Source organism: Candidatus Auribacterota bacterium, from assembly GCA_026392035.1.
GTDB lineage: Bacteria > Auribacterota > Tritonobacteria > UBA1439 > UBA1439 > JAPLCX01.
In genome coordinates, this window is record JAPLCX010000018.1 from 1 (window position 1) to 43,808 (window position 43,808).

General features: G+C 56.4%; 42 protein-coding genes and 3 tRNA genes. 30 read left to right on the plus strand and 15 right to left on the minus strand.

Going from position 1 to position 43,808, the window contains the following annotated elements; translation table 11 throughout:
• The 10 genes from NTX71_01800 to NTX71_01845 form a co-directional block, all read left to right on the plus strand.
• The coding region (locus NTX71_01800; GenBank protein MCX6338638.1) for a class I SAM-dependent methyltransferase at nt 1–729 on the plus strand (729 nt) is incomplete at its 5' end.
• Nucleotides 730–838: 109 nt separating this feature from the next.
• A complete protein-coding gene (locus tag NTX71_01805; GenBank protein MCX6338639.1) occupies nt 839–1,243 on the plus strand; it encodes an abortive infection system antitoxin AbiGi family protein in 405 nt (134 codons plus the stop codon).
• On the plus strand, nt 1,209–1,598 hold the full coding sequence (locus NTX71_01810; protein MCX6338640.1) for an abortive infection system antitoxin AbiGi family protein: 390 nt from the start codon (nt 1,209–1,211) through the stop codon (nt 1,596–1,598). Before NTX71_01805 ends, NTX71_01810 begins: the two co-directional genes overlap by 35 nt.
• 287 nt (nt 1,599–1,885) lie before the next feature.
• Complete coding sequence (locus NTX71_01815) at nt 1,886–2,173, plus strand: type II toxin-antitoxin system prevent-host-death family antitoxin (protein MCX6338641.1); 288 nt, start codon at nt 1,886–1,888, stop codon at nt 2,171–2,173.
• Nucleotides 2,170–2,595 (plus strand): putative toxin-antitoxin system toxin component, PIN family, encoded by a 426-nt coding sequence (locus NTX71_01820; GenBank protein MCX6338642.1) that lies wholly within the window; start codon nt 2,170–2,172, stop codon nt 2,593–2,595. Before NTX71_01815 ends, NTX71_01820 begins: the two co-directional genes overlap by 4 nt.
• A 229-nt stretch (nt 2,596–2,824) precedes the next feature.
• Nucleotides 2,825–3,277: a hypothetical protein gene (locus NTX71_01825; protein ID MCX6338643.1), complete on the plus strand. Its 453-nt coding sequence runs from the start codon at nt 2,825–2,827 to the stop codon at nt 3,275–3,277.
• A 207-nt stretch (nt 3,278–3,484) separates the two neighbouring features.
• On the plus strand, nt 3,485–3,712 hold the full coding sequence (locus NTX71_01830) for a DUF4258 domain-containing protein (GenBank protein ID MCX6338644.1): 228 nt from the start codon (nt 3,485–3,487) through the stop codon (nt 3,710–3,712).
• Nucleotides 3,709–3,933, plus strand: coding sequence for a DUF2283 domain-containing protein (locus NTX71_01835; GenBank protein ID MCX6338645.1), 225 nt, complete (start codon nt 3,709–3,711; stop codon nt 3,931–3,933). Before NTX71_01830 ends, NTX71_01835 begins: the two co-directional genes overlap by 4 nt.
• Before the next feature lie 216 nt (nt 3,934–4,149).
• The gene (locus NTX71_01840; protein MCX6338646.1) at nt 4,150–4,779 is read left to right on the plus strand and encodes a GNAT family N-acetyltransferase; all 630 of its coding nucleotides are present in this window, start codon (nt 4,150–4,152) and stop codon (nt 4,777–4,779) included.
• Between the two features lie 80 nt (nt 4,780–4,859).
• Nucleotides 4,860–5,189 carry a hypothetical protein gene (locus NTX71_01845; GenBank protein MCX6338647.1) on the plus strand — a complete coding sequence of 110 codons (330 nt, stop codon included), beginning with the start codon at nt 4,860–4,862 and terminating at the stop codon, nt 5,187–5,189.
• 57 nt (nt 5,190–5,246) lie between these two features.
• Here the strand turns inward: NTX71_01845 and ispG are convergent, their stop codons facing one another.
• The 11 genes from ispG to NTX71_01900 all read right to left on the minus strand — a co-directional run bounded on the left by ispG (nt 5,247) and on the right by NTX71_01900 (nt 14,966).
• Nucleotides 5,247–6,305: a flavodoxin-dependent (E)-4-hydroxy-3-methylbut-2-enyl-diphosphate synthase gene (gene ispG / locus NTX71_01850; GenBank protein MCX6338648.1), complete on the minus strand. Its 1,059-nt coding sequence runs from the start codon at nt 6,303–6,305 to the stop codon at nt 5,247–5,249.
• Between the two features lie 226 nt (nt 6,306–6,531).
• Nucleotides 6,532–7,953: a site-2 protease family protein gene (locus NTX71_01855; GenBank protein MCX6338649.1), complete on the minus strand. Its 1,422-nt coding sequence runs from the start codon at nt 7,951–7,953 to the stop codon at nt 6,532–6,534.
• Nucleotides 7,950–9,092 carry a 1-deoxy-D-xylulose-5-phosphate reductoisomerase gene (locus NTX71_01860; GenBank protein ID MCX6338650.1) on the minus strand — a complete coding sequence of 381 codons (1,143 nt, stop codon included), beginning with the start codon at nt 9,090–9,092 and terminating at the stop codon, nt 7,950–7,952. Before NTX71_01860 ends, NTX71_01855 begins: the two co-directional genes overlap by 4 nt.
• Nucleotides 9,089–9,916, minus strand: coding sequence for a phosphatidate cytidylyltransferase (locus NTX71_01865; protein ID MCX6338651.1), 828 nt, complete (start codon nt 9,914–9,916; stop codon nt 9,089–9,091). The genes NTX71_01860 and NTX71_01865 overlap by 4 nt, the downstream gene beginning before the upstream one ends.
• Before the next feature lie 167 nt (nt 9,917–10,083).
• Nucleotides 10,084–10,863: an isoprenyl transferase gene (locus NTX71_01870; GenBank protein MCX6338652.1), complete on the minus strand. Its 780-nt coding sequence runs from the start codon at nt 10,861–10,863 to the stop codon at nt 10,084–10,086.
• Nucleotides 10,864–10,932: 69 nt separating this feature from the next.
• Nucleotides 10,933–12,183: an ATP-dependent Clp protease ATP-binding subunit ClpX gene (gene clpX / locus NTX71_01875; GenBank protein ID MCX6338653.1), complete on the minus strand. Its 1,251-nt coding sequence runs from the start codon at nt 12,181–12,183 to the stop codon at nt 10,933–10,935.
• On the minus strand, nt 12,173–12,781 hold the full coding sequence (clpP, locus tag NTX71_01880; GenBank protein MCX6338654.1) for an ATP-dependent Clp endopeptidase proteolytic subunit ClpP: 609 nt from the start codon (nt 12,779–12,781) through the stop codon (nt 12,173–12,175). The genes clpX and clpP overlap by 11 nt, the downstream gene beginning before the upstream one ends.
• Nucleotides 12,782–12,855: 74 nt before the next feature.
• Nucleotides 12,856–14,163, minus strand: coding sequence for a trigger factor (gene tig / locus NTX71_01885; GenBank protein ID MCX6338655.1), 1,308 nt, complete (start codon nt 14,161–14,163; stop codon nt 12,856–12,858).
• Nucleotides 14,164–14,327: 164 nt separating this feature from the next.
• Nucleotides 14,328–14,403 (minus strand) — tRNA-Gly (locus NTX71_01890).
• Between the two features lie 200 nt (nt 14,404–14,603).
• A tRNA-Leu gene (locus tag NTX71_01895) sits at nt 14,604–14,688 on the minus strand.
• 202 nt (nt 14,689–14,890) lie between these two features.
• Nucleotides 14,891–14,966, minus strand: a tRNA-Lys gene (locus tag NTX71_01900).
• Between the two features lie 600 nt (nt 14,967–15,566).
• Here NTX71_01900 and rpiB point away from each other — a divergent pair.
• The 6 genes from rpiB to aroD all read left to right on the plus strand — a co-directional run bounded on the left by rpiB (nt 15,567) and on the right by aroD (nt 21,748).
• On the plus strand, nt 15,567–15,995 hold the full coding sequence (rpiB, locus tag NTX71_01905) for a ribose 5-phosphate isomerase B (GenBank protein ID MCX6338656.1): 429 nt from the start codon (nt 15,567–15,569) through the stop codon (nt 15,993–15,995).
• A gap of 292 nt (nt 15,996–16,287) precedes the next feature.
• Nucleotides 16,288–17,010 (plus strand): deoxyribose-phosphate aldolase, encoded by a 723-nt coding sequence (gene deoC / locus NTX71_01910; GenBank protein MCX6338657.1) that lies wholly within the window; start codon nt 16,288–16,290, stop codon nt 17,008–17,010.
• A 184-nt stretch (nt 17,011–17,194) separates the two neighbouring features.
• The gene (locus NTX71_01915) at nt 17,195–17,641 is read left to right on the plus strand and encodes a peptidylprolyl isomerase (protein MCX6338658.1); all 447 of its coding nucleotides are present in this window, start codon (nt 17,195–17,197) and stop codon (nt 17,639–17,641) included.
• Nucleotides 17,642–18,216: 575 nt separating this feature from the next.
• Entirely contained in the window at nt 18,217–19,818 is a 1,602-nt protein-coding gene (locus NTX71_01920; GenBank protein ID MCX6338659.1) for an MBL fold metallo-hydrolase, read from the plus strand.
• A gap of 201 nt (nt 19,819–20,019) precedes the next feature.
• Complete coding sequence (locus NTX71_01925; protein MCX6338660.1) at nt 20,020–20,769, plus strand: MBL fold metallo-hydrolase; 750 nt, start codon at nt 20,020–20,022, stop codon at nt 20,767–20,769.
• A 220-nt stretch (nt 20,770–20,989) separates the two neighbouring features.
• Nucleotides 20,990–21,748 carry a type I 3-dehydroquinate dehydratase gene (gene aroD, locus NTX71_01930; GenBank protein ID MCX6338661.1) on the plus strand — a complete coding sequence of 253 codons (759 nt, stop codon included), beginning with the start codon at nt 20,990–20,992 and terminating at the stop codon, nt 21,746–21,748.
• 177 nt (nt 21,749–21,925) lie between these two features.
• Here aroD and NTX71_01935 read toward each other — a convergent pair whose 3' ends face one another.
• Nucleotides 21,926–23,578 carry a DNA methyltransferase gene (locus NTX71_01935; GenBank protein MCX6338662.1) on the minus strand — a complete coding sequence of 551 codons (1,653 nt, stop codon included), beginning with the start codon at nt 23,576–23,578 and terminating at the stop codon, nt 21,926–21,928.
• 2 nt (nt 23,579–23,580) lie between these two features.
• Nucleotides 23,581–24,192 carry a hypothetical protein gene (locus NTX71_01940; GenBank protein MCX6338663.1) on the minus strand — a complete coding sequence of 204 codons (612 nt, stop codon included), beginning with the start codon at nt 24,190–24,192 and terminating at the stop codon, nt 23,581–23,583.
• A 218-nt stretch (nt 24,193–24,410) separates the two neighbouring features.
• Here NTX71_01940 and NTX71_01945 point away from each other — a divergent pair, with 218 nt between their 5' ends.
• From NTX71_01945 to recO, 14 genes are all read left to right on the plus strand, one after another.
• Nucleotides 24,411–24,872 carry a hypothetical protein gene (locus tag NTX71_01945; GenBank protein ID MCX6338664.1) on the plus strand — a complete coding sequence of 154 codons (462 nt, stop codon included), beginning with the start codon at nt 24,411–24,413 and terminating at the stop codon, nt 24,870–24,872.
• Nucleotides 24,873–25,147: 275 nt separating this feature from the next.
• Nucleotides 25,148–26,905: an N-acetylmuramoyl-L-alanine amidase gene (locus NTX71_01950; protein ID MCX6338665.1), complete on the plus strand. Its 1,758-nt coding sequence runs from the start codon at nt 25,148–25,150 to the stop codon at nt 26,903–26,905.
• A 287-nt stretch (nt 26,906–27,192) separates the two neighbouring features.
• Complete coding sequence (gene nagZ / locus NTX71_01955; GenBank protein MCX6338666.1) at nt 27,193–28,737, plus strand: beta-N-acetylhexosaminidase; 1,545 nt, start codon at nt 27,193–27,195, stop codon at nt 28,735–28,737.
• A gap of 76 nt (nt 28,738–28,813) precedes the next feature.
• The gene (locus tag NTX71_01960; GenBank protein ID MCX6338667.1) at nt 28,814–29,710 is read left to right on the plus strand and encodes a DUF72 domain-containing protein; all 897 of its coding nucleotides are present in this window, start codon (nt 28,814–28,816) and stop codon (nt 29,708–29,710) included.
• Between the two features lie 425 nt (nt 29,711–30,135).
• The gene (locus tag NTX71_01965) at nt 30,136–30,621 is read left to right on the plus strand and encodes a hypothetical protein (protein ID MCX6338668.1); all 486 of its coding nucleotides are present in this window, start codon (nt 30,136–30,138) and stop codon (nt 30,619–30,621) included.
• 142 nt (nt 30,622–30,763) lie between these two features.
• A complete protein-coding gene (locus tag NTX71_01970; protein ID MCX6338669.1) occupies nt 30,764–31,048 on the plus strand; it encodes an integration host factor subunit beta in 285 nt (94 codons plus the stop codon).
• A 382-nt stretch (nt 31,049–31,430) separates the two neighbouring features.
• Nucleotides 31,431–32,696 carry a histidine--tRNA ligase gene (gene hisS, locus NTX71_01975; protein ID MCX6338670.1) on the plus strand — a complete coding sequence of 422 codons (1,266 nt, stop codon included), beginning with the start codon at nt 31,431–31,433 and terminating at the stop codon, nt 32,694–32,696.
• Nucleotides 32,697–33,021: 325 nt separating this feature from the next.
• On the plus strand, nt 33,022–34,791 hold the full coding sequence (gene aspS / locus NTX71_01980; GenBank protein ID MCX6338671.1) for an aspartate--tRNA ligase: 1,770 nt from the start codon (nt 33,022–33,024) through the stop codon (nt 34,789–34,791).
• A gap of 41 nt (nt 34,792–34,832) precedes the next feature.
• On the plus strand, nt 34,833–35,789 hold the full coding sequence (locus NTX71_01985; GenBank protein MCX6338672.1) for a PhoH family protein: 957 nt from the start codon (nt 34,833–34,835) through the stop codon (nt 35,787–35,789).
• Nucleotides 35,790–35,814: 25 nt separating this feature from the next.
• Nucleotides 35,815–38,169, plus strand: a complete 2,355-nt coding sequence (locus tag NTX71_01990; protein MCX6338673.1) for an HDIG domain-containing protein — start codon at nt 35,815–35,817, stop codon at nt 38,167–38,169.
• On the plus strand, nt 38,126–38,587 hold the full coding sequence (ybeY, locus tag NTX71_01995; protein MCX6338674.1) for an rRNA maturation RNase YbeY: 462 nt from the start codon (nt 38,126–38,128) through the stop codon (nt 38,585–38,587). Before NTX71_01990 ends, ybeY begins: the two co-directional genes overlap by 44 nt.
• Nucleotides 38,569–39,288, plus strand: a complete 720-nt coding sequence (locus NTX71_02000) for a diacylglycerol kinase (protein ID MCX6338675.1) — start codon at nt 38,569–38,571, stop codon at nt 39,286–39,288. The genes ybeY and NTX71_02000 overlap by 19 nt, the downstream gene beginning before the upstream one ends.
• A 50-nt stretch (nt 39,289–39,338) precedes the next feature.
• A complete protein-coding gene (locus NTX71_02005) occupies nt 39,339–40,667 on the plus strand; it encodes a hemolysin family protein (GenBank protein MCX6338676.1) in 1,329 nt (442 codons plus the stop codon).
• 193 nt (nt 40,668–40,860) lie between these two features.
• Nucleotides 40,861–41,601, plus strand: a complete 741-nt coding sequence (gene recO, locus NTX71_02010; GenBank protein ID MCX6338677.1) for a DNA repair protein RecO — start codon at nt 40,861–40,863, stop codon at nt 41,599–41,601.
• A 283-nt stretch (nt 41,602–41,884) separates the two neighbouring features.
• Here recO and NTX71_02015 read toward each other — a convergent pair whose 3' ends face one another.
• Together NTX71_02015 and NTX71_02020 are read right to left on the minus strand one after the other, a co-directional pair.
• Nucleotides 41,885–43,177, minus strand: a complete 1,293-nt coding sequence (locus NTX71_02015) for an IS1182 family transposase (protein ID MCX6338678.1) — start codon at nt 43,175–43,177, stop codon at nt 41,885–41,887.
• Entirely contained in the window at nt 43,174–43,494 is a 321-nt protein-coding gene (locus tag NTX71_02020) for a hypothetical protein (protein MCX6338679.1), read from the minus strand. Before NTX71_02020 ends, NTX71_02015 begins: the two co-directional genes overlap by 4 nt.
• Nucleotides 43,495–43,808 lie beyond the last annotated feature (314 nt).

Here is a 43,808-nt window from a genome sequence, read left to right on the forward strand (position 1 = left end):
TTCAACATCACTGAGAGTGCTCACCGCATCCACAACCCGTTCACACCCGAGAAGCTCGCCACTCTCGGCGCAGCGCTGCGTCTGGAAACGGGGACCGGAGTGCTCGACCTCGGCAGCGGTTCGGGGGAGATGCTGTGCACTTGGGCACGCGATTACGGCGTCATCGGCACCGGCATCGACATGAGCCAGTTGTTCACCGAGCAAGCTAGACTACGTGCTGAAGAACTCGGCGTCGCCCATCAAGTCAAGTTCATCCATGGCGATGCTGCCGGCTATGTCTCTGACGAGAAGGTCAGTGTGGCAGCCTGTGTCGGTGCCACTTGGATCGCCGGGGGAGTCGCCGGCACTATCGAGCTTCTGGCGCGAAGCCTGCGCACCGGAGGGATCATCCTCATCGGCGAGCCCTACTGGCGGCAGTTACCACCGACAGAAAATATTGCCCAGGAGTGTCTTGCCAACTCAATCTCCGACTTTCTCATGCTTCCAGAACTTCTCGCGTCTTTCGGCCACCTTGGCTACGACGTCGTTGAAATGGTTCTGGCTGACCAAGACGGCTGGGATAGATATGAGGCGGCCAAATGGCTCACCATGCGCCGATGGCTTGATGCCAATCCCGACGACGAGTTCGCGAAAGAAGTTCGAACCAAACTGACCTCGGAACCCAAGCGCCACGCCGCTTACACGCGTGAATACCTGGGCTGGGGTGTGTTCGCGCTGATGCCACGGTGATGAGGGGATTACCGGGCGACTCAGAAAGTGGGGAAAATCCAACCCATGCCTAACAACTCATTCAAGCCGACGCCGCTTCGCGGCGCGGCTTAATTCAGGCGTATGACCTATGAAACAGAGATATTATTCTAATATATACTGGCACTTTACGGGATCCCCAAGAGGTATTGATTGGGGTGCTTGTAAAAAGCCGAAGGATATTCTGCTCCAAGGAAAGCCTCGGCCTCCCGAGGAAGCATTGCATACGCTCTTTTCAATACTTGAGATCAGAAAGCTGTTGGCAACATGTGATGAACGCATTTCTGAAAAACTAAAAACTCAAAAGTTCTGTTGTGTTACAGATATTCCATTAATGGATCTTGAGCTTCATTCTAGATATTATGGGGAAGTAGCTTTAGGATTTAATTGCTCGCGGATCCATATGGATTTTAATCCAGTCCTTTATTTTTCCAAGCCGAAATTTCCCAAGAAGATACCATATGCCGGAAGGAGGTCGGGAGCTCATCGTAACTGACTATGATGACATCGATATTAATGAATTTAATATTGAGCAACTTCCAGACGGCAAGTTCAAATTGACTTTAAAAGGACCACAATTGTTATTATTCGCATCTGAGATAAAGAGTGACAGCATTGATCGTTATTTCGCAAATCATTTAAAGGTCACTACCTTTTCCCCCCAAGTTGGAGAATCCTTCTATCAGGAACGAGAATGGCGACACATAGGCGATTTTTTCTTTCTCAGAAACTCTGTTGAAGCAGTTATAGTTCCAAGACGCTTAAGGAAGAAGGCACAGGAATTCATGCTTTCATCGAACGATTATTCGCATGTTTCAGTTCTTACATGGGAGTTTTTAAGACAAGCATAATAGGATGAAGTCATAACAAATCACTGGTGCGGACGCATAAAGACGCGCCGCACAGTTCAATCGTTCGCGCCGCTAATGCGGCGCGAACAAGTCATTCGAGCGGGCGCCCCCGCAGGGTGGGGCTATCGCCTTGCCAGCGCGGATGCGCGAGCGCTCGTGCGCTCGCTCCTCCCCGCGTCCCGCTTAGCGGGAGCGCCGCTCAATTCCGTCGTTATGTGTATAAAATGAGGTTGACATTGAGTGACATATGAGTATACACTTGAGTATACTATTGGAGGACAATAGCTATGAGATTTGTAAGCATAAGGGACTTGCGAGGGAAATCCGCGGAGGTCTGGAAGAGGCTCCGGGGAGAAGGGGAAATGATTATCACCAGTAACGGCCGGCCTATCGCCATTCTCGCAGCGGTCAGCGAGTCGAACCTCGAAGAATCTTTGGCGGCATTTCGTCAGGCGCGCGCTGTTGAGGCGGTAGCGAGCCTTCAGCTCCGGTCGGTCGAGCAGGGGACCAGCAGCATCTCACGGGATGAGATCGACGCCGAAATCAAGGCAGTGCGCAGGAAGCGCGCGCAATGAAGATAGTCCTCGATACCAATGTCCTCGTGGCCGGCCTCCTGTCTCCGTTCGGGCCGTGTGGCGAGATTGTGCGCATGGTTTCATCAGGTGACCTGACGCTGTATTTCGACTCTCGCATTTTATCCGAATACAGTGAAGTCCTTAGTCGTTCTAAATTCCGGTTCCAGGCAGACAAGGTTATTGCCCTACTGGATTATATCGAGCATCGCGGCCATATAGTTGCTTCTTCCCCTCTTTCCGTCTCTCTGCCGGATCCGGGCGACCAGCCGTTTCTTGAAGTTGCTTTTGCCGGCCGGGCGGTATGCCTTGTTACAGGTAATCACGCGCACTTCCCTTCCAGATTGTGCCAAGGAGTCAAGGTCTTGTATCCGAGCGACTTTCTGACTTTTTACAGGAAGCATCGTAAACTAAAGAGCACATAACAAATCGCTCCTGCCGATGTGCTTGCGCACACGGCAGAGCTTCACGTTAGACGGATAACAGAAACCCTGAAAATGTGATACAATACAAACATGAAAGTCATTCGCAATCAATCAACATTGAAAAAGATTTCTAAGGAGGATGACAGCTTCGTCCGCGCTCCTGCTGCGGAACGTATCTCATTCATGTGGGAGTTGACGGCTGAACTTTGGTCGCTCAAGGGGTCGGAGTATGTTGAACGAAGATTACCGCGACATGTTACAAATCTTACTCGGCAATGAGGTGCGCTTCCTTGTTGTCGGGGCCTATGCCCTGAGCGCCTACGGATACCCTCGCGCAACCGGTGATTTCGACATATGGGTCGACACCTCCCCGGAAAACTCAAGTAAAATTTACGCTTCGCTTACGGAGTTCGGGGCTCCTCTGACCGATATTTCAGAACAGACGTTCACTGAAGATGGCATTATATTCCAGATCGGCATTGCCCCCCGCCGCATCGACATCATTACTCATATCGACGGCGTTCGATTCCAAGATGCATATGAGGCAAAAAAGGTCATTGAAGTTGAAGGCCTGAGAATTCCTTTCTTATCAAAAGAAGATCTCATAAAAAACAAGCATTCAACCGGCCGCGAAAAAGATAAATTGGACGCTGAGTATCTTTCCAGAAATCAGGACGGCTAACATAGTGATCCGAGCGGGCGCCTCCTTGGGACTGTCGCCTTGCCGGCGCGAATGCGCGAACCTTTGGTTCGCTCCTTCCCGCACCGTCTGCGGGCGCCGCTCAATTCCGTCGTTATGCGGCAGAAGAAACGATTAATATCGCAGCTACAAGGAAATATTCGAAAAATGGCTCATGATCATTTATGATTGCTAAGCAAGGGAATCTTAATGAAGATAAAATTCTCACGCCATGCTCAGAAACGATCAAAGCTGTACGCAATATCTGAATCGATTATAAAGCGTCTCTTGTCGAACATGGATTTGAAGGAGGGAGAGCATGAGATTATACGAGAGGTAGCCGGATTCAAATATCCTCTAAAAATTATTGTCGTTGTCGAAAAGGATTCGGCAACAGTGATAACAACCTATCCATTGAAAAAAAGGAGAAAGAAATGAAGGTACATTACGATCGCAAAGTTGATGCCCTATATATAAAACTCGGGAATCAAAAACCCGATGGGGTTGTGGAGATTTCTGAAGGGGTCAATCTAGATACAACGTCCGAAAACAAAATAGTTGGCATAGAAATTCTTAACGCTTCCGAGAAGATGAATATTAAAACCATCCTTTCTTATGAACTTGAATTCGATAAGAAATTGGTGTTAAAAACCGCATAACAAGTCGCTCCACCGGATCACCGGGAAATCCGGCGCCCGGTGAGCTTCACGTTCACTCCTCCCCGCGGCGGGTTCAAAGCCACTCACCCCGACGTTCCGATCGCATTTTCCATTACACCCTCGCAATTGGCATTTCTATTGGCCGCAGAATGAAATATCATGTATGCACTCTTAGTTCACCAGGCCACTGATCATTGCCAATCACGGGGTGTCTCCATGGCAGATATCCACGTCCGCAAAGTCATGCGAGAGGACATTCCCGTCCTCGTGCCGAGGCTCGCGCTGGCCTTTGCCTCCCAGCCGCTGACAAAGTGGATACTCGGCGATGATGAAGAGGCGTTGAAGCGGGGGGAGCGCGTTCTGAAACTGGATTTTGAGAATGCCCTCCAGTACGATATCATGCTCACCACCACCGCCCTCCAGGGAGCGGCCCTGTGGCACCCGCCTGACAGGAAGCAAACGGCATGGCAGGGCATCGTGTGGCTGTTGAAACTCATCCAGATCATTGGCATCAGCCGGAATCTCCCGGCGCAACTGGAGTCTTTCTGGAAATTTGAGAAGCTGTTCCCCAGGATACCCAACTACTATCTGTCAATGCTCGCGGTTGCCCCGGCCTTCCAGGGACAGGGCATCGGCTCGGCCCTTTTGCAACCCGTCCTGGAACTCTGCGATGCGCGCGGCATCATCGCCTACACGGTGACAGACACAGAGCCGAACGTGGTCTTTTACGAGAAACAGGGATTCCGCGTGAAAGACATCATCCCCATTCCACGGGCCGGCCTCAAGGCGTGGACGATGTTGCGGGAACCGCGCGGGCATGCGTATGGTACTATGGCAAGCGTATGAATCTTATAGAGTACCATAATCGAGGTGGCTAAGGGAAATAAATTGGGTATAACTAATTGTAAAGCAATGAATTGTGAAGAGTGTCCCTTGCGTGGAACATTCTGGATGAGATACTCCACGGCGTCATTCTCTGCAGGGACTACCAGCAGACGGTCGCCCTCTGGAGGCCATTTGGTGAGATGAAGCTGGGGCTCATCCGCCTCGTGGAACTCGTGGCGGCAATCACGTTCGTTGCCATCTACGCGCTCCGCTACGGACTCCTCTATGGCATCGGCGCGGGCGTCTCCATGGGATACGGCTCTTATGCCGTGATGCCGATAACACACGAGATCGCGTGTGCCTGGTTCGCGGGTAGCTTAGTTGAAAGCATCGCGGGGGCGATATTGATAGGTTTGATCATCAAAGAGTAGCGGTAACGACATAGCCAGGCGGGACGAAGAGAATAAGAAGGGGCGGGGAATACGCGGTCAGTCTATTTTTTTTATTTCCTCGATCAGAGCCCTGACGAACCCCTTCTCGCCAACCGTGCGGACGATCTTCCCCTTGCGGAATATCACTCCCGAGCCCTTTCCCCCCGCGAGGCCGACATCCGCCTCGCGCGCTTCGCCGGGGCCGTTCACGGCGCAGCCCATGATTGCGACTTTGATGTCTGCTTTCACATTCTTAATCGCAGCCTGAACCTCGTCCACTATTTTCACAACATCAATCTCGCACCGGCCGCAGGTGGGGCACGATACGAGCGTCGGGCCGAAGCTCCTCAGGCCGAGGGACTGGAGAAGCTCCTTCGCAATTTCCACCTCGCAGATGGGATCGCCCGTGACCGAGACCCTTACCGTATCGCCTATCCCCTCGAGCAGCAGGTGCCCGATCGCGGCCGCCGATCTCACCGCGGCAATGAGCGGCGGCCCTGCTTCTGTCACACCGACATGGAGAGGGTAATCGGTGATCTCTGAAACGAGCTCATAGGCCCGTATGGTGTCGGTTACCGAAGAGGCCTTGACGGATATCTTGATCAGATTGTGTCCCGCGTCTTCGATCCTTTTCACACAGGTGATCGCGCTCTCCGCGAGCGCCCCGGGCGTCGGCCCCCCGTGATCCTTCAGGATGGATTGCTCAACCGAGCCGGAGTTGACACCGACACGGATTGGAATTTTCCGAGCCGCGGCGGCACGTGCGATCTCGGCGATCCGCTCCGCTCCGCCGATGTTACCAGGATTGATGCGGATGCCGTCCATGCCCTCTTCCATTGCGATGAGCGCCAGGCGGTAGTTGAAATGTATGTCGGCGACGAGCGGCGTGGCGACCTCCCGCCTGATCTTCCCGAGGGCGCGTGCGGCCTCCTCATCGGGCACCGCCAGCCGGATGATCTCGCACCCCGCCCGGGCGAGCCGCGCACACTGCTCCACCGTCGCCCCGACATCGGCGGTCGGTGTCTTGGCCATCGACTGCACGGAAACCGGCGCCCCGCCGCCGATGGGAATACTGCCGAGAGTGATCTGCGTGGTTTGTTTACGCGTGATTTTCATATTCTATTTCAGCCGCAGCTAAACTCTTATTAATGGGAGCGCCTAATCTTTTACATATCCACGCGCTGTCATTGCGGGCGGAGTGAAGCAATCTCTTGCCTCTCAATAAGTTGAGATTGCTTCGTCGTCCCGCTTAGCGGGACTCCTCGCAATGACGTGACAAACATTTCCTTCTTTCAGTAACAACAGCTGCGGTCATTTCGTTACAGCTGCTTTTCCTACGCCGTTACGGCTTCTTCTCCGGGGCCGGCGTCGGCGCGCCCGCCTTCTCACCGAAGACCATGCGCGAAATGCCCTCTCCCCACCGCCGCATGATGTCGTTCGCGGAAATCAGCACCATCAGCGCAATAAAAATGGCGACGAATATATTCTGCATCACCGTCATCGCTTGAACACTCAGGGGCCTGCGCCTCACCCTCTCCACGAGCGCGATGAGCATATGTCCGCCGTCGAGCACCGGGATCGGAAGCAGATTGAGCACGGCGAGGTTGACGCTTATGAACGCGATCACGTAGAGGAATTGCAGAAGACCCGCCCGCGCCGAGTAGCTCATGATCTCCACGATGCCGATCGGGCCCGAGAGCCCCCGGGGCGATACCGCGCGCAGCACGAGCCCCCTCAGCGTGAGGTACATCTCGCGGACATTCCCGGCAACCTGTGAGAAGGGGTTCCTGTGGAGATAGACCACCAGGCCGTTCGTCGCAAGATCATCCATTGACACATCCAGCCGCGGACTTATGCCGATCGCCGGGTATTTGAGCTCCGGGTGATAGCGGGGGGTCACCGCCACGGTGACGTGATTTCCCTTCCGCAGCAATTCGATCGCGACCGGCGCCCCCTCGTGCGACCTGATTATCTTCATCAGCTGTTCCCAGGAATAAATTTTTTCACCTCCAGCGCCGATGATAAAATCCCCATCCCTCACGCCGGCTGCTTCCGCCACGGAACCCTTCACCACCTCCACCGATATGAGGTCGCGCGGCAGTATCCCGATTCGCCTGAGTTTGAGCTTTTCGTCCCTCTCGGGAACGATCCGCTTCGAGAGCCGCTCGCCGCCCCTCTCGAACACGACGTTAATCGCAGGGAGGGTGGAGTAGACGATCGATTTCGTCACCTCCTCCCATCGCTCAACCAAGCTCCCATTGATCTGGAGGACGCGATCGCCCGGTTTCAGCCCCGCGTTTTCGGCGGGCGAATGCTCAAGGACGCTCCCGATTACCGTGTCCGCCACGTTCGCGGGGAACGGGAAACCGTGCAGATAGATCACACAGTAGATCAGGAACGCGCTCAGGAGATTCATGAGCGGCCCGCTCGCGCACACCGCGAGTCTCGTCGCGATCGGGCTCGCGTAGTAGCCATCGCTGACGCTCCGCGGATCTATCCCCTCCTCGAACTCCATGCCCGCGAGCTTGACGTAGCCGCCCACGAGAATCAGGGAGATCCGGTACTCGGTGCCTCCCCTCGTGAACCCCCAGATCTTGGGCGGGAAACCGATGGAGAAAACCTCCACCCGTATTCCGCGCAGCTTGGCGACGATGAAGTGGCCGAGCTCGTGGAGGAACACGACCACGCCGAGCGCAACGATGCCCAGGACGACCGGGAAGATATGCGCCGAGCTCCAGTTAAAAAGGGCGAGCGCGCTGTTCATGTTGGCCCCCTCGTCTCTCGCCGCGCCCACGCGTCAGCGCGGAGTACCTCGTCGAGCGACGGGTGATCCACGCTCGTGTGTTTCTGCATCACCTCTCCCGTTAAAGCGGGGATAGTGGTAAAAGGAATTTCTCCTGCCAGGAAGCGCTCAACCGCGATTTCATTGGCCGCGTTCAGGACGGCCGGTAATGTGCCCCCCACCTCCATCGCTCTTCTGGCGAGCTCCAGCACGGGGAAGCGAACAGGATCCGGCTTCTCGAAGTGCAGCGCCCTCAGGTCATCCACGCCGAGCGATCCCCAATGCCCGGCGATCCTCCTCGGATAAAGGAGAGCGTACTGGACCGGGATGCGCATGTCGGCAGCGCTCATCTGGGCGATGACCGATCCATCCTCGAATTCCACGAGCGAGTGCACCACGCTCTCCGGGTGCACCACAACGTCGATCCTTTCCGGCGCGATGCCGAAGAGCCACCGCGCCTCGATCATCTCGAGCGCCTTGTTCATCATCGTGGCCGAATCTATCGTCACCTTCTTCCCCATTTCCCACCGGGGATGCTTGAGGGCGTCCTCAGGGGTCGCCCGGGCCATCTCCTCCAGAGACCAGTCCAGGAACGGACCGCCCGACGCGGTGAGGATCAGCCGTTTCACCTCGCCGCGCGCCCCCGCCCTCAGGCACTGGTGCAGCGCGCTGTGCTCGCTGTCAACGGGCATGATTTCCACCCCCCGCGCCGCCGTTTCTCTCATGATGATCTCGCCGCCGCAGACGAGGACCTCCTTGTTGGCAAGGGCGACCCCCTTGCCCGCCCTGATCGCCTCCAGTGTCGGCACGAGGCCCACCGCTCCCACGATCGCGGAAACGACCGTGTCGGCCTCCTCCATCCGGGCGAGCCTGGCAATCCCCTCTTCCCCCCCGAGAACCTCGACCATCCCGCCGACCCGGTCACGCAACTCCCGCGCCTTCGACTCGTCGCTCACCGCAACCATGAGCGGATGGAACCGTTCGATCTGCTCGCGGAGCACCGCGATGTTCCTGCGCGCCCCGAGACCCACCACGCGCAGTGCGTCGGGGAAGGCGGCGGCCACCTCGAGGGTGCTCACGCCGATCGAACCGGTCGAGCCGAGGACGACGATTTTTTTCATCTGCTGTATACCAGGTAAAAGTAGAGGACGGGGAGCGTGAGGAGAAGGCTGTCGAGGACGTCGAGCATGCCGCCGATTCCGGGAATGGAGCCGCTCGAATCCTTCAGGTTCGCATCCCGCTTGAGCATTGACTCCGAGAGATCACCCACCTGGCCGACGACATTGAGCACCGCCCCCATGGCGAGCGCGGCGGGGAGCGAAAAAGCGCAGGGGAACCATTTCCAGATGATGAGGCCCGCCAGGATGCCGCCGGCGAGGTTCCCGGCGGCCCCTTCCCATGTCTTCTTGGGGCTGATGCGGGGAATGAGCTTGTGGGTCCCGAAGGCGCTCCCCACCGCGTAGGCGAGCATGTCCCCTCCCTTGACGATGAGAAAGAGCGCGAAGATGAACCACCTCCCGTCCAGACCGGGGTAGTACATCACCTTGAAGATAAAAGACCAGAGCCAGGCGACATACACGAACCCCGAGAGGATCCCGGCGATGTTCCCCATGGCCCGCTGGGAATCGCGCTCGAACGCCTGGAGAACGAAGAGCCCGATGATGAGCGCGACCGCCGCGATATACTCCAGACCGTCATTGTCATGAGGGAAATAGCTGTCGAGAAAAACAGTGGAAACGAATATCACCGTGGCCGCTGCGCCATAGAACTTGAACACCTTCATCCCCTTCGCGTCGAGCATGCGGAAATATTCGAGCGTGCCGCCGAGGGCGAGCAGGTTGCCCACCACCAGGGGTATAATTGCAGCCGCCCCGTGACAGAACCAGACGGAGACGATGAGTATGCCGATGAGAAAAAGAGCACTGCCAACCCTCAGCAGAAACATGCGCTCACCTCACTCACTATCCAGCCCGCGCGAATGAGCCCCGTCCCATTGATTTTGGGATTTAAGATCTGCCCGCCCGCAGGCAACAATGCGTATGCGCATTGGGTACGGGCATACAGCTACCCCGATCACTCCTCCATAATGTGTCATTTGGGATCCGGGATTTGTCATTTGGTATTTGTACTTTGTGATTTGGGATTTATTTCTCCCTCCACCCCTCCGAACCTCCTCTCGCGCCCCTGGTAGTCGAGGAGGGCCTCCACAAAGTGCGGCCTGCGAAAGTCAGGCCAGCAGACGGGGGTGACATAGAGCTCGGCGTAGGATATCTGCCAGAGCAAAAAATTGCTCACGCGCATCTCGCCGCTCGTGCGGATGAGGAGGTCGGGGTCCGGCATCCCCGCCGTAGAGAGGCTCCTGGAGATCAGCGCCTCATCCACGTCTTCAGGCGCGATCTCTCCCCGCGCGCTCCTCGCGCAGAGGGCGCGCGCCGCGTCAGTGATCTCACTCCTCGCCCCGTAGTTCAGCGCGAGCACAAGGGTCAGGCCTGTGTTCGCCGCGGTTCCCCTGACCGCCGTCTCTATCGCTCGCTGAACGTCCTCGGGCAACCCCTCAATCCTCCCGATCGCCTTGAGGCGGACATTATTCCGATTGAGCTCGCGCTCCTCCTTCTTCAGGAACCGCTTGAGGAGGCTCATGAGCGACGAGACCTCGCGCCGGGGCCTCTTCCAGTTATCCGCCGAGAAGGCGTAGAGCGTGAGATAGCTGATGCCGAGCTCCCCCGCCGCCCTCACGACCTCGCGTATCGAATCGACCCCCGCCCAGTGACCCCTGATCCGCGACAAACCTCTCGAGCGCGCCCATCTGCCATTCCCGTCCATGATGATCGCAACGTGCTTCGGGATGCGCTCACTGAGGAGGCGATTGTCTGCTGTGGAACTGCTTTTCATAGACCCAGTTACGATTCTATTCTACCGGCAGGAGAAAGGGGGGACGGTCGACGTCAGCGCCGCACTCCATCAGGCAATCTTCTTCCCTTTCTGGATATGCTCCATGAGGGGTTTGCCGCTCCCCCTCACCGCGTCCTCGGTGATCGTGCAGCTCGCGAGCCCGCTCTGCGAGGGTACCTCGTACATGACATCCAGCATTATTTCCTCGAGCATAAGCCTGAGGGCGCGGGCCCCGGTTCCCTTCTCAATCGCTCGCCGGGCCAGCTCCTGGAGCGCCCCTGGAGTGAAATTGAGCTCCACCCCTTCCATCGCGAGCAACGCCTTGTACTGCCGCACGATGGCATTGCGCGGTTCGGTGAGTATCCTGACGAGCTCTTCTTCGCCGAGCGCGGAGAGGGCGGCAACCACCGCTATGCGGCCGACGAACTCCGGGATCATGCCATATTCGATCAGGTCTTCCGGCTGCACGTGCGAGAGGATCTCGCCGCGCCGCTGCTCGTCCCTCCCGGCGAGCTTCACGCCGAAGCCTACCCTCTTCCTGCCCAACCGCTTCGTGACGATTTCCTCCAGGCCGTGAAACGTTCCGCCGCAGACAAAAAGAATATTCGTCGTATCAACGGCGATGTACTCCTGCTGCGGGTGTTTGCGCCCCCCCTTGGGCGGCACATTCGCCACGGTCCCCTCGATGATCTTCAACAGCGCCTGCTGGACCCCCTCGCCGGAGACATCCCGCGTAATGGACACATTGCTCACCGTCCTGCGTATCTTGTCGATTTCATCGATATACACGATGCCGCGCTCAGCCCATGGGGTGTCATAGTTCGCCGCCTGGAGCAAGCGGAGGATCACATTTTCCACATCCTCTCCCACGTACCCCGCCTCCGTGAGCGTCGTGGCGTCGGAGATGCTGAAGGGAACATTGAGAATCTTCGCGAGGGTTTTCGCGAACAGCGTCTTCCCCGAACCCGTCGGGCCGATGAGGAGAATGTTGCTTTTCTCCAGTTCGACATCGGCTTTTGTTTTTTCGTGCGTGAGGCGCTTGAAATGGTTGTGGACGGCGACCGATATCGAGCGCTTGGGCTTCTCCTGGCCGATCACGTACTCGTCGAGGTGGCGCTTGATCTCCGCCGGCTTTGGGACTTTCAATCGCCGGGGTTCGGGGGGCTGGTTGAGAAAGTTCCTGCACAGCTCGACGCACCGGTCGCATATATTCGCCTCGTGCCCCGCGATGAGCTTCCCCACTGCGCCACGGTCGCGCCCGCAGAACGAACAGTACGTCGCCCCTCCGCGCTCCTGCGCACCCCGCGCCTTACTTGCCACCCTTGACCTCCTTCTGGGTCACGATCACCTGATCAACGAGGCCGTACTCCTTGGCCTCCTCCGAGGACATGTAGAAATCCCTGTCGGTGTCGCGGGCGATCGTCTCAAGGCTTTTGCCCGTGTGGTGCGCGAGGAGCTCGTTGATCTTTTCCCGCAGCCTCAGGATCTCCCTCGCCTGGATGCTGATATCCGCGGCGGCCCCTTGGACGCCACCCCACGGCTGGTGGATCATGAGCCGCGCGTGCGGGAGGGCGTAGCGCTTTCCCTTCGTCCCCGCGGCGAGGAGGAGCGCCGCCATGCTCGTCGCCTGCCCCACGCAATAGGTATTGACGTCGCACCTCACAAACTGGATCGTATCGTAGATCGCCAGGCCCGCCGTCACCGCTCCGCCCGGTGAATTAATGTAGAGATTGATGTCCTTGTCAGGGTCCTCCATCTGAAGAAAGAGCATCTGCGCCACCACAAGGTTGGACGCATTGTCATCGATCGCCGTACCGATAAAGACGATACGGTCCTTGAGAAGCCGAGAGTAGATATCGTACGCCCTCTCGTAGCGGCCGGTCGTTTCAACGACCATCGGTATGAGCTGATTGTTCATAACACCTCCATGACCCCACGTGTCTCACTATAACTGTAGCACGGTGAAAAGTCGATTGGTACGAAGAAAACGTGCTACTCCTTCGACTCTTTAATACGCGCGCGCCCCACGAGAAACGCGGTCACCTTTTCCATTTTGATCTCTTCTTCCAGGGCGCCCATGCGCCCCTCCTTCTCCAGCGAAACCTTTATCTGCTGAGGCTCCCGCTTCAACCTCACGGCAATCTGCCTGATACGCTCCTCCCGCTCTTCGGCTGAAACCGTTATCTTCTCCCGCTTCGCGATCTCATCGTAGATGCAACTGAGCGTGAGGTTTTTCTCCGCCTCCTTCCGGGATGCCGCCATCAGCTCTTCCTTGCGTTCGAGAATTTCTTCCTTGTTCACTCCCTGGCCGAGAAGCCTCGCCGCGGTTTTTTCAGCGATCGACGCCGCCTCGGCGCTCACCCGCGTCTGCGGCAACGGCACCTTGTGATGCTCCAGCAGGTAGTTGTTGATCTGCTCGACGACGCTCCGGTGCTCCCGCGCCTCGGCATATTTAAGGAGATCGGCCCTGATCGCGGCGCGCAGTTCGTCCTGGTTTGTGTAATCCCCGAGCTCTCTGCAAAAATCATCGGTGAGGGCGGGGGGCTTCTTCTGCTTGATCTCCCGGAGGATGACGGTGAAAGAAGCCTCCTTCCCGCGGAGGTTCTCCTGAGCGACGTCGGGGGGGAGGGTGAGCGTGAACGAGCGCGTCTCCTCTGGTCTCATGCCGTTCATCTTGTCGCAGAAGCCGGGGAGGAAGGACCCTGTATTCATCTCGAGCCACAGGCCTTTCCGCTCGTCAAAGATCTTCCCCTCAACCGCGCCGGAATAATCAAGGAGCGCGAAATCGCCCGCGGCGAGCGGCCTATCCTCCACGGGGAGGAATTCCGCGTGCTGATCGAGCAGCATGGCGATGTAGTGCTCGACCTCCTCATCTTTTACCGCGGCCTTTTTCCTCACGGCCTTGATGCCGCTGTACCCGCCCAGGTGAAATTCCGGCCACACCTCCACCTCAACCTCATAGCGGAACGGCTCTCCCCCCGCGAGCGGGAGCTCCTTTATATTGATGGTTGGATTGATTGCCGGCTTGACCTTCTTTTCCTTCAACGCCTCGGCGAATGACTCCCCCACGAGCCGCTCCTTGATGTCTTCCTTCACGCCTGAACCGAAATGGAGCTCCAGAACCTTCCTCGTGGCTTTGCCCTGCCTGAAGCCGGGGACATTGGCTGTCAGTGACAGCCGCTCGTAGGCAAGCTGGACCTCCTGACTCACACGCTCCGCGGGTATCTCAATCCTGAATTTTTTCTTGCACGGGTCAATCGTTTCTATCTTAATGTTCATTCCCGCATTCTTCTCGCTCATCTAAACACTCACTCTCCTCGCTTCGCTTCAGACCTTTGATGTCCCCCTGTGTCACTGAGCGAACTAATTTATGGAGCCCCACGGGCAAGCCCGTGGTTCCTCCATCACTTCGGCGGAATCCGCGTTCCGACGCTGAAGCTCTGGAGCGCAGGCGGATAAAAAAATGGAGCGAGCGAAGGGATTCGAACCCTCGACAGCCACCTTGGCAAGGTGGTGCTCTACCAGCTGAGCTACGCTCGCCCTTACTACAGCAACAACAGTTGCTAGTTTCTAGTCACTGGACTTTAATGCAAAACCCGGCTTTATTATGCCAAAAATTGTCGTCCAGCGCATTGATTGCAATGGCTATTTTCTAGAAACCATTAGCCGGGGAGTATTGTTGCAGTCATCGTGGCTTCTATCCAGGAACCAGTAACCAAAAATTGTTTTTGCTGTAGTACTGGTGCGAGAGGGGGGAGTCGAACCCCCACGCCTTTCGGCATAAGATCCTAAGTCTTACGTGTCTGCCAGTTCCACCACCCTCGCGCTGATCGCAGTTTAGAGTCGCGAGTTCCGAGTCACGGGCACACAGGGAGCAAAGGAAACAATTTGAAGTGCACTTTCTAAAACATAGGATTCCCGAAACCCGAAACTCGTAACCGTAGTTGCCGCAGCATCGAACTTTTTTGTTTCCTTCTGTGCTTTGCCCCCCGTAACCAGTAACCAGGAACCGTAGTTGCCGCAGTAATGGTACGCCACCTGGGACTCGAACCCAGAACCCCCTGATTAAGAGTCAGATGCTCTACCAGTTGAGCTAGTGGCGCATTTACCAACCATATGATATCAATGCTTAGGAGAAGGGTCAAGTCCCGTTGACTCATTAATAACCAAGAAACTATCACTCACTGAAAAACACGGTAATCCTTTTGCTCGCGGTGTTCTATTTTCTGAGCGTTCATCTCGGGAGAAAACTGAAACTCAATATCCTCCTAAAGAAAATCTACGAGAAGGCAAAGAGGTTTTTCCAGATCCCCGCATTCAGTCAATATGCACTTGCGGATGGGATCTACAGAATCCTCTTTGATACAAAATGGAGATACTCGCCGGCAAAAAAGACCTGTTCCATCCAACCAAGGCAAATTCTGCTATCGTTCGCCAAAACCTAAAAAATGGGGAAACTCCAGGGGGCTTTTGAATGGTAATGGGTCAGTTTTGCAGGGGTAACGGTAAATGATGTTCGCCACGGATTTTCACGGATAACCACACGGATGGCCGCAGATGAAGCTTTCTTTTCATCTGTGAATATCCGTCATAATCCGTCCCGCTTAGCGGGATCCGTGTGCGAAGTGTTGTCTCGCTATCCTGAGCGCGCGCCTGAAGGAAAGTCAGCAGATCCGAAGCCGGAACGCGTCAGGAAAGTAGCTCTGGCCGCCGACCACGGCGGGTTAGAGCTCAAAAATATTTTACGGGGCTATATTGAGGATCTGGGCTACTCGGTAAAAGACTTCGGCACCTACACGAAGGAGTCGGTTGACTACCCCGACTATGCCGCCAGGGTTGCCTGCGCGGTTGCCGAAGGGGCATACGACCGTGGCATCGTGGTTGACGGCGCTGGTATCGGCTCCTGCATGGCCGCCAACAAAGTGAAGGGCATCCGGGCTGCTATGTGCTACGATCTCAAGACCGCCATCAACAGCCGCGAACACAATAACGCGAACGTGCTCACGCTCGGGGGGCCTCTCCTGGAGACAACAGCAGCGAAGGGGATTGTGAAGGTATGGCTGGAGACACCTTTCGGCGGCGGCCGGCACCAGCGGCGCGTGGATAAGATCATGGCATTGGAAAAACCATAAACTCGAAAACCGAAACTCGAAATCTAAAACACAATGCACATAACTTTTTTCTGTTTCGTGTTTAAAATTTTTGGTTTGTTTCGGATTTAGGGTTTAGAGTTTCGGGTTTATTATCGGTAAATCGGGGGAAACTATGGATAAAACAGAACTTGCTCGACTGGTGACCCAGGAGGTGCTCGCGAGAATCAAGGGCGTGCCGACATCGGGGGATGGGCCGACCTGTACGCTGGCGGATGTCTGCTCCGCCTGCGGACGCTGTGTCATCGCGAGAGAGGATGCCGTCCGGCAGTTCATGCACAGCGGGGCCTCCCGCATCTCGGCGTCGAGGGGCGTGGGGAAAGTCGCGGAGGATCTCGCGCAGAAGATCGACCACACGCTCCTCAAACCCGACGCCACCGAGAAACAGGTGAAAAACCTCTGCGCCGAGGCGATGGAATACGGTTTCTGCTCTGTCTGTGTGAATCCGTGGTGTGTACCCTTGTGCGCGAAGGTGCTCCGGCGGAGCGGCGTGAAGGTGTGCACGGTCATCGGATTTCCACTCGGCGCGACCACTCATGAGACGAAGGCGTACGAAACCAGGAACGTGATCGGCGAGGGGGCGCAGGAGTGCGATATGGTCATCAATATCGGCGCGCTGAAGTCGGGCGACTACGGGCTTGTCGAGCGGGATATCCGGGGCGTGGTGAGGGCCGCGCGGTCGAACACGGTGGTCAAGGTGATCCTCGAGACCTGCCTCCTGACCGATGAGGAGAAGGTCAGGGCATGCGAGATTGCCAAGAAGGCGGGGGCTGATTACGTCAAGACGTCAACGGGGTTCAGCACGGGCGGCGCGACGGCCGAGGATATCGCCCTCATGCGCAGAACGGTGGGACCCGAGATGGGGGTGAAGGCTTCCGGCGGCGTCCGCTCCAAGGAAGACGCGGAGAATATGGTGAAGGCGGGGGCGACGCGCATTGGCGCGAGCGCGAGCGTGAAGATCGTCTCGGGCAAGGAGACGGGCGCAGAAAAGTACTGAATCAATTCAAGTCGTTTAAGTCGTGCCATGTAGTAAAACGCATTTGAGAGGGAGGTATAGTACCGTGAGTCATAGATGGATAACCATTATTTGCCTGCTGCCGTGCGTCGCGCTTGTGGCTTCGTGTTCCATGTACAAGACCTCCGCGAAGAACGGAGCACCCGTCGCCGTTGTCGATACCACGATGGGGAAAATCGCGTTCAGGCTCTTTCCCGATAAGGCTCCCAGGGCGTGCGAGAATTTCATCCTCCTGACCCAGCGGGGATACTACAACGGGGTCATTTTCCACCGGGTGATCAACAATTTCATGATCCAGGGGGGAGATCCCACCGGGACGGGGCGCGGGGGAGAGAGCGCATGGGGAGGCGCCTTCGAGGACGAGTTCAGCCCCGATCTCAAGCATGACAAGGCCGGGACTGTATCCATGGCAAACGCCGGCCCGAATACGAACGGCAGCCAGTTCTTCATCACGCTCGCCCCGACACCCTGGCTTGACAGCAAGCACACCATCTTCGGAGAGGTGATCGAGGGCATGGACGTAGTGAAAAAGATTGGCGAGGCGCAGACCGGGATGGCGGATAAACCCCTCCAGAATGTGGTGATGGAGAAGGTGAGCATAGAGTACCGTTGAGCGGCCCACCGCCCCGCAGGTGAGATGCACCGCACCGATTCGCCCCCCGCATGAATATCCAGAGACTCAATACAACCAAATATGAAAACTACCATGATAACCACAGCGCGGCCGTTGGCCGCAACCAATTTTTACCACTGAACCTGCCTGCCGGCGGGCAGGGACACTGAATTCACTGAACACAACATTCTACGGTAAAAAAAGTTACGAATACCAAGCGCAAAACTTTCTCAAATTAGAAAGTTTTGCACACTTGTAATACAGATGAACACGGATGTGAAAGCGGTTATTGGTTTCTGGTTACCAGTTTCTAGTTCCTTCAATTATAGTATCCATTTTAATCTGCGTGCATCCCTGCCGGCAGGCAGGTGCGTTCATCCTGTTTCGTGCGTATCCGTGGTGCATCATATGTCAATGCGTACTGTTGTTCCTCATTGGTGACGAGAAACCGGAGACCACCCTCGGGGATTTTCCGTGAAAATTAAAGCCACAATCGCGCTCCGGGGTCTTGTGCCCGACGCCCCTCTGTTTCACGTCATCTCTCCGGGCATGTATTCCGCCCCAGGGGTCAGCGGATGAAGCGCCCCTCCTCTCTCTCCACCGTGCAACGGCTCAAGGGCTTTATCGGCGTCTTCGTCTGTGCGGCAGCCATGTGCGCTCCACGCGGCCAGGGAGACGCCGTGGCGCGCGCCGCCTCCGTGCGTGTGACCTTCCTCGACGTGGCGGGCGATGGAGAGAAGGCGCAGGATGACAAAGCGGATGATCTCTACATGCGGCGCGTGAAGCGGTACTGGGGCAGCGGCGGCATTGGAGATTCGATTCTGATTGAAACGGGAGAAAAGAATATTCTCATCGACGGCGGCCTCTGGACCAAGGGCCGGTCCGTCGTGCTCCCGTATTTGAAGGAGCGGAAGGTCAAGCGGCTCGATACGGTCGTTCTCACGCACCAGCACGGAGACCACTACGGCGGGTTGACGGAGATCCTCGAGGGCATTCCGGTGGGGGAGGTGCTCACGAACGGCCTCACGCACTCCGCGAAGGCCTACGGGAAATTCATGGAGGCGGTCAAAACCTCGGGAGCGAAGTACCGGGTCGTAAAGGGAGGAGAAGGGCTTGACTGGGGAGGGGGAGTGAGGGCACGGGTGCTCCAGGTGGGAGGCAAGGGCATTCCTCAAGATGATTATAACAATAATTCGGTGGTGGTGCGCATGAGCCTCGGTGACGTGCATTTTCTCTTCCCGGGCGACATGGAGGATGATGAGGAGAGCGCCCTCCTCTCGTCCGGCAGCGAGCTCCAGAGCCAGATACTCAAGGTCGGGCATCACGGGAGCAGCTCTTCATCCACGTACGCGCTGCTCAAGCGGGTGCATCCGGCGATCGCGGTCATCAGCGTCGGCGAGGGGAACCGGTTCAGCCTCCCCCATCGTTCGGTGATTGACAGGCTCGAATCGGCCGGGTGCACGGTCTACCGCACGGATCTCGACGGGAGGGTCGTGGTGACGAGCGACGGCAAGACATGGGCCGTTGAGACGGAAAAGAAGAGGGCCGCCGGAGCAGTGGCCAGGAAAACGCTGAGCGAGGCGTTCTACAAATACGAGGGGGCGGCGATACGCTCCATGCGCGCGAGAGACTACGCCGCGGCGGCGGATTCTTTCAAGAAGGCCCTGGGGATCGAACCGCGGGACGCATCCGCGCGGAGCCGCCTCGGCTACTGCTATAAAAAAATGGGGCGAAGAGAAGATGCGGTCGAGGCGTTCAGGGAGGCGCTGGCGGTGGAACCGTGCGACCCGTACGCGAACCTGCATCTCGGGTTGATTAACTTCAGAGATGACAAAAAAGCGGCACTCAAGTATTTTGAGGATTACCTGAAATGCCAGCCCACGTCGAAATGGTCCTTCCTCGCCGAGGAGAAGATAAGCTCTATCCACAGCACGTGGGGCTGGGATCTGAAAAAGCAGGGGCGCGAGAAGGAGGCGCTCGCCGAGTTTGAAAAGGCCATCGCCATCTGCCGGGACAACGCCTTCCCCCATTTTCAGCTCGGCCTCATGTATGCCGGCAGCGATAAGGAGCGCGCGAAAAAGGAGCTCGCGAAATACCTGGAGCTTGAACCTAATGGCACATACGCGGAGACCGCGCGCGAGAAGCTCAAGGACCTCGAGGGCGCGCATGCCCGCTAGTGTAGTGCGTCTAACGCTTCTTTACATTTGTTTGGCTCATGACGGATTTTTATGATCGACAAAACAGAATCTGTAGGGGCCCCGATAAATATCGGGGCCCTCATCGAATGCCTTGGTATGCAGCGGGTTCGATAAATCCCTGCCTGCCGGTAGGCAGGGAACCCCTACAATAAAAGCAGAAGAATAATTCAGGCTAGCGCCATGCACCTTGTAATACTCGGCTCGGGTACCGGCGAGCCCTCTGTGAAGCGGGGGTCCCCCGGCATCCTGGTCGCGGCTGGTGACCGGCGCGTGCTCATTGACAGCGGCTCCGGCACGCTCAGGGCATTGCTTTCACAGGGGGTCACGTATCTGGATATTGACACAATCTGCTACAGCCACCTCCACTGCGACCATATCTCTGAACTTGCCCCAATCCTTTTCGCGATGAGAAACATGACAGTGCCCCGGCAGAAAGCGCTCACGCTCATCGGCCCACCGGGTCTTGAGTCGTACTACCACAGCCTGCGCGAGCTCTACGCGCCCACCCTCGATCCCGCGGGGTACAGGGTGCGGATCGAGGAGATCGGCGAGGGGGTGCTCGAACGTGGTGAGGCCACGTACCGGGTCCTCCCGGTGAGCCACTCGGCCTCGTCGATCGGCTACCGCCTTGAATCGGGTGGGAGGAGCTTCGCGTATTCAGGTGACACGGCGTACTGCGACAACATGGTCGCGCTCGGGCGCGATGCCGACCTGCTCGTGCTCGAGTGCTCTTTCCCTGACGAGCGGGAGGCCGAGGGGCATCTGACTCCCCGCCTCGCGGGCGCCATCGCGTCGCGTTCCGGATGCAAGAAACTTCTCCTCACCCACTTCTACCCCCTGTGCGAGGGATTCGACATTCTCGGTCAGTGCAGGAAGGTTTACCCGGGAGAGATCATCATCGCTTCAGATGGGATGGGGCTGGACATATAGACTAAACTTCAACCAAACAGCAAATTAACTTGCGGAATTATCTATTTAACAAACCTTTGGCATAGTTATGCCCTTATGGCGATTCCCCACAGGGAGGACCAAAAAATAATACTTGACTATCTGACACCCGATTCAATAAAATCCCCCTTTAACTCTTGCCAAGCATTACAAGAAATGCTATCATATCACTGTCTTGCGAAAGAAAGCAGGAAAGCAGCCAATGAACTCTATTAAAATAGGGCAGCTTTCTATCGGAGCGATCCCGCGGATTGTAGGAACTGTGTCTTCCCAAGACATCTTCCAGAATCTCGATTCGCACGAATCGCTTCCCTGTGACATTATTGAACTGCGACTCGATGAGATGTGGCCTGTCGATGACTGGTGGATGGAGAAGTGTGCCTCCCTCGAATCGCTTGGGTATCCGGTAATCCTCACCATACGTGCGGAGAATGAAGGAGGTAACTGGAAGGGAACCATGGAGGAACGCTTTTCAATCTTTACACGCGCCCTGCCAAGCATATCTGCGGTTGACATTGAGTTAAGCAATGGGGTGTCCTCCAAAATCTGCGAACACGCAGCAAAGCAGGGCATTAAATTGCTCATTTCCTTTCACGACTTTAACCGCACGCCCCCTATCGAAGAATTGCTGGCAAGGGTCAGTGAAGCGCGGGCAAAAGGCGCGGACATTGCTAAGATAGCTACAATGGTGAATTCGGCGCAAGATATTACCGTGCTCTCATCCCTGACAGCTAAAGCGAGCAAAGATAATCCGATATGCGTAATCGGGATGGGGAAACACGGCGTATCCACGAGACTGTCATTGCCAGCCATCGGTTCAGCATTGACTTATGGCTACCTTGATAAACCCAGCGCACCGGGACAGCTTCCCTGTTCGTCGCTGTGTCAACGATTACGCGAAGTAGTGCCTTCATTCAACGAAGACTTAATCATCAGAAAACAAATCCTAGAATACGTCTGAAGCAAAGTCGTATCAACTTGTGCTTCAATGCTTCCCCGTGCACTTCTTTCCGGTCTTTCGTTCAACTTTCTTATGCTCGATAGACATAAATGCTGATATGGCCTCTTTTACTGTGAGGGGGGTGAAGAGATAGAGGCTGTGTGCGATAGGATTTTTTAGCTGGCATTAGATTCTCCTTTAAGTAAGCTCCAATTGCTCTCCTTTTTCTGTATGCCGCTCCGCTTTTTTGAAGGTGGTGCTAACCTGCTTAACCGGCGGCATTTTTACCTGCTTCCCCGTCAGAAGATCCTCAATCGTTAGCAATTGAATCTTGGGATATTTCTTGTTCCATAGCTTCGACTCATAGAATCCAGCCGTTGCCGCTTCCGTCTTCATCGGCTTGGTCGGTTCCTCCATGGAGATCAAAACACCGATTGCGGCCTTCTCGCGGTCCACGACTCCGCGCAAATCCCGGATATGCGAAACGGTGGCATTACCGGCTTTGACAGATATGACTACTGTCTCAAACTTCCCGACCGTATCGCCTTGAAAGACAATCTTCCCGTCAATGCCCTTGTCCGCTCCCTTCTTGCCTTCCGCTGGACGCGCGCCGACAAGACCCAATGCCCACCATTGAAATTGATATGGGTCTGATTCTGCCAATGCAGCCGCATCCGGCACGCTCACAGGTTCGCCAACAACGGAAAAATAAGGTTTACCTGGAGATTCCTTTACTCCTTCAGCTTTCATATCGCGGCTTATAATTTCAATTCCGAAGGTATCCTTGAGGCGTTGCTTCATCAGGGTTATGGCGAGGTGTGTGATATCTATTCCTATCCAGTGACGTTTGAGTTTTTGAGCTGCGGCAATAGTCGTTCCGCAGCCGCAAAATGGATCAAGAACTGTCCCTCCTTCCGGGCATGAACTTTGGATAATTCTTTCTAGAAGCGCAACCGGTTTTTGTGTAGGGTACCCGAGACGTTCGCCCCCGGAAACTATTTCGATGTCGTTCCACCAATCTCCCAGGGGAACGCCTTCCTGTTCGTCAAGGTATCGCTTGAATCGTGGTATGCCCTTTCCGCCCCTTGGCACGACAACAAGACCCTTCGCATCCGCTTCCATCATGCGTTCCTTGGTCCATCTCCATACCTTTGTTATGCCTTTGAACTCATACGTAAGATTTGGACGGTCGGGATTAGGATTCAATAGACTGGTCAACTGATATTTCCGCCCTTTTTCATCTGTAAGGCTATATTGCTGTTCAGATTTCTCGGGATCATACGGCAGATATATCGGCGACCAGTAAACCGTCTCTGCATTCTTGGCAAAGGCAAGAATCACATCATGCGTTGATGCTAACCTTGTGAAGGCATGTCCCTTTGGATGTGACCGACGCCAAACGATTTCATTTCGGAAGTTCTCCGGTCCGAAGACAGCATCCATAAGCAGTTTCAGGTAGTGACTCGCCGCAGGATCACAGTGCAGATAGATACTTCCGGAAGACTTCAACGCTCGGCGCAATTCAATCAATCGAGGGCACATCATCACTAGATATGCCAGCATATCGCATGGGCCGAGGAAAGTGCGGAATGCCTGCATCACATCTGCCACTTTCCCGCCTGTTGTCACCAGTTCTGCAAATATCTTTTCATCTTCTTGACTCCATGTCCATGTATCTTCAAATGCCTGTATTTGAGATGCGGCGCGAGAACCATCCTGTTCCTTGAAAAGTACATTGTAGTTTTGATTACTCTTGAAAGGGGGATCAAGATAAATGAGATCAATGCTTTCGGAAGGAATATCGCGCCTCAGAATGTCGAGATTGTCTCCATAATATAATGTGTTTTCCATTTTTACCTCATTTCCTTAAGATATTTATATAGCGGTGGATAATCTGAGTATTTGCATACGATCTTGAATCCTTTATCACTACATATCCTCACTATTATTGTCTGAGCCCATCTATTTTCTGCAAAAGTTAACACTAGGGCCTCATGCCATTCTCTACCTGATCCTTTAAATCGGATGTCATAAAATCTGGGTTCTCTTGAAGCAAACTCCACTGTATCTAGTATATCCGTGGTAAAATTTACACCCATATTTCCAATATCATATTTTCTGATAGCTTTGTCCGATGAATATTCTATGAACGCACTTCCAGTGGGGATATCTTCTGGTTTAAGGTTTTTCATGTCATATACCGAAGCCTTAACCTCGCTTAGGGGATAATAACCGCTCTGTGACACGATAATATGCAATTTAGCTGAGGGCTGATCTGAACTAGGTATAACATGAAGATAACAAACGCTATTCGCCATTCTTATTTGCTGAAGTCCAGGGGAAATGATCGAGACAAGAAATCCAGTAAGTCCGATCCCTATAATTATTGTAGATATTGCCTTCCCATGATTCTTATATAGTTTTTTATTGGCCTTCATAGCTAACCCCAATATCACCAAGAGCATCTGGCTGCTGCTGGATGCATATATAAGAGGATCAACGTACAGAAAAGCCCGGATGATCCAATACAAACCGATTGTGCATAGAAGGCAGAACGCTGCATAGGTAACAAACGACAGATTCTTGAGTTTTGCTCTCCATTCCATGCCCCAAGTTTATCAAATTTGACGCTCATCTCTTATCACCATTACTTGTTATAATTTGAATCGCGGGAGGGATCATTATGGACATCCAAACTATTGCCGCCGCTGGTGCCGCTTGTCAGCAGGCTGTAAGCATCGTTCAATACTTTCTCAACAAGAGCAAAGAAGCCGCTGTCCAAGAGAAAGCTATTGAGCTGAGAAATACTATCTTTTCCATACAGGAGTATTTGTTTTCTGTACAAGCGAAAAATGCAGAACTGCTGGAATCTTGCCGCGAATGGAAAGAAAAAGCCTTGAAGAAAGAAGAATGGGCGAGAGAGAAGAAGAAATATACGCTTAAAGAAGTTATTCCTGGATCTTTTGTGTATACGCAGAAAAAACAAACTGATCTCTCTGAACCATTGCACTGGCTTTGTACAAATTGTTTCAAGGATGAGAAGAAATCTATTCTCCAGTTTAAAAAGATTCACACATTTGGGCCATCTTACTTTTGTTTTGAATGCAAAAATCATTTTGTCGTTCCTCCATCTATGATGCCTTAAGATTCAAGGGTTGATACAATATAGATATATATATGTCAACATAACTGCATAAAGATAGCCTCTTGTCGTTAGGTTTTTGAGGTACTTGTTGAGAGGGTATACTCTCCTTAACTTATAACCACGGGTAACAACAGATTAACACGAAGGATAATGTCCAAAGTGAAAAGTACAAAGTATGTTAGTGCTTCTGAATCTGTGTTCATCCGTGTTCATCTGTGGCTAATCATATTACGCCGTGGTTTTATATTTCGGCCTTCAATGTTGGTTGTATTGAGATGAACGCACACACAATCCTGAGAGCCATATGCCTGCCGGTGATCTTATTGATGGCCGCCGCCGCTGCGCCGGGGACGGAACGCACCGGCCTGCGGATCACCTACCCCCCCGTTCATTCAGTCACGCGGTTCCCGCGGACGAGGATTGCCGGTTCATGCGCCCCTCCGTGCAGGGTTTTTATTCAGGGGAATCCCGTGAGGGTGTATCCGACCGGCGCCTTTGTGGGACTCGTCCCGCTCAGTGAGGGAGAAAACGTGATCGAGGTGCTCGCGAAGAAGGGCGGGGAGGAAAAGAGGGAGCGCCTCACGGTGACATGCCGCGACCCGCTGGTGAGCTCCCCCGTCTCACCGCTCGCGATTGACGGGAGGATGGATGAGCCGGCTGTTGATACGGCGCTGTGCGCGGGAGACGAACTTCGCGTACAGCTCAAGGGGAGCCCCGGTGTGAAAGCGTTCTGGTCGCTCGGCGAGCTCGTGCGGAGTGCCCCTCTCAGAGAGATCTCGCCGGCTGATGAGGGACTTCTCCGGGGCATCCGTGGAATCTTCAGGGCTTCCTACCGGATCAGGGCAGGCGACCATATTGATAAGACCAGGGTGAGGTTCAGGCTTGTGTCGGGGAGGGGCGAAGAGGCATCGGCGTTTTCGCCCGGGCGCGTCACGATCCTCCCTCGCGAAGAACTCACGAAGGGTGAGGTGGGCGCGGGGGGCGCCGTTTTGAGCGGAGAACCGGGAGGGGAGAGGGCATGGGAGCTCGACGCCGGCACGCGGGTCAATATCTGCGGCGAGGCGGGGGGATATTGCCGGCTGAAACTCTCAAAGGGTGAGCGCTATTGGACGCCCAAGGAATGCGTGAAGCTTCTGAAGGGTGAGGGGGGCTGGAGCGCGGCAGCCGTCGGTGCGCCGTCACTATGTCGAAGTGAGGGCGGTGCGAGGCTCTCTGTGCCCTTGAGTGGCGCGGCTCCCTACAGGGTGACGCAGGCAGAGCGGAAAAATCTCCTGGTGCTCGAACTCTTCGGTGTCTCTCCACCTCGAGAGAAGATCAATCTCAAGGGGGTGCCGCCCGTCACGACGGTTGAATTTCCTGAAGCAGAGCTTGGCGCAGTGCGGATAGCACTGCACATGGGTGGCCGCGCGCAGTGGGGATACGGGTGCCGGCGAACGAAGGAGGGGATCGAGCTGTATGTCAGGGAATCTCCGGGGAGGAAGATAGGGAAGCTCGCGATTGTCATTGACCCGGGGCACGGCGGAACACAGATTGGCGCGGTGAGTCCGACCGGCCTTCAGGAAAAAGAGTTGAACCTCACGGTCGCCCGCGCGGTCGTGGATTATCTGAAGGGCGAGGGGGCGCGCGCCGTCCTCACAAGGAACGCAGATGAAACGCGCTCGCTTGCTGAAAGGATTGAGCGGGCCCGCGCGGAGCGGGCGGATATTTTCGTGAGCATTCACCACGATTCATGTCCGGGGCACTGCGACCCGCTGAAGCGGCGCGGGGCGCGGGCCTACTACGGCATCCGGCACTCCAGGCTGCTCGCGGAGCGAATTGTAAGGAAGATTTCGAAAACAGGGATAAAATCCAATGGAAGCGCTCAGGGAAACTATGCGGTCATCCTGCCGCCGGGCTGCCTCGCGGTGCTCGTGGAGTGCGGCTACCTGTCGCACCCGAAGGACGAGGAGCTGCTCGTGCGGAAAAAGTTCCTCGCCGAGCTCGGGCGGGCGATCGGCAAGGGGATTGTGGAGTATGTGGAAAAGCATGGCTGATTCAACCACTGAGGGCGCTGAATTCACTGAAGAGGAACGAGAAGAAACGAAATTATTAATGGGAGCACTTTATTTTTTACACTTTCTGCCATGGTCATTGCGATCCCGCCTTGGCGGGGGAAGCAATCTCCTGCTGCCCAATGAGTTGAGATTGCTTCGTCACTGCGTTCCTCGCAATGACATGTCAGATATTTTATGTTCCCCGTAATAATTCAGTGTCTTCAGTGTTTTCAGTGGTTGTTATTCAACCGCTGAAGGCATTGGAGTCAGTGGTTCGGAGTGCGATGATGAGAATGCAGGGCGAGCGATTCATCTTTGGTTTTGAGGCGGGAAGCGTCACCGCGCCCGTGGAGAAAATGATTGCCGAGTGGCGGATCAGCGGCGTGGTCCTGTTTTCAAGGAATGTGAAAAGTGCGCGTCAGCTCGCGTCCCTCTGCCGCGAGCTCCAGGCGATACAAAAACGGGTGAGCCCGCTGCCGCTCATCATCGCGGTGGACCAGGAGGGCGGGAGCGTGAATCGCATCGCTGACGGGGCGACGCATTTTCCATCGCCCATGGCGGTCGCCGCAGCCGGCGACGTCGACCTCGCGGGCAGGATCGGCTACGCCATGGGATGCCAGCTCATGCGCCTCGGGGTCAATATGAATTTCGCCCCCGTCCTCGACATTAACACGCGTAAGAATAATCCCGCCATCGGCGTGCGATCGTTCGGCGAAAATCCCGAACAGGTAGCGGCATTTGGTGCGGCGATGATCCGCGGGATGGAGAGGGCCGGCGTGGCATCCGTGGCCAAGCATTTCCCCGGGATCGGTTCCGCCGAGCAGGATCCTCACGCCGAAACGCCTGTGATCACCAGGAGCGCTGAGGAGCTTGAGCGGGAGGATCTCATCCCCTTCGCGCGCGCGGTGGATGCGGGGGTGTCGGGTATCATGATAGGGCACGCCAGGTACCCCGCGCTCTCTGCGGACCCCGCGAGTTTGTCCGGGGCGGTAGTCCGGGGGCTCCTGAGAGGAGAGCTCCGGTTCAGGGGGCTCGCGATCACGGATGACCTGGAGATGGGGGCGGTGGGCGCGAGCCGGTCCGCGGGAGATGCAGCGGTGAAGGCCTGCGGTGCGGGTGCGGATCTATTGCTGGTGTGCCATTCTGGCGACGCGCAGGCGGCCGCGATGGCCGCCCTCGCCGGAGCGCTCAACAGCGGAAAGCTTCGTCCGGAGAATATCACGGGGAGCGTGGAACGGCTGCGTGCGTTCAAGGAGCGGCTCCTCGCGCGGCTCACGGCGGCGCACGACGGAGCGCCGGAGAACGGCGAAGATCTGGCGCGGGAGGCGGCTGAGCGGGCAATCACGCTGGTGAGCGATGGAGAAAAGGTCCTCCCCCTCCGCATGGGGCCGGGAGAAAAACTCCTCGTCCTCTCACCGGTCCTTGGACCCCTCACCGCGGCCGAGGATGGCGCGGCCGCAGAAGGGACGCTCGCCGGTTTCATCGGGGCGCGCCACCCGATGACCGAGACGGTGCCTTTTGAGATCGTTCCCTCGCGAGGCAATTTTGACCGGATACGCGAGGCGCTCCGCGGCGCGCGCGCGGTGGTGATGGGCACCTGTAATGCGCACCTCTATGGCGAGCAGGCGCGCCTGGTGCGAGAGGTTGCAGCGGCGGGGAAACCGACGGTGTTTGTCGCGCTCAGGAATCCCTATGATGCCGAACTGTACCCACCCCGCGCTGCCAGGCTGGCCGCGTACGGCTCGGACGGCCACACCCTCTGCGCCCTTGCCAGGGTGATGTTCGGTGAGCTACCCACGCGCGGGAGGCTCCCTGTGACGCTTGATCTTTAACAAACCGTCCATAGTCCATGGTCAATAGTCCATAGACGTAAAAGGGCCATGGACTAGCGACTATGGATTATCCAAAATGAGAAGCAGTGGAAAAGATGAAGTTCGCGTGGGAACGGCGGGTTGGGATTACGAGGACTGGAAGGGCATCGTGTACCCGCTCTCGAAGCCGATGGGCTTTGATCCCCTCGAGTACCTTTCGCGGTATTTCGACTGTTGTGAAATCAACAGCACGTTCTACCGGATCCCCGACCGCCGGGTGTGCGCGAGCTGGATGAGGAGGGTCGAGAGGAACGGCCGCTTCAGTTTCACGCTCAAGCTCTATCGTGGATTCACCCATGAGCGAGGCCCTCTCGCAGGGAGAGACGCCGGGCTGTTCCGTGAGGCGGTCGCGCCGATCCTCGAGGCGGGAAGGTTGGGGTGCGTGCTGATGCAATTCCCCTGGTCGTTCAAGAATGCCGCGAAAAACCGCGATTACCTGCGCGGGCTCTTCCAGGAGTTTTCGGCTCTGCCGCTCGTGCTCGAGGTGAGACACACGAGCTGGAACGTGCCGCCCTTCTACGACTTTTTAAGCGAGCACGGCGTGGGCTTCTGCAATATTGACCAGCCGCTCTTCTCCGGTTCGCTGGAGCCGTCCGCCCGGAGCACCGCGCGCGTGGGGTATTTCCGACTCCACGGGCAGAACTACGACGACTGGTTCCGCGAGGGCGCGGGGCGCGACGCCCGCTACAACTATCTCTACTCCGAAGAGGAGCTGGCATCATGGATCGCGCGGGTTGAGGCCGTCCGCGAGCAGGTCTCCTCCATCTACGTCATCATGAATAACCACTTCAAGGGGCAGGCGGCCTGTAACGCGCTCCAGGTCAAGGCACGCCTATCGGGGTCTCAGGTTCCCGTTCCCCCGAGCCTGCTCGCGGCCTTCCCGCAGCTCGAGAAGGTACGCAGACCTTACACTGGGCAGGGAGATCTGTGGTGAGGTAATTACTCAGATAAGCGGGGGATGACCACATTGTAGCAGATGATGCAAGATTGAGCTGCGGCCCGAAATGGCGGATAATGTAGGGGTCGCCTGCCTGCCGGCGGGCAGGGATTCATCCGACCCGCTTGGCGGGCTTGATGAATCAAGCCCCTACAGGGAGAAATACTTCTGATTACATTTCACCTATCAGGTGAACGTTTCGATATGTTATCCGCCATTTCGGGTGCGGATTTGCGCGGATGAACGCAGGTACAATGATGGTGCAATCCGCGTCTATCCGCGGCGGCGAGGGAAAATCATATTGACCCTGAAAAAGCGGCGTGGTAGAGTGGGCATTGTGCAGAACTGGAACTGCGGGAGGCGGTTTTAACACGAGCCGCCCTCGATTCACTCGCCCCCTGTGGAGCGTGCTGGAGGCATCATTGATTGATCCCCTCCTTGAAGAAGAGATCGAATGCATCAACGGACTCGTCCGCATGTGGGATAGCCTCATGGAGCGAGTAGAGGAAACACGCGGGGGTGGGGGCGTGCGAGAAGATTCAGCGAAGGCCTTTATCGTCGCGCGCGATGAGATCGCCAGGCGATACACGGCGATAATGGCCCAGCTTGAGGTTGCGCTGGACGAGCAGGACGAGCTGCTTCAGATGCTCGGACGCATGAACTCATTGGGTGCGGTTGCCCTGCTCCCGGATATCCAGTGGAAGAAGCTGGAAGAGGCGAGGGGGCGCGTGGAGGTGAGTGTGCAGGGCCTCCTGGGGGCGTTGCAGAACCGACAGCGCGCCCTGGCGGGGGTGAACGGGAATCTCATCCTCGTGCGGCGGGTGGCAGGATCCTGGCCCTGCAGGCTGCTGTACCTTGCGGTCGGGATTGTAGTTATCTTTCTTGTGCTCAGTAAGATTATGCTGTAAACTTGGAGCGCATGGATATTCAGAGGGTGCGGCATATCCGGGAAACAGAATCTGCGCTGCACCCCCTGGTGCGTATACATGCGGTTGCCCGCTGGGCGGAGAGGCGATGCGGCTCAAGTCTGTTACGTAAGGAGGGGACACAATGACAAAGCGAGAGCTGGCGATTAGAATCGCGAGTGAAACGAAATTGCCGCAGCAGGCGGTCAAGGAGGCCATTCAGAAGATGCTCGATTATATCATCGAGAGCCTGGCTTCAGGCAAGAGCGTTGAACTCAGAAATTTCGGTGTGTTCAAAGTGCGCACGAGGAAAGCCCGTTTGGGGCGAAATCCAAATAAACCGGAGCAGGAAGTCCGCATCCCTGCAAAGCGGGTCCCCGATTTTAAGCCGGGGAGAATTATGAGGGCTAAGGTAGAGAGGCCTTTATAAACGGGGCGACCGGATCGCGGCGAATAGTGTCCCTGATTCATGGGAATAATAAGTGTGAGATGGATACGCGAAGGCCCTGACCCGCCACGGGTTGGGGCCTACCTTTATAGAGACAGGATTAAGGATTAAGCGCTAAGGATTAAGCATTATTAATGGGAGCACTTTATTTTTTACACTTTCTGCCATGGTCATTGCGATCCCGCCTTGGCGGGAGAAGCAATCTCTTGGTGCCCAATGAGTTGAGATTGCTTCGTCACTGCGTTCCTCGCAATGACATGTCAAATATTTTATGCTCCCCGTAATAACTGATGACCAATGGAGGCTTGCTACTTAATCCTTAGTGCTTAATCCGGGCATTCGTTTGGGGTTTGCCGAGGGTATTATGAAAATACAGCGACCACGGGGAACAGCCGACATCCTCCCCGATCAGGCGAGACGATGGCATTTCGTCGAAGACGTCATTAGACGCGTCGCCGCGCTCTATAATTACAGGGAAATTAGAACACCGATTTTTGAGAGCACCGATCTTTTCGTCAAAAGCGAGGGGGAATCGACAGACATTGTGAGCAAACAGATGTACACATTCAAAGATCGGGCAGGCCGCAGCCTCACTCTTCGCCCGGAGATGACGCCAAACGTGATCAGGGCATATCTGGAACACTCTCTCAATCAGAAAGAAAAGTTTATCAAGCTCTACTACATGGGACCGATATTCCGCTACGAGAAGCCTCAGTCCGGACGTTATCGCCAACACCACCAGTTTGGCGTCGAGGCGATCGGGAGTGCAGAGCCGGCGCTGGACGCTGAGGTTGTTGAAATGATGATGCACCTTTATCAAAAGCTGGGGCTTGCTGGATTAAAGGCAATTATTAATAGTGTGGGCTGTAGAAAATGCCGGCCCGGCTACAATGCTTTGCTGAAAAGCTACCTCGGGACGAAGCTGAGAGAGTTGTGTGCCGACTGTCGCAGGCGTGCTGAAGTAAACCCTTTGAGGGTATTTGATTGCAAGGAGCCTGTGTGTTCGGCAGCTATTCGTCAAGCACCCAAGGTGTGTGATAACCTTTGCGACGCATGCCGCGATCACTTCCGTACATTCCGTGATCTTCTGAAGGAATCAGGAATAGATTATCAGGTGAAGCCGGAGCTTGTTCGAGGGCTCGACTACTACACGCGCACGGCGTTTGAAATAGTTTCTGAAAACCTTGGAGCGCAGAACGCCGTCGGCGGCGGGGGGCGCTATGATGATCTCATCGAATCACTCGGCGGCCCGCCCACACCGGCAATTGGCTTCGGCACAGGCCTGGAGCGGATACTCATGGTAATGGAAGATCGCGGGGTGGCGATCCCCGATGAAGGCGCGCTCAGCGTGTACCTCGTCGTGTGGGAGAAAGAGGGGATGGACGCCGGCAGGAAGCTCCTGCGGTCGCTGCGGATGGGGGGTGTGGCGGCTGAGATGGACTACGGCATGAGCAGCCTCAAGTCGCAGCTCCGGCGCGCGGACCGGCTGGGGATTCCCTTTGTGCTCCTTCTCGGGAAAGACGAGCGCGCGCGGGGAAAGGCAAAGCTCAGAAACATGAAGACGGGAGAAGAGCGCGAGGTCGCGCTGGACAGCGCGGCGGAAGCGATCAGGCAGCTGGCAGGCGGCTAAGACCTCCATGCCCATCCGCGGGTAGTGTCAAAAGTTTCATGAAAGAACTAAATGCAACCACAGATTGCACAGATACTTGTAAATATTTTTTAGGGGGAAGGAGTCTGCGTCAATCTGTGGTGAATAAATCTGTGGTAAATGGAGAAGGGAAAGAGTTTCCATACAACGGCTTAATTATACGCATGTTACCACAGATAAATCACCACTGATTTACTCAGAAAAGGCGTAAATAATCTGAGAAATCTGTGGTTGCTTTAAAGAAACTTTTGACATTACCCACCCGCGAGGTGGAAGGGGTATCGATAACACGGCGGTAAAAGGCAACATGGAAAACTACGCACGGACACACCATTGCGGTGAGCTGAGGGGCACGCACGTCGGATCACGGGTGAGGCTCTGCGGGTGGGTCCACCGCCGCAGGGATCATGGCGGCCTCGTTTTCATTGATCTTCGCGACAGAGAGGGGATCACACAGGTCGTCTTCAATCCGGAGATCGCGTCTGATCCGCACGCGAGAGCCGAGGAGTTGAGGAGCGAGTGCGTCATCGCGATCGCTGGCGCGGTCCGCCGCCGCCCTCCCGGCACCGAGAACACCAGGCTCGCCACCGGCGAGGTGGAGGTGCTCGCGAATGAACTCCTCCTGCTCGCCCGGGCCCAGACGCCTCCCTTCAGCATCGAGAGCGAGGAGGAGGTGAGCGAGGAATTGCGGCTCAAGTACCGTTACCTCGATCTGCGGCGCCCCGAGCTTCAGCACGCGCTCAAACTCCGGCACCGCGTCATGCTCGAGACGAGAAATTACTTTGATTCGAAGGGGTTCCTGGAGATTGAGACCCCCATCCTCACCAAGAGCACACCAGAAGGGGCGCGAGATTATCTCGTCCCGAGCAGGACGCAACCCGGCTCGTTCTTCGCCCTCCCGCAGTCGCCCCAGCTCATGAAGCAGCTGCTGATGGTCGCCGGGATGGACCGGTACTTCCAGATATGCAAGTGCTTCCGGGACGAGGACCTGAGGGCCGATCGCCAGCCCGAATTCACGCAGATAGATCTGGAGATGAGCTTCGCGCGGGAAGACGATATCTTCTCCGTGGTCGAGGGCCTCATGGCGCGCCTCTTCAAAATTGCGCTGGGGCTGGAGATTCCTGTTCCCTTCGCGCGCGTGGCGCACGCGGACGCACTGGCTCGTTTCGGGACCGATAAGCCGGACCTCCGCTTCGGGATGGAACTCAGGGATGTGACGGAGATTGTGCGCGGGTCCCGCTTCAACGCGTTCGAATCAGTCCTCGCTCAGGGGGGACGGGTGAAGGGCATCATGGTGCCCGGAGGCGCTTCCTGCTCGAGATCAGCGCTCGACGAGCTCACGACCTTCGCGGCGGGGCATGGCGCAAAGGGGCTCGCGTGGTTCAAGGTGATGGCGGACAGACTTGAATCACCCCTGGTAAAATTCTTTCAGGAGGAGCAGGTGCTCCGCCTCCGCGAGGAGCTCGGTGGTTCCCCGGCGGGCGGCCTCATCCTCCTCGTCGCGGACACCCTCCCCGCGGTGTACGCGCCGCTCTCCGCCCTCAGGAACCGGCTGGGGCGGGAGCGCGGCCTCATCGAGCGCACGGCATTCCGGTTCGCATGGGTCGTTGATTTTCCACTCTTCACGTACAATGAGGAGGAGAAGAGGCTGGAGAGCGAGCATCATCCCTTCACCTCGCCGAAGCGCGAAGACATCCCCCTCCTGGACGATGAGCCGCTCAAGGCTCGCTCCGCCTCGTACGACCTGGTGTTGAACGGCTGTGAGATAGGCAGCGGGAGCGTGAGGATCCATGAGGAAAAGCTCCAGCATAAGATCTTTGAGCTCCTCACGCTGGACGAACGGGTCATCGAGGAACGTTTCGGATTTTTCCTCGAAGCGTTCCGCTATGGCGCTCCGCCCCACGCCGGATTCGCCATCGGCCTCGACAGGCTCGTGATGATCATGGCGGGGAGGGAGACCATCAGGGACGTGATCGGTTTCCCCAAGACGCAGAAGGCATCGTGCCTCATGACCGGCTCTCCCTCACCGGTCAGCCCCGAGCAGCTCAGGGAACTCCAGATCCGCGTCGGGCAATAATGCAGGGACAAGGGATGAGAGATACGGGATAAGGGGTGACGATGGCAGAAGTACGTTTGGATTTCGATACCCCGCATCAGGTGAGCGCCCTCTATGGCAACTCCGAGGAGAACCTGAGGATCATCGAAAAGGCCTTCGGCGTGACCATCGTCCCCCGCGCCAACTTTATCAAGATAACAGGGGATGAGCCGGGCCTGGAAAAGAGCAGGACGCTCTTCGGCGAGCTGGCCGCGGTGGTGCGCGATGGACGGATGATACGCGGCCACGAGCTCAAGTACGCGGTGAGGGCCATCGTGCAGCACAGAGAGAGGGAGATGCAGTCCTTTCTGGCGGAGCGCATCAGGGTCTCCTCGAAGAAGATGTTCGTGACGCCCAAGACCGAGGGGCAGAAAGTGTACGTGGACGCGATAAGGAAGTACGATATCGTGTTTGGCATAGGCCCCGCCGGCACGGGAAAGACCTATCTCGCCATGGCGATGGCGGTCGAGGCGCTGCTCGAAGAGCGGGTGGGCCGGATCGTCCTCACGCGGCCCGCGGTGGAGGCGGGCGAGTCGCTGGGATTCCTGCCGGGAGACCTCTACGAGAAGATCACCCCCTACCTCAGGCCGCTCTACGACGCGCTCTACGACATGATGGAGGTGAGCCAGGTGCAGCGGCACATCGAACGGGGGATTATCGAGGTTGCGCCGCTCGCCTACATGAGGGGCAGGACGCTCAACGACTCGTTCATCATCCTCGACGAAGCGCAGAACAGCACGAGCGAGCAGATGAAGATGTTTCTCACGCGGCTTGGGTTCGATTCAAAAACGGTGATCACCGGTGATATCACCCAGGTCGATCTTCCCGGGCACCGGCAGTCCGGCCTCGTGCAGGTGCAGTCCGTGCTGGAGGAGATCACGGGTATCAGGTTTGTGTATTTCACCGAGCGGGATGTCGTGCGCCATGAGCTCGTGCAGGAGATCATCAGGGCGTACGAGAGAATCCCCAGGAGTGGGTGAGGGCGGCCGTGAGGCGCGGCCAATCATGGAGCGGGTGAATACGGCGATGAGATTCTTGACTCGATACAGTCTTCGAAAACAGGGGCTCACCGGGAAAAAGCTCAGGAAAGAACATCCCCGGGGGGGGATGCATGGCGTCCTGGAGGGGAGTCATTTCGTCAAGGGGCTCATCGCAGTCAGCAGCTGTGCCGGGGTTGTGGCGATTGTTCTCCTGGGGAGGGAATCGCACCGTGAGGCGCTCGATCTGTACGTTGGTCAGCCGGCCCCACGTGACGTGTTCGCTGATATTGGTTTCTCGTATGGGGATGGGGAGGCGACGGGAAGGTTGAGGATGGAAGCCTCCCAGAAGGTGCCCCCTCAGTACGGTTTTTCTACGGAGAAACTCAAGGAGTGCGCGCGCCAGTTCAGAGATACGCTCGGGGCGGCGACTGAGGAGCAAGCGGTTGAACGGGCGAAGAGACCCACGGTTGAAAAGAGCGGCAAGGGTGAATATGGACACGCGTCCCCTCTGAAAGCCCGTGATTTGGAGTCGCTCAAGCAGGCGCCTGATCCCGCGAGGCTCGCGGCCCAGATGGGATCTTCTCTCATAGTGCTGGGCGGCCATGATGCACAGGTCATTCGCGATGTCGCGCGCGGGGGCGAGTGGACGGAAGGCTCTCAGGACGGTGAGCGCCAGCGGAGTGCGCTGCTCAGGGCCGCGCGAGAGGAAATCGAAAAGTGGGCGGTGGGCGTGTTTCCGCGGGACCGACGGATGAGAGAGGCGGCGGGGAATGCGCTCACCCTCGCGTGCGAGTGGAGCATCGATTACGATGAAGTGCTCACCCAGCGCGTGAAAGACATGGTTGCAGCCCGGATAAAGCCCGTCATCACTCTGGTGCAGCCGGGGAGAAAGATCATCGAGAAGGGGTATGAGGTGACGCCGCAGCAGATGGATATATATTCGGCGTATCTCGCGCGGCGCGAGCAGGTTGAGCCCGTCGCGCAGAGAATGAGGGAGCGCCTCTACTATACCCTCGGCCTGACGCTCCTCATGGTGATGTTTCTCATCGTGTCGCGGCGGTACCTCAGATACTACCAGGATCAGATTTACCAGAGCAACTCAGCCCTCTTCATGCTGGAGCTCATTGTGCTGGGCGCGCTCCTGCTCTCCCGCGGCATATCACTGATTCCGTTCGGGACAATTCAATCGAGCTGGAACAATATCTTTTACTACCTCGTGGCGGTTTCTGTCCCCGCCGCGGCGATCCTGATGACCTTCCTGCTCAACCGCTCCCTCGCCCTTTTTTTCGCGATGCTCATCGGCATACTTGTCGGCATCATAAAAGGCTTCAGCCTCCCGTACACGATCGTTGGCATCGTGGCGGGGATTGTGGCGGTGTACGCCAGCGTCGGCGTTCGGCGCCGCAGCCAGCTCGTCAATGGGGGCGCCACGATTGCCCTGGCGAACATCATTACCATCAGCGCCCTCGGCGCCATCGGCAACCTGAACATTATCTCCGCCACGGTGGGATACCGCGCGGCAGGAGGGTTTCTCTCGGGCATGCTCGCATCTTTTATCGCGGCGAGTTTCCTGCCGCTCTTCGAACATGCGTTCAACGTGGTCACGGATATCCGGCTCCTCGAACTCTCCGACCTCAACCACCCGCTGCTCAAGATGATGTTTATCGAGGCGCCTGGCACCTACCACCACAGCATCATGGTGGGGAACCTCGCTGAGGCGGCTGCCGAGGCAGTGGGGGCGAATCCGCTCCAGGTGAGGGTCTGTGCCTACTTCCACGATATTGGGAAAATGAGAAAACCGGAATATTTTACGGAAAACGAGCTGTACGGCAAGAACATGCACATCGAGCTCAACCCTCGCATGAGCAGCCTGGTCATACTCTCACACGTGAGGGATGGGGTCGATATGGCCATCACATATAAACTCAACCGCAAGATCATTGATGCCATACGGCAGCACCATGGGGACAGTCTGGTCTATTTCTTCTACCGACGCGCCGAAGAGACCAAGGCAGAGGGGGAAGAGGTTGCACAGGAGGACTTCCGCTACGAGGGGCCCAAACCACAGAGCAAGGAAACCGCGATCCTCCTCATCGCGGATGCCGTGGAAGCCGCCTCGCGCAGCCTGGGCCGGCCGACGCCGTCGCGCATCAAAAATCTTGTGCAGGAGATCATCAACCAGCGCATCATCGACGGACAACTCGACGAGTGCGATCTCACGTTCAACGAGCTGCGGCTCATCGCGAAGAGATTTGAGCACATGCTCAACAGCACCTTTCACGCACGCATCAAGTATCCCGAGAGAGGCGACGATGCTGAGGGGCGGGAGCTGCGAAATGAGCGTTCTGGTGAGGAGCCAGCTCAAAAAAACAAGGATTGATTCAGCGGAGGCCTCCCGCTTCGCGCGATTCATCATGGGGCGGTTGCGCTGCGCGAGGGGCGCGGAACTGAGCGTCCTCTTTGCGGGAAACCGCGCCGTGCGGCGGCTGAACCGGGAATACAGGGGCGTGGATCGAACGACCGACGTCCTGGCGTTTCCCCTGAGCAGTCGGCGGGCCGAGGCCCTGCGCGCCGGTGCGCTGGGCGACGTGGTTATCTCGGTTGACCGCGCGCGCCGGTGCGCCCGGCGGCTCCGGACCACGGCCAATGCCGAGATACTGCTGTACCTCACCCATGGCATTCTCCACCTGTGCGGTTTTGATGACCGCACCGCTCGGGGGCGGGTGAGAATGGAGCGGCGGCAGGAGGCGCTCATCCGTCAGGCATTGAAGAGGAGATCATGGAACGTCATAAGTTAGTCGAGAGCTTCACGTGCGCCATAGAGGGCATTACCTACGTGCTCAGGACGCAGCGCAACATGCGCATTCACCTTGTCGCCGGCGCGGGGGTGATCGTCGCAGCGCTCGTCTTCAGCATCCCCCGCGTGGACTTCCTGCTGATCTGCATCGCCATTTTTTTCGTGCTCTTCGCCGAGATGGTCAATACCGCGGCGGAACTCACCATCGATCTGATCAGTGAAACCTACCATCCGCTCGCAAGGATCGTGAAGGACATCGGAGCGGGGGCGGTGATGCTCTCCTCGATCAATTCGATCGTCATCGGCTACCTCGTGTTCATGAGGCAGCTTGAGCGGCGGGCGATCACAGGGGCCGATTTCATCAAGGGCCTTCCCGCCTATGTGAGTTTCCTCGTCCTCCTTATCGTGATCGTCGTCACGGTGCTCATGAAGATCGTCGTTGGCCGTGGCACCCCGATGAGCGGGGGGATGCCGAGCGTGCACAGCGCGGTCGCGTTTGCGGCGGCTACAATCGTTTCGCTCCTCGTCCCCGCCTCGTTCCCGGTGATCCTGTTGTCATATTTTCTCGCGCTCATGGTGGTGCAGGGCAGGATCGCGGCGGGGATCCACACGTTCCCTGAGGTGATCACGGGTGCGCTGCTCGGTTTCCTGATCACGCTCACACTCTATCACCTGTATCGGTATGCAACTGCGGGGTGCTAGGTAATGGACGGGGGGATAACGCGGAGTTTACGGTCGGCACGTGATCCGTGGTGAGTCGTCTCGAAGGCGTCTGTAATGTACGTGAGCGGGGATACACCGCGATGCTCATCTGGCTTCTCATCGTCATATTTCTTTCCATAGTCTTCTTCTGCACACTCAGCAGCGTCGCACTGAACGCGATTCCTCTCGAGCGCCTGTGGCGGTTGCGGGAAGGCGGCGGGAGGAACGCGGCGGGTGTGGAGTACTGGGTCACGCATTCCCAGCAGATCACCTGGGCATGCCGGGTGGCGAGCCGGATTTCCTGCGTCGCCCTCGCGCTCGTCCTGGCGACGCTCATCGAAGGGAAGCCCCTGCCGCTGTACGCCTTTATTATCGCGCTCCTGGTGACCACTATCCTCGTCGCCTTCCCTGGGAGCCTGCTCCCCTCAGCCTGGGCGCAGCTCGCGGGGGAGAAGATAGGCTTGAGCCTCCTCCCGCTGATCAGGATTCTCGGGTTTATCCTCACTCCTTTGGCGGTGGGGTGCTATGCGATTTTGAATGTTATTATGAAACCATTCGGCATCGCCACGCTCAGTTTTAAGCCGCTCCACCTGAGGAGCGAGATCGAGCAATGCGTAGGGGGACTTGAGAAATCGGGCAGGCTCTCCGGTGAGGAGAAGAAGATGGTCAGGCGCATCTTCGGCTTCGGCGAGCTGGAGGCGAGTGAGATCATGACACCGCGGGTGTCCATCCTGTGCCTCTCGGAGAATGAGACTGTGGCGCGCGCCCTCGATCTGATCAGGGCTGAGCGCCTTTCGCGCATCCCTATCTTCAGAGGGAGCCCCGACAGTGTGGTGGGGATCCTCTACGCGAAGGATCTATTGAGCCGGTGGGGTGAGGTGGGGATAGAAACACGCAGGGTCGGGGAGCTCGCGCGGGAGCCGCTCTTTGTCCCCGGGGCAAGCAGGCTCGGGAGCCTTTTTTCGGAGATGCGCAACAAGAGGGTCCATATGGCGATCGTCGTGGATGAGTACGGGAGCACGATCGGCATGGTGACGATGGAGAATATCCTTGAGGAGATTGTGGGGGAAATACGGGATGAGCATGATTCCGCGGGGGACACTCCCTGTGAGAAGATCGGCGAGGGAATGTATCGGGTGGATGCCCGCCTCTCCGTGAACGATGCCCGACGTGAGCTCGGCCTCGCGATCCCGGAAAGGGCGGAATACGATACGCTCGCCGGATTCCTCTACTCGGTGTGCGGCGGGGTGCCGGTGGCGGGAGAGGTGATCAGCTGGGGAGGGCACTCGTTCAAGGTGCTGGAAGCCACAAAGAGGGGAGTGGCCAGGCTGGAGATCCGCAAGGGTAAATCCCAAATCCCAAACCCCAAATCCCAATAATGGGTGTATACCGGTGGATAGTTCCATCTGGGATTACTCTCGTAATTAATGGGGGACGAATACAATCGAATTTCCTTACGTGAACATGCCTCTTATAATTTTTGCGGCCCCGGGATCGGAGTTCCCTGCCTGCATAATAAGTGTACACTCGCCTTTGTTTGGGATTTTGGATTTTGGATTTGGGATTTAAAGTATGATCCGCACCGTTCAGGGAATCATCCTCCACCGCCGCGAGGTGACCGAGTCGAGCCTCATCCTCACGGTGTTTAGCGACGTAGCCGGGAAGCTCGATCTCCTTGCGAAGGGCGCGCGCCGGAGCACGAGCCGCTTTCTCGGCCACCTCGAACTCTTCTCTCTCTGCAGCCTCACCTATTATGAAAATCTTCGCAGGGGTATCAATATTCTCAGCGAGTGCGACGTGATCGACCCTCTCCTCCATTTGAGGGCTGATTTTTCCGCCTTTATGGCCGCCTGCTATTTTGCCGAGCTGGTGGGGATGGGCACCGGCCTCGCATCGAGCGCGCGAACCGTTTTCGATCTCCTCAAAGGAGCGTTCAGCCACCTCGCCTCTCTCCCCGACCCTTCCTTGTTGGAGCGGTATTTCGAGCTCCACCTCCTCTCTCTCCTCGGCTACTCCCTCCAGGTGAGTGTGTGTGTCTGCTGCCGGAAAAAAGAGAGGCGGCCGCGCTTTTTCTCGGCGCGTGCGGGGGGGATGGTTTGCGACGACTGTCGCGGGAGGCACCCCGGCGCCATGCCCATCTCACAGGGGACGCTCTCCACCATGCGCTACCTGAAGGCCAGGCCGATACGGTCACTCCCACGAGTTGCACTCACCGCGCAACAGTCATCCGAGCTGGAGGAAATCCTTCGACGGGCGATCGTCTTTTATCTTGAACGTGAGCCGCGATCACTCCGCACGACATCGGTTCCGTAATGCCTCAGAAGGTGTGAAAAAATTTGATTATGACTGTAACGTTTCTGATAAAAGTTAAAATCGTTCAGGCAATGGCTGAATCATAAGAGAAACATGTTGCCCTCGATAAAAATGACAAATAGAAAGAGATGTAACCCGAATTTCTCGGGTTGGCTGTGAGAGTGTAACCCTTTCTTTTTCCCTTGGTCCATTAACTATGCCCATTGGGGCCTCCAGCGCAAACGGATCCACTGTTTGATGTTGTAAGTCAGGCAGGCCCACAGTGCCTCCATGCCTACCTTCACTAAACCCCGCAGTCGAAATTGCCGTAATCCAATCTTATCCTTGATCCAGGCATTAGGAAGGAACATGCCTGACAATCCATAGCACAGGCTCGATATTTATAGTTCGTTCGTCCTGGCCGTTTCTCTTCCCCATTAGCTCTTAGAATCTTTCCTGCCGGACAGGTATAGGTGTCTCTCAGCGCATCATAATGAAATGCCTCGGGATAAAAGCCCTGATCTACGCCTCGTCGTTTCAACTGCCCCGCTGACTGCGAAGTCCCCGTTCCCATCGATCCGATCAAATCCACTTCCCTTTCGCTCATTGCTAAGATATTGTCCCTGCTGGTAAAACCTCCATCCACCACGACCTGTTCGGGCTCCTGCCCTACGTTCGCCTCCACCCGATCTACCGCTGGGACCAACTCCCCATAATCGCTCCCCGATTGGCTCACTCCCATTCCCACGATCATCTTTTCTTTCGCATCCGTTGAGATCTGCACATTGTAACTGGGCGCATAACCCCCATCCGATTGTTTCATGATCCGTGCCTGTGGATCGGTCATGCTCACGCGCGCCTCTTGCTTCTCTTCCTGACTCGACTTGCAAGCCCGGATCTTTTCCAGTTCTTCCAAGGCCTTCTCCAGTCGCTGCTGCTTCTCCCGTGCCCCTCGCTGGCGCGCCTTGGCCACCCGTGGGCTCACCTCCTCAGCCAACCGAGGATCTCCAATCTGCTCCACCTGCTGACGCGCTGCCTCTAAATGCCTCCTAACTCGCTCCTCCCGTCGAAAGGTATCGGCACCGGCACAGGCCTTGACCTTCGTCCCATCATGCATCACCCGCTCTAAACTGATTAATCCTTCTGCACTTAACAACCCCAAAACCTCCGTGAACAAATCGTCCAAAGCTTCTTTATGAACCACCCTAAAATCTGACAACGTGTGATAATTAATCGGCTCCATCCCCGTTAACCATTGATAGGCCGGATCGTATTCGCACAACCGTGAGACTTCTCGCGCTGAACCGATACCCTTACTGTAAGCATAGATCCATAAACTGATCATTAACCGAGGATCGAGGGCTGGACGACCGGCTTCCCCCTCGATCACCTCAATATCCTCATAGTATCGACTCAGATCAAGGCGCCCCACGAATTCCCAAATGGCACGCACCTCATGATCCTCCGGCACCAGGGCCTCTACGTCCACCGGCCGCAGCACCATCTGCTCACGGTTAATCGGCTTCAGGCGCACCCTTCGGGTCTTCTCCTTCTCCACCTCCCCAGCCTTCAACTCCGAAGCGTTATCCTCTCTCATGCCACCCCCCTCTTTCTCAGCCCCATGTGCTCCAGATTTAACCGGGATAGCTTCACTCCAAGCTCCCAATACCTTGAAAAAGCCTCCATCGCCTTCTTGACCTCTCCCAATCGGGAAACAGGAATATAAACCATCTGTGTCACTCCCCCTTCTTTGTAAGAGAGATAATAGGCGGGTCCATGCTTCTCCCCCCGCTCACATCGACACCCTTTCTTCCCGCATTTGCGATATAAAACCACCAGGCTCCCCTGAAGCATTTCGGAACAGTATTGGATCTCCCTCAGTAACCTTGCTTTCTCTGCTCCCAACCTCTTCATACTGAATTATATTAATACAAATCAGATATCTTTTTAAGTATTTTTCTCTCCGAAGCCAAAGATTTACTAAACGCAGGCCTTAAGAGAGTATAATTAGAGGTCCCTTTTAATTTTTTCACACCTTCTCATCCTTGCAGGGGATGGGGATTCGATCCCTTTCTCTATATCAGCCCGTTTATTTCGAGGTTGTGGAGGGTCCAAAAAGTCTTAGGGTGGTCAAGGTTGTGCCAATGATTGTGTAGAACTTGTAGAACCGGCAGGGCATATATCAATACAGAACTTATGATTCAAGAATTCTTGAATTTAAGGGAGAA

What these genes read in the sequence shown, in the direction of transcription:
- NTX71_01805 (MCX6338639.1), top strand. Translation starts at nt 839, where the DNA reads ATGAAACAGAGATATTATTCTAATATATACTGGCACTTTACGGGATCC.
- NTX71_01810 (MCX6338640.1), top strand. Translation starts at nt 1,209, where the DNA reads ATGCCGGAAGGAGGTCGGGAGCTCATCGTAACTGACTATGATGACATC.
- NTX71_01815 (MCX6338641.1), top strand. Translation starts at nt 1,886, where the DNA reads ATGAGATTTGTAAGCATAAGGGACTTGCGAGGGAAATCCGCGGAGGTC.
- NTX71_01820 (MCX6338642.1), top strand. Translation starts at nt 2,170, where the DNA reads ATGAAGATAGTCCTCGATACCAATGTCCTCGTGGCCGGCCTCCTGTCT.
- NTX71_01825 (MCX6338643.1), top strand. Translation starts at nt 2,825, where the DNA reads ATGTTGAACGAAGATTACCGCGACATGTTACAAATCTTACTCGGCAAT.
- NTX71_01830 (MCX6338644.1), top strand. Translation starts at nt 3,485, where the DNA reads ATGAAGATAAAATTCTCACGCCATGCTCAGAAACGATCAAAGCTGTAC.
- NTX71_01835 (MCX6338645.1), top strand. Translation starts at nt 3,709, where the DNA reads ATGAAGGTACATTACGATCGCAAAGTTGATGCCCTATATATAAAACTC.
- NTX71_01840 (MCX6338646.1), top strand. Translation starts at nt 4,150, where the DNA reads ATGGCAGATATCCACGTCCGCAAAGTCATGCGAGAGGACATTCCCGTC.
- ispG (MCX6338648.1), bottom strand. Translation starts at nt 6,305, where the DNA reads ATGAAAATCACGCGTAAACAAACCACGCAGATCACTCTCGGCAGTATT.
- NTX71_01855 (MCX6338649.1), bottom strand. Translation starts at nt 7,953, where the DNA reads ATGAACAGCGCGCTCGCCCTTTTTAACTGGAGCTCGGCGCATATCTTC.
- NTX71_01860 (MCX6338650.1), bottom strand. Translation starts at nt 9,092, where the DNA reads ATGAAAAAAATCGTCGTCCTCGGCTCGACCGGTTCGATCGGCGTGAGC.
- NTX71_01865 (MCX6338651.1), bottom strand. Translation starts at nt 9,916, where the DNA reads ATGTTTCTGCTGAGGGTTGGCAGTGCTCTTTTTCTCATCGGCATACTC.
- NTX71_01870 (MCX6338652.1), bottom strand. Translation starts at nt 10,863, where the DNA reads ATGAAAAGCAGTTCCACAGCAGACAATCGCCTCCTCAGTGAGCGCATC.
- clpP (MCX6338654.1), bottom strand. Translation starts at nt 12,781, where the DNA reads ATGAACAATCAGCTCATACCGATGGTCGTTGAAACGACCGGCCGCTAC.
- tig (MCX6338655.1), bottom strand. Translation starts at nt 14,163, where the DNA reads ATGAGCGAGAAGAATGCGGGAATGAACATTAAGATAGAAACGATTGAC.
- deoC (MCX6338657.1), top strand. Translation starts at nt 16,288, where the DNA reads ATGCACAGCGGGGCCTCCCGCATCTCGGCGTCGAGGGGCGTGGGGAAA.
- NTX71_01915 (MCX6338658.1), top strand. Translation starts at nt 17,195, where the DNA reads ATGGGGAAAATCGCGTTCAGGCTCTTTCCCGATAAGGCTCCCAGGGCG.
- NTX71_01920 (MCX6338659.1), top strand. Translation starts at nt 18,217, where the DNA reads ATGAAGCGCCCCTCCTCTCTCTCCACCGTGCAACGGCTCAAGGGCTTT.
- NTX71_01925 (MCX6338660.1), top strand. Translation starts at nt 20,020, where the DNA reads ATGCACCTTGTAATACTCGGCTCGGGTACCGGCGAGCCCTCTGTGAAG.
- aroD (MCX6338661.1), top strand. Translation starts at nt 20,990, where the DNA reads ATGAACTCTATTAAAATAGGGCAGCTTTCTATCGGAGCGATCCCGCGG.
- NTX71_01935 (MCX6338662.1), bottom strand. Translation starts at nt 23,578, where the DNA reads ATGGAAAACACATTATATTATGGAGACAATCTCGACATTCTGAGGCGC.
- NTX71_01940 (MCX6338663.1), bottom strand. Translation starts at nt 24,192, where the DNA reads ATGCTCTTGGTGATATTGGGGTTAGCTATGAAGGCCAATAAAAAACTA.
- NTX71_01945 (MCX6338664.1), top strand. Translation starts at nt 24,411, where the DNA reads ATGGACATCCAAACTATTGCCGCCGCTGGTGCCGCTTGTCAGCAGGCT.
- NTX71_01950 (MCX6338665.1), top strand. Translation starts at nt 25,148, where the DNA reads ATGAACGCACACACAATCCTGAGAGCCATATGCCTGCCGGTGATCTTA.
- nagZ (MCX6338666.1), top strand. Translation starts at nt 27,193, where the DNA reads ATGAGAATGCAGGGCGAGCGATTCATCTTTGGTTTTGAGGCGGGAAGC.
- NTX71_01960 (MCX6338667.1), top strand. Translation starts at nt 28,814, where the DNA reads ATGAGAAGCAGTGGAAAAGATGAAGTTCGCGTGGGAACGGCGGGTTGG.
- NTX71_01970 (MCX6338669.1), top strand. Translation starts at nt 30,764, where the DNA reads ATGACAAAGCGAGAGCTGGCGATTAGAATCGCGAGTGAAACGAAATTG.
- hisS (MCX6338670.1), top strand. Translation starts at nt 31,431, where the DNA reads ATGAAAATACAGCGACCACGGGGAACAGCCGACATCCTCCCCGATCAG.
- aspS (MCX6338671.1), top strand. Translation starts at nt 33,022, where the DNA reads ATGGAAAACTACGCACGGACACACCATTGCGGTGAGCTGAGGGGCACG.
- NTX71_01985 (MCX6338672.1), top strand. Translation starts at nt 34,833, where the DNA reads ATGGCAGAAGTACGTTTGGATTTCGATACCCCGCATCAGGTGAGCGCC.
- NTX71_01990 (MCX6338673.1), top strand. Translation starts at nt 35,815, where the DNA reads ATGGAGCGGGTGAATACGGCGATGAGATTCTTGACTCGATACAGTCTT.
- ybeY (MCX6338674.1), top strand. Translation starts at nt 38,126, where the DNA reads ATGAGCGTTCTGGTGAGGAGCCAGCTCAAAAAAACAAGGATTGATTCA.
- NTX71_02000 (MCX6338675.1), top strand. Translation starts at nt 38,569, where the DNA reads ATGGAACGTCATAAGTTAGTCGAGAGCTTCACGTGCGCCATAGAGGGC.
- recO (MCX6338677.1), top strand. Translation starts at nt 40,861, where the DNA reads ATGATCCGCACCGTTCAGGGAATCATCCTCCACCGCCGCGAGGTGACC.
- NTX71_02015 (MCX6338678.1), bottom strand. Translation starts at nt 43,177, where the DNA reads ATGAGAGAGGATAACGCTTCGGAGTTGAAGGCTGGGGAGGTGGAGAAG.
- NTX71_02020 (MCX6338679.1), bottom strand. Translation starts at nt 43,494, where the DNA reads ATGAAGAGGTTGGGAGCAGAGAAAGCAAGGTTACTGAGGGAGATCCAA.